Annotated in this window: 58 protein-coding genes and 1 pseudogene (2 of these 59 running past the window's edge); 37 read left to right on the forward strand and 22 right to left on the reverse strand. The window is 64.4% G+C overall.

All coding sequences use genetic code 11. The features are described 5' to 3' along the window. The 7 genes from BGI01S_RS18845 to BGI01S_RS18875 all read left to right on the forward strand — a co-directional run. Positions 1-360, forward strand: partial view of an RDD family protein gene (locus BGI01S_RS18845; RefSeq protein ID WP_042327511.1) — the 3' portion only. The gene continues 162 nt to the left of window position 1, outside the view; the window shows 360 of its 522 coding nt (coding positions 163-522); its start codon lies off the left edge, out of view; its stop codon occupies positions 358-360. A 152-nt stretch (positions 361-512) separates the two neighbouring features. Beyond that, positions 513-1,454, forward strand: a complete 942-nt coding sequence (locus BGI01S_RS18850) for a UDP-2,3-diacylglucosamine diphosphatase (RefSeq protein WP_042327512.1) — start codon at positions 513-515, stop codon at positions 1,452-1,454. Positions 1,455-1,495: 41 nt separating this feature from the next. After that, positions 1,496-2,527: a glycosyltransferase family 4 protein gene (locus tag BGI01S_RS18855; RefSeq protein ID WP_042327513.1), complete on the forward strand. Its 1,032-nt coding sequence runs from the start codon at positions 1,496-1,498 to the stop codon at positions 2,525-2,527. Positions 2,528-2,547: 20 nt separating this feature from the next. After that, positions 2,548-3,204 (forward strand): diacylglycerol kinase, encoded by a 657-nt coding sequence (locus BGI01S_RS18860; protein WP_084585429.1) that lies wholly within the window; start codon positions 2,548-2,550, stop codon positions 3,202-3,204. A 247-nt stretch (positions 3,205-3,451) separates the two neighbouring features. Further along, the gene (locus BGI01S_RS18865; RefSeq protein ID WP_042327514.1) at positions 3,452-4,177 is read left to right on the forward strand and encodes a TetR/AcrR family transcriptional regulator; all 726 of its coding nucleotides are present in this window, start codon (positions 3,452-3,454) and stop codon (positions 4,175-4,177) included. 2 nt (positions 4,178-4,179) lie between these two features. Then, positions 4,180-4,764 (forward strand): LOG family protein, encoded by a 585-nt coding sequence (locus BGI01S_RS18870; protein WP_042327515.1) that lies wholly within the window; start codon positions 4,180-4,182, stop codon positions 4,762-4,764. Between the two features lie 120 nt (positions 4,765-4,884). Continuing rightward, a complete protein-coding gene (locus tag BGI01S_RS18875) occupies positions 4,885-5,631 on the forward strand; it encodes an SDR family oxidoreductase (RefSeq protein WP_042327516.1) in 747 nt (248 codons plus the stop codon). 181 nt (positions 5,632-5,812) lie between these two features. On the opposite strand, the gene BGI01S_RS18880 is transcribed toward BGI01S_RS18875, so the two are convergent. The 15 genes from BGI01S_RS18880 to BGI01S_RS18950 all read right to left on the reverse strand — a co-directional run bounded on the left by BGI01S_RS18880 (position 5,813) and on the right by BGI01S_RS18950 (position 21,933). Next, positions 5,813-6,493 (reverse strand): DUF924 family protein, encoded by a 681-nt coding sequence (locus BGI01S_RS18880; RefSeq protein WP_042327517.1) that lies wholly within the window; start codon positions 6,491-6,493, stop codon positions 5,813-5,815. Further along, entirely contained in the window at positions 6,486-6,899 is a 414-nt protein-coding gene (locus tag BGI01S_RS18885) for a group II truncated hemoglobin (RefSeq protein WP_042327518.1), read from the reverse strand. Before BGI01S_RS18885 ends, BGI01S_RS18880 begins: the two co-directional genes overlap by 8 nt. 25 nt (positions 6,900-6,924) lie before the next feature. Next, entirely contained in the window at positions 6,925-9,519 is a 2,595-nt protein-coding gene (locus tag BGI01S_RS18890; protein WP_042327519.1) for an ABC transporter permease, read from the reverse strand. After that, positions 9,516-10,127, reverse strand: a complete 612-nt coding sequence (locus BGI01S_RS18895; protein ID WP_042327520.1) for a DUF4126 domain-containing protein — start codon at positions 10,125-10,127, stop codon at positions 9,516-9,518. The genes BGI01S_RS18890 and BGI01S_RS18895 overlap by 4 nt, the downstream gene beginning before the upstream one ends. A gap of 304 nt (positions 10,128-10,431) precedes the next feature. After that, a complete protein-coding gene (gene sugE / locus BGI01S_RS18900) occupies positions 10,432-10,752 on the reverse strand; it encodes a quaternary ammonium compound efflux SMR transporter SugE (protein ID WP_042327521.1) in 321 nt (106 codons plus the stop codon). Between the two features lie 113 nt (positions 10,753-10,865). Continuing rightward, the gene (kdpE, locus tag BGI01S_RS18905) at positions 10,866-11,564 is read right to left on the reverse strand and encodes a two-component system response regulator KdpE (RefSeq protein ID WP_042327522.1); all 699 of its coding nucleotides are present in this window, start codon (positions 11,562-11,564) and stop codon (positions 10,866-10,868) included. After that, positions 11,557-14,451, reverse strand: a complete 2,895-nt coding sequence (locus tag BGI01S_RS18910; RefSeq protein ID WP_042327523.1) for a DUF4118 domain-containing protein — start codon at positions 14,449-14,451, stop codon at positions 11,557-11,559. The genes kdpE and BGI01S_RS18910 overlap by 8 nt, the downstream gene beginning before the upstream one ends. A 180-nt stretch (positions 14,452-14,631) precedes the next feature. Next, positions 14,632-15,210 carry a potassium-transporting ATPase subunit KdpC gene (kdpC, locus tag BGI01S_RS18915; RefSeq protein ID WP_042327524.1) on the reverse strand — a complete coding sequence of 193 codons (579 nt, stop codon included), beginning with the start codon at positions 15,208-15,210 and terminating at the stop codon, positions 14,632-14,634. Between the two features lie 36 nt (positions 15,211-15,246). Next, positions 15,247-17,331 (reverse strand): potassium-transporting ATPase subunit KdpB, encoded by a 2,085-nt coding sequence (gene kdpB / locus BGI01S_RS18920; protein WP_042327525.1) that lies wholly within the window; start codon positions 17,329-17,331, stop codon positions 15,247-15,249. Between the two features lie 52 nt (positions 17,332-17,383). After that, positions 17,384-19,189, reverse strand: coding sequence for a potassium-transporting ATPase subunit KdpA (gene kdpA / locus BGI01S_RS18925; protein WP_042327526.1), 1,806 nt, complete (start codon positions 19,187-19,189; stop codon positions 17,384-17,386). Then, positions 19,186-19,278, reverse strand: a complete 93-nt coding sequence (gene kdpF, locus BGI01S_RS18930; protein WP_042327527.1) for a K(+)-transporting ATPase subunit F — start codon at positions 19,276-19,278, stop codon at positions 19,186-19,188. Before kdpF ends, kdpA begins: the two co-directional genes overlap by 4 nt. Then, entirely contained in the window at positions 19,275-19,388 is a 114-nt protein-coding gene (locus BGI01S_RS18935) for a hypothetical protein (RefSeq protein ID WP_042327528.1), read from the reverse strand. Before BGI01S_RS18935 ends, kdpF begins: the two co-directional genes overlap by 4 nt. Positions 19,389-19,557: 169 nt before the next feature. Further along, positions 19,558-20,532 carry a quinone oxidoreductase family protein gene (locus tag BGI01S_RS18940; protein WP_042327529.1) on the reverse strand — a complete coding sequence of 325 codons (975 nt, stop codon included), beginning with the start codon at positions 20,530-20,532 and terminating at the stop codon, positions 19,558-19,560. A gap of 100 nt (positions 20,533-20,632) precedes the next feature. Beyond that, positions 20,633-21,022 carry a methylglyoxal synthase gene (locus BGI01S_RS18945; protein ID WP_042327530.1) on the reverse strand — a complete coding sequence of 130 codons (390 nt, stop codon included), beginning with the start codon at positions 21,020-21,022 and terminating at the stop codon, positions 20,633-20,635. Between the two features lie 131 nt (positions 21,023-21,153). Next, positions 21,154-21,933, reverse strand: a complete 780-nt coding sequence (locus tag BGI01S_RS18950) for an SDR family oxidoreductase (protein ID WP_042327531.1) — start codon at positions 21,931-21,933, stop codon at positions 21,154-21,156. Between the two features lie 263 nt (positions 21,934-22,196). Between BGI01S_RS18950 and upp the strand changes: the two genes are divergently transcribed. From upp to BGI01S_RS19055, 22 genes are all read left to right on the forward strand, one after another. Then, positions 22,197-22,847, forward strand: coding sequence for a uracil phosphoribosyltransferase (gene upp, locus BGI01S_RS18955; RefSeq protein ID WP_042327532.1), 651 nt, complete (start codon positions 22,197-22,199; stop codon positions 22,845-22,847). Between the two features lie 514 nt (positions 22,848-23,361). Next, positions 23,362-24,090 carry a YebC/PmpR family DNA-binding transcriptional regulator gene (locus BGI01S_RS18960; RefSeq protein WP_042327533.1) on the forward strand — a complete coding sequence of 243 codons (729 nt, stop codon included), beginning with the start codon at positions 23,362-23,364 and terminating at the stop codon, positions 24,088-24,090. A gap of 270 nt (positions 24,091-24,360) precedes the next feature. Next, on the forward strand, positions 24,361-25,659 hold the full coding sequence (gene purD / locus BGI01S_RS18965; protein ID WP_042327534.1) for a phosphoribosylamine--glycine ligase: 1,299 nt from the start codon (positions 24,361-24,363) through the stop codon (positions 25,657-25,659). Positions 25,660-25,888: 229 nt separating this feature from the next. Next, entirely contained in the window at positions 25,889-26,812 is a 924-nt protein-coding gene (hemF, locus tag BGI01S_RS18970; RefSeq protein WP_042327535.1) for an oxygen-dependent coproporphyrinogen oxidase, read from the forward strand. Further along, complete coding sequence (locus BGI01S_RS18975) at positions 26,809-27,576, forward strand: nicotinate-nucleotide adenylyltransferase (RefSeq protein WP_042327536.1); 768 nt, start codon at positions 26,809-26,811, stop codon at positions 27,574-27,576. The genes hemF and BGI01S_RS18975 overlap by 4 nt, the downstream gene beginning before the upstream one ends. A 4-nt stretch (positions 27,577-27,580) precedes the next feature. Then, complete coding sequence (gene rsfS / locus BGI01S_RS18980; protein WP_042327537.1) at positions 27,581-28,039, forward strand: ribosome silencing factor; 459 nt, start codon at positions 27,581-27,583, stop codon at positions 28,037-28,039. A 49-nt stretch (positions 28,040-28,088) separates the two neighbouring features. Further along, on the forward strand, positions 28,089-28,559 hold the full coding sequence (gene rlmH / locus BGI01S_RS18985; RefSeq protein ID WP_042327538.1) for a 23S rRNA (pseudouridine(1915)-N(3))-methyltransferase RlmH: 471 nt from the start codon (positions 28,089-28,091) through the stop codon (positions 28,557-28,559). Positions 28,560-28,815: 256 nt separating this feature from the next. Further along, a complete protein-coding gene (locus BGI01S_RS18990; RefSeq protein WP_042327539.1) occupies positions 28,816-29,445 on the forward strand; it encodes a Maf family protein in 630 nt (209 codons plus the stop codon). 9 nt (positions 29,446-29,454) lie between these two features. Continuing rightward, the gene (gene rng, locus BGI01S_RS18995) at positions 29,455-30,924 is read left to right on the forward strand and encodes a ribonuclease G (protein ID WP_042327540.1); all 1,470 of its coding nucleotides are present in this window, start codon (positions 29,455-29,457) and stop codon (positions 30,922-30,924) included. A gap of 423 nt (positions 30,925-31,347) precedes the next feature. Next, on the forward strand, positions 31,348-32,148 hold the full coding sequence (locus BGI01S_RS29700; protein ID WP_084585422.1) for a hypothetical protein: 801 nt from the start codon (positions 31,348-31,350) through the stop codon (positions 32,146-32,148). Next, the gene (locus BGI01S_RS19005) at positions 32,138-32,569 is read left to right on the forward strand and encodes a DUF4279 domain-containing protein (RefSeq protein ID WP_042327541.1); all 432 of its coding nucleotides are present in this window, start codon (positions 32,138-32,140) and stop codon (positions 32,567-32,569) included. The genes BGI01S_RS29700 and BGI01S_RS19005 overlap by 11 nt, the downstream gene beginning before the upstream one ends. Positions 32,570-32,588: 19 nt before the next feature. Further along, positions 32,589-32,813: a PH domain-containing protein gene (locus BGI01S_RS19010; RefSeq protein ID WP_157004228.1), complete on the forward strand. Its 225-nt coding sequence runs from the start codon at positions 32,589-32,591 to the stop codon at positions 32,811-32,813. A gap of 57 nt (positions 32,814-32,870) precedes the next feature. Beyond that, positions 32,871-33,557: a hypothetical protein gene (locus BGI01S_RS29705; protein WP_232624363.1), complete on the forward strand. Its 687-nt coding sequence runs from the start codon at positions 32,871-32,873 to the stop codon at positions 33,555-33,557. 123 nt (positions 33,558-33,680) lie between these two features. Beyond that, positions 33,681-34,097: a DUF4279 domain-containing protein gene (locus BGI01S_RS19020; protein WP_042327542.1), complete on the forward strand. Its 417-nt coding sequence runs from the start codon at positions 33,681-33,683 to the stop codon at positions 34,095-34,097. A 175-nt stretch (positions 34,098-34,272) separates the two neighbouring features. Next, complete coding sequence (locus BGI01S_RS19025) at positions 34,273-34,494, forward strand: hypothetical protein (protein ID WP_042327543.1); 222 nt, start codon at positions 34,273-34,275, stop codon at positions 34,492-34,494. A gap of 245 nt (positions 34,495-34,739) precedes the next feature. Beyond that, positions 34,740-35,276 (forward strand): hypothetical protein, encoded by a 537-nt coding sequence (locus tag BGI01S_RS30295; RefSeq protein ID WP_157004229.1) that lies wholly within the window; start codon positions 34,740-34,742, stop codon positions 35,274-35,276. A gap of 384 nt (positions 35,277-35,660) precedes the next feature. Next, positions 35,661-36,023: a hypothetical protein gene (locus BGI01S_RS19030; protein WP_157004230.1), complete on the forward strand. Its 363-nt coding sequence runs from the start codon at positions 35,661-35,663 to the stop codon at positions 36,021-36,023. A 475-nt stretch (positions 36,024-36,498) separates the two neighbouring features. Further along, entirely contained in the window at positions 36,499-37,308 is an 810-nt protein-coding gene (locus tag BGI01S_RS30770; protein ID WP_052400497.1) for a hypothetical protein, read from the forward strand. 17 nt (positions 37,309-37,325) lie between these two features. Beyond that, positions 37,326-37,757, forward strand: a complete 432-nt coding sequence (locus tag BGI01S_RS19040; RefSeq protein ID WP_042327545.1) for a hypothetical protein — start codon at positions 37,326-37,328, stop codon at positions 37,755-37,757. An 801-nt stretch (positions 37,758-38,558) separates the two neighbouring features. Further along, positions 38,559-38,978 (forward strand): DUF4279 domain-containing protein, encoded by a 420-nt coding sequence (locus BGI01S_RS31415; protein ID WP_042327745.1) that lies wholly within the window; start codon positions 38,559-38,561, stop codon positions 38,976-38,978. Positions 38,979-39,196: 218 nt separating this feature from the next. Next, positions 39,197-39,622, forward strand: a complete 426-nt coding sequence (locus BGI01S_RS19050) for a CopG family transcriptional regulator (RefSeq protein ID WP_042327546.1) — start codon at positions 39,197-39,199, stop codon at positions 39,620-39,622. A gap of 96 nt (positions 39,623-39,718) precedes the next feature. After that, entirely contained in the window at positions 39,719-40,873 is a 1,155-nt protein-coding gene (locus BGI01S_RS19055) for an extracellular catalytic domain type 1 short-chain-length polyhydroxyalkanoate depolymerase (protein ID WP_042327547.1), read from the forward strand. Between the two features lie 227 nt (positions 40,874-41,100). Here BGI01S_RS19055 and BGI01S_RS19060 read toward each other — a convergent pair whose 3' ends face one another. Continuing rightward, entirely contained in the window at positions 41,101-41,910 is an 810-nt protein-coding gene (locus tag BGI01S_RS19060; protein ID WP_042327548.1) for a mechanosensitive ion channel family protein, read from the reverse strand. 143 nt (positions 41,911-42,053) lie between these two features. Here BGI01S_RS19060 and BGI01S_RS19065 point away from each other — a divergent pair, with 143 nt between their 5' ends. Continuing rightward, the gene (locus tag BGI01S_RS19065; protein ID WP_042327549.1) at positions 42,054-42,278 is read left to right on the forward strand and encodes a hypervirulence associated TUDOR domain-containing protein; all 225 of its coding nucleotides are present in this window, start codon (positions 42,054-42,056) and stop codon (positions 42,276-42,278) included. Positions 42,279-42,380: 102 nt separating this feature from the next. Here the strand turns inward: BGI01S_RS19065 and BGI01S_RS19070 are convergent, their stop codons facing one another. From BGI01S_RS19070 to BGI01S_RS19080, 3 genes are all read right to left on the reverse strand, one after another. After that, complete coding sequence (locus tag BGI01S_RS19070) at positions 42,381-44,093, reverse strand: putative bifunctional diguanylate cyclase/phosphodiesterase (RefSeq protein ID WP_042327550.1); 1,713 nt, start codon at positions 44,091-44,093, stop codon at positions 42,381-42,383. A gap of 168 nt (positions 44,094-44,261) precedes the next feature. Beyond that, positions 44,262-44,771 carry a GAF domain-containing protein gene (locus BGI01S_RS19075; RefSeq protein ID WP_042327551.1) on the reverse strand — a complete coding sequence of 170 codons (510 nt, stop codon included), beginning with the start codon at positions 44,769-44,771 and terminating at the stop codon, positions 44,262-44,264. Positions 44,772-44,969: 198 nt separating this feature from the next. Further along, on the reverse strand, positions 44,970-45,392 hold the full coding sequence (locus BGI01S_RS19080; protein WP_042327552.1) for a TOBE domain-containing protein: 423 nt from the start codon (positions 45,390-45,392) through the stop codon (positions 44,970-44,972). A 205-nt stretch (positions 45,393-45,597) separates the two neighbouring features. On the opposite strand from BGI01S_RS19080, the gene BGI01S_RS19085 reads away from it, so the two are divergent. From BGI01S_RS19085 to BGI01S_RS19100, 4 genes are all read left to right on the forward strand, one after another. Next, on the forward strand, positions 45,598-47,232 hold the full coding sequence (locus BGI01S_RS19085) for an SH3 domain-containing C40 family peptidase (RefSeq protein WP_042327553.1): 1,635 nt from the start codon (positions 45,598-45,600) through the stop codon (positions 47,230-47,232). Between the two features lie 170 nt (positions 47,233-47,402). Next, the gene (locus BGI01S_RS19090) at positions 47,403-47,876 is read left to right on the forward strand and encodes a VOC family protein (protein WP_042327554.1); all 474 of its coding nucleotides are present in this window, start codon (positions 47,403-47,405) and stop codon (positions 47,874-47,876) included. A 59-nt stretch (positions 47,877-47,935) separates the two neighbouring features. Continuing rightward, positions 47,936-48,409, forward strand: a complete 474-nt coding sequence (locus BGI01S_RS19095; RefSeq protein ID WP_042327555.1) for a VOC family protein — start codon at positions 47,936-47,938, stop codon at positions 48,407-48,409. 128 nt (positions 48,410-48,537) lie between these two features. Continuing rightward, positions 48,538-49,746: an MFS transporter gene (locus tag BGI01S_RS19100; RefSeq protein ID WP_042327556.1), complete on the forward strand. Its 1,209-nt coding sequence runs from the start codon at positions 48,538-48,540 to the stop codon at positions 49,744-49,746. A gap of 281 nt (positions 49,747-50,027) precedes the next feature. Here BGI01S_RS19100 and BGI01S_RS19105 read toward each other — a convergent pair whose 3' ends face one another. Both BGI01S_RS19105 and BGI01S_RS19110 read right to left on the reverse strand, forming a co-directional pair. After that, positions 50,028-51,482 (reverse strand): HdeD family acid-resistance protein, encoded by a 1,455-nt coding sequence (locus BGI01S_RS19105; protein ID WP_042327557.1) that lies wholly within the window; start codon positions 51,480-51,482, stop codon positions 50,028-50,030. Positions 51,483-51,864: 382 nt separating this feature from the next. Continuing rightward, positions 51,865-52,788: a recombination-associated protein RdgC gene (locus BGI01S_RS19110; protein ID WP_042327558.1), complete on the reverse strand. Its 924-nt coding sequence runs from the start codon at positions 52,786-52,788 to the stop codon at positions 51,865-51,867. A gap of 193 nt (positions 52,789-52,981) precedes the next feature. Between BGI01S_RS19110 and BGI01S_RS19115 the strand changes: the two are divergent. Both BGI01S_RS19115 and BGI01S_RS19120 read left to right on the forward strand, forming a co-directional pair. Then, positions 52,982-53,529: pseudogene (locus BGI01S_RS19115) on the forward strand (ester cyclase). 84 nt (positions 53,530-53,613) lie between these two features. Then, positions 53,614-53,934: a hypothetical protein gene (locus BGI01S_RS19120; protein ID WP_042327559.1), complete on the forward strand. Its 321-nt coding sequence runs from the start codon at positions 53,614-53,616 to the stop codon at positions 53,932-53,934. A gap of 84 nt (positions 53,935-54,018) precedes the next feature. Here the strand turns inward: BGI01S_RS19120 and BGI01S_RS19125 are convergent, their stop codons facing one another. Next, positions 54,019-54,864: a glycosyltransferase family 2 protein gene (locus BGI01S_RS19125; protein WP_042327560.1), complete on the reverse strand. Its 846-nt coding sequence runs from the start codon at positions 54,862-54,864 to the stop codon at positions 54,019-54,021. A gap of 312 nt (positions 54,865-55,176) precedes the next feature. Here BGI01S_RS19125 and BGI01S_RS19130 point away from each other — a divergent pair, with 312 nt between their 5' ends. Then, positions 55,177-56,174, forward strand: partial view of an O-antigen ligase family protein gene (locus BGI01S_RS19130; protein ID WP_042327561.1) — the 5' portion only. Its footprint extends 292 nt past the window's final position; 998 of the gene's 1,290 nt are visible here — the first part of the coding sequence; the start codon lies at positions 55,177-55,179; the stop codon falls past the right edge of the window.

Genomic DNA, 56,174 nt, shown 5'->3' on the forward strand with positions numbered 1-56,174 from the left:
GGATTGACGCATCACAACCTGCTGGCTGCGTGGATCGGTCTCGTGGTCGGGCTGTACTTCGTCTGGTTCTGGACCCACAGCGGCCAGACCCTGCCGATGAAAACCTGGCGCCTGCGCGTCGTCGCCGCCGATGGCTCGCCGCTTTCGACCGGTCGCGCGATCGGTCGCTACGTGCTCGCGTGGCTGTGGTTCCTGCCGCCGCTCGCGCTGCATCCGCTGCTGGGGCTTCGGCTGCCGCAGACGCTGGCGATCGCCGGCGTCTGGTTCCTGCTGTGGGCCGCGATCGGCCGCTTCGATCCGCAGCGTCAATTCCTGCACGATCGGCTCGCGGGTACGCGGGTGATCGGGGTCGTTCGCTGAACCGACCCGCACCCGCCGCACCCGCCGCACCCGCAACAGCTTCCCTCCGCACGGCAATCCCCCCGCCGCAGTAATAAGAACTTCTCATGACTGTCATGGCACAGTCACGCGCGCCCGGCTCAATACGGGCACCGCAACTCGACGCGTGAGCCATGGACCCCAAAACGTCCGCGACTTCCCTGTTCCGCCAGACCGGCCCGAGCGTCGACACCGTCGCGTTCCGGCCGGACCCGAGCCCGGCTCACCACGGCCTGCCGTTGCCGGCGTCACCGCCCCTCGACGCCCACGACCCCCATCCCGAAGACGAACACGCCGACCCGCACCGCTACCGCACCATCTGGCTGTCCGACATCCATCTGGGTTCGAGCGGCTGTCAGGCGCCGTATCTGCTCGACTTTCTGCGTCACAACGAGTCGGAGTATCTGTACCTGGTCGGCGACATCATCGACGGCTGGCAGTTGAAGAAAGGCTGGTACTGGCCGCAGGCTCACAACGACGTCGTGCAGAAAGTGCTGCGCAAAGCGCGCAAAGGCACCCAGGTGATCTACGTGCCCGGCAATCACGACGAAGCCGCGCGCCAGTTCTGCGACCTCGCGTTCGGCGACATCCACGTGCGCGGCGAAGCGTTTCACACGACGCTCGCCGGCAAGCGCCTGTGGATCGTGCACGGCGATCTGTTCGATGGCGTGATCCAGCACGCGAAGTGGCTCGCGTATCTCGGCGACACGCTCTACACGATGATCCTCGTCCTGAACCGCTGGTTCAACCGCATTCGCGGCAAGCTCGGCTTTCCGTACTGGTCCCTGTCGCAGTACCTGAAGCATCAGGTGAAGAACGCGGTGAACTTCATCTCGTCGTTCGAAACGGTGATGACCGACGAAGCGCGCCGCCGCGGCTGCGACGGTGTGGTCTGCGGACACATCCACAAAGCCGAGCTGCGCGACATCGACGGTGTGCTGTATTGCAACGACGGCGACTGGGTCGAGAGTCTGTCGGCGCTCGTCGAGACCTATGAAGGCGAACTCAAGGTGATCTACTGGACCACGCTGCGCGCGCCGCAAACCGGCGCGCAGAAGGCCCATGCGACCGCGTAGTCCCCGCAACTTCGATTGAACCCGAACCGAGGAACAAGCCGATGAAGATCATGATCGTCACCGACGCATGGGAACCGCAGGTCAATGGCGTCGTGCGCACGCTGAAGAACACCACGCGCGAGCTCACCGCGCTCGGCCATCGCGTCGATCTGTTGACGCCGCTCGAATTCAGGACGATCCCCTGCCCGACGTATCCGGAGATTCGTTTGTCGCTGCTGCCGCGCCGCAAGCTGCGCGAACGCATCGACACGTTCGCGCCCGACGCGTTGCACATCGCCACCGAAGGTCCGCTCGGCATGGCCGCGCGCGCGTACGCGCTGCGTCACAAACTGCCGTTCACGACCGCGTATCACACGCGCTTTCCTGAGTACGTGCAGGCGCGTTTCGGCATGCCGCTCGCTGCGACCTACAAATTCCTGCACTGGTTTCACAAGCCGTCGCTGGCGGTGATGGCGCCCACGCCGGTGGTCAGGCACGACCTCGAACAGTTCGGCTTCACGAACGTCGTGCTATGGACTCGCGGCGTCGACCTGGAAATCTTCCATCCGATGGACTCGAAAGTGCTCAATTCCGCGCGGCCGATCTTCCTGTACGTGGGACGCGTCGCAGTCGAGAAGAACGTCGAAGCGTTTTTGCAGCTCGATCTGCCGGGTTCGAAGTGGGTCGCCGGCGAAGGCCCCGCGCTCGCCGAACTGAAGTCGCGCTATCCGCAAGCGAATTATCTCGGCGTGCTCACGCAGGCCGAACTCGCGAAGGTGTACGCGGCGGCGGACGTGTTCGTGTTCCCGAGCCGCACCGATACGTTCGGGCTCGTGCTGCTCGAAGCGCTCGCATGCGGTACGCCGGTAGCCGCGTATCCGGTCACCGGTCCGATCGACGTGCTCGGCGACGGTGGCGCGGGCGCGATGCGCGACGATCTGCGCGAGGCCTGTCTCGACGCGTTGAAGATCGATCGCAATCACGCGCGCGCGTGGGCGGAGCGCTTCTCGTGGGCGGCGGCCTCCGCGCAGTTCGCCGCGCATCTGAAGCCGCTGCCGCGCGCGTCGTATAGCGAGGAAAGCGCAGCCGCGTGACGCGGCGCGCGCAGCCGTCCATGCGAACCAGTTCCTCCAACGTGACGCGCGCGTCGAACGGCGCGTTGCACGCCGTCGATGACGCCGAACGCAACGCCACTGCCATCGAGCCGTTCGACGACGTCAGCGAATCCGGCGCGCCCGATCATGCGCACGCCGTGCAGCATTCGAACGGCATCGACCACGCGCGCCTCGCGAATCACGCGTCCCACGCCAACGACACGCACGCCGAACCGCTCAGCCCCGACGATCCGCTCGCGCCGCTGCCGTTCAACCCGTACAAGGGCAATCGCGGCCTCACGCGCGCATGGCACGCGATGAAAAATTCGCTCGCCGGATTTCGCGTCGCGATTCGCGAGGAAAGCGCGTTTCGCCAGGAACTCACGCTCGCCGCGATCCTGATTCCGTGCGGGCTACTCGTGCCGGTCGAACCGGTGTCGCGCGTGCTGCTGCTCGGCTCGGTGCTGCTGGTGCTGATCGTCGAGTTGCTGAACTCGAGCGTCGAAGCCGCGATCGACCGCATCTCGCTCGAACGTCACGAACTGTCGCGCCGCGCGAAGGACCTCGGCAGCGCGGCCGTGATGGTCGCGCTCGGCATGTGCGTGATGACATGGGCGCTGCTCGTCGGACCGCTCGTCGCGCGATGGCTCGCGCATTGGCTGCGCGCATCGCCATGACGTCGCGCGCCAGTCGTCTCCGAAGATGAAAACCCTGAGTATCCGCTTGGTATAAGAACGGTCGGTTTATAATCATTTGACAGTCTCACGAGAGGACACCGGGCCGCCCGAGGTTTTCTCGCCCCCGCGGGGGCCTGTCGCCGAGCGGCAGGCTTGCAGGCGCTCATATACCAACCGCATCCGGGTGGACCACGCAGCAGCGGCACGCCGCCGCGCGACCAGCCCGGCACAACCAGGGCCGGACGACATGGAAGCCAAACCTCCCCGCCGCACGCGCGAACGGATTCTCGAGCTGTCGTTGAAGCTGTTCAACGAAATCGGCGAACCGAACGTCACGACGACGACCATCGCCGAGGAAATGGAGATCAGTCCCGGCAATCTGTACTACCACTTCCGCAACAAAGACGACATCATCAACAGCATCTTCAGCCAGTTCGAGCAGGAGATCGAAAAGCGTCTGCGTTTCCCCGACGACCATCGCGCGACCATCGACGAAATGTGGTCGTACTTGCAGTACATGGTCGATTTCACGTGGCGTTATCGCTTCCTGTATCGCGACCTGAACGACCTGCTCGCGCGCAACCGCACGCTCGAAACGCACTTCAAGCAGATCATCAGCCACAAGGTGCGCTTCGCGAGCCAGTTCTGCGAACAGCTTGTCGCCGACGGCGAAATGGTCGCGACGCCGCAAGAGCTGCATGTGATCGCCACCAACGTCGGCGTGATTGGCACGTACTGGCTGTCGTATCAATTCGTGATGAATCCGCGCAAGTACAACGAGCAGGAAGCGATTCGCGCGGAGCTGCATCAGGTGAGCGTGCAGATCGTGTCGCTGATGGCGCCCTATCTGCGCGGCCGCTCGCGGCAGATTTTCGACGACCTCGTGTCCGGCAAGCTGCCCAAACGCGAGTTTTACGACTACCTGCCGCCGAAGGAAGGCGCCGCGCCCCGCAACGAATCGAAGGACGTTTGAGCATGAAGTCGGTGTGTGTGTATTGCGGCTCCGCGAACGGAGCCAAACCGTTGTATGCGGAGGCGGCGCGCTCGTTCGGCCGCGCGCTGGTCGAGGCCGATCTCGCGTTGATCTACGGCGGCGGCAAGGTCGGGCTGATGGGCGTGATCGCCGATACGGTGATGGCCGAAGGCGGCCGCGCTATCGGCGTGATTCCCGAACTGCTGGTCAACAAGGAAGTCGGCCATAACGGGCTGACCGAGCTGCACGTGGTGCCCGACATGCATCATCGCAAGAAGATGATGGCCGACCTGTCCGACGCGTTCGTCGCGATGCCGGGCGGCGTCGGCACGCTCGAAGAGCTGTTCGAGGTCTATACGTGGGCGCAGCTCGGCTATCACGGCAAGCCGGTGGCGGTGCTGAACATCGACGGCTTTTACGACCCGTTGATCCACATGCTGCGGCATACAGTCGAAGAAGGCTTCATGCGCCACACGTATCTCGACATCCTGCAGATCGATGCCGACCCCATCGCGCTGATCGACAAGTTGCAACGCTATCAGCCGCCCGCCGGCGACAAGTGGGCGATCAAACGCGATTCGGTTTGATCTGACGCGTCCGGCCTCGACACGGACTCGGACGCGGGCCGGTCCTCACGGGCCGCGCTCGGGCGCCTGCCCTACCGGCCGCGCGCTCCGCGCGGCCTTCACTCCAACGATGAGGTTGCAATGACGAAAGCCGTTCTGATCACCGGTGGCAGCCGCGGCATTGGCCGCGCGAGCGCGCGTCTGCTGGGCGCGCGGGGCTGGTGCGTCGGTGTGAATTACGCGCAGAACCGCGCCGCCGCCGAAGAGACCGTCGCCGAAGTCGAGCGCGCCGGCGGCCGCGCGGTGGCGATCGAAGGCGACGTCGCGAATGAAGCCGATGTGATCGCGATGTTCGACGCGCTTCAGCGGCAGTTCGGCCGGCTCGATGCGCTCGTCAACAACGCGGGAATCGTGGCGCCGTCGAGCCAGCTCGCCGATATGGACCTCGCGCGTCTGAAGCGCATGTTCGACGTCAACGTGCTCGGCGCGTATCTGTGCGCGCGTGAAGCCGCGCGGCGCATGTCGACCGATCGCGGCGGCGCGGGCGGGGTGATCGTCAACATCTCGTCGGCGGCGGCGCGGCTCGGCTCACCGAACGAATACGTCGATTACGCCGGCTCGAAAGGCGCGATCGACACGATGACGCTCGGCCTCGCCAAGGAACTCGGCCCGCGAGGCGTGCGTGTGAACGCGGTGCGCCCCGGCCTTATCGACACCGAAATTCACGCGAGCGGCGGCAAGCCGGAGCGCGCCGCGCAACTCGGCGCGACCACGCCGCTCGGCCGTCCGGGCAGCGCGGACGAAGTGGCCGAATCCATCGTGTGGCTGTTGAGCGATGCGGCGTCGTATGTGACGGGTGCGTTGCTCGATGTTGCCGGGGGACGTTGAGTCACCTCACGCGCGAGGTGCGAGGAAGGTCATGCGGTTCTGAAGGCGCGGCTCACGGCTGCGCCTTTTTTCTTTGTCGCTGTACCGCTGGGAGCTGAGAAGGAATGCGAGCAGGTGCCGCCGGCTCGCCGATTATTGCCGTTCGAAACAGCACGGCCGGCTCAACAGCCGGTCCGCGAGCCTAGAACGACGAACCCGGTTCGCGCAAAAATGCGCTTTCCTCGGCAGTCGACACGCGCCCGAGCACCGCATTGCGATGCGGAAAGCGCCCGAAGCGCTCGACGATTTCCGCGTGCCGCACGGCGAACCGGTAATACGACTTGCCACCCGGCTCCGCTTCCAGCTGTTTGAACAAACGCAGCGATTCGCGCTGGCTGGCGAGCGTCTCATCGTGTTCGAACGGCAGATAGGCGAATGCACGATGATGCGCGCTCGGCAACAGGCGATCTGCCGCGCTGGCGATCATCCGTTGCGCGATGCGCAGTGCTTTCTGATCGGCGGCAAACGCGCGCGGCGTGCTGCGGTGGCAATTGCGCGAGAACTGATCGAGCACGATGATGAGCGCCAACGCGCCGAGCGGTGTGGTCGCCCAGTGGTCGAGCGAGGTGTCGCCTGGCGAGGCGACTGCGGCATCATTCGCGGCATCATTCGCGTCATTCGCCGCATCGATCAACGCCCCAAAGCGCTCGCGCAACATCGCATCGAACGCTGCATCGCCCGAAAACCAGCTCTTGCGCTGCTCGCCGAAGCCCGGCGCATCCGGCGCACCGAACCAGCAATCGAGCACTTCGCGCGCCTGCGGCGCGAGCTCCGCGTAGTCGGCGATCGTCGAGTAAGGCGTCGCGCCCGACCCGTCAGCCATTGCGGTTGCGCATCCAGTCCGCGGTCTCGAAGAACGAGCCGAGCAGGCGTTCGCGCAGCGGCTCGGCAAGGCCGATGTCCTGCATCGCCCACGCCATGCATCTGAGCCACTGATCCCGCTCGCTCGACGCGATCGCAAACGGCAAGTGCCTCGCGCGCAACCGCGGATGGCCGAACCGGCTGATGTAGTGATCGGGGCCGCCCAGCCAGCCGCACAGAAACCAGAAGAACTTGTCGCGCGAACCGTCCAGCGATTCGGGATGCAAGGCCCGAATGCCGGCGAAATCCGCTTCCAGATCCATCAGGTCGTAAAACCGGTCCACCAGTTCACGCACACGCGCTTCGCCGCCGACCAGATCGAAGGCCGTCGGCTGCGCCGCGGACACTTCGTCGTTCAAATCGCTCATAACCTGCTCATCAACTGATAAAAAATCACGCGTCCCGCAGCGATTGCAACGCGGGCCGCGCCAACACATGCCGCAAGCTCATCCAGCCGCCGATGCCGGCGCAGGCAATACCCGCGGCGACACCCGCCGGCAGCAGCCACGGATTGAAACTCAGATAGAACTCGAACACGCGCGTGGCCAACACCCAGCCGATGATCTGCGCGCCGACCGCCGCCATCGCCCCGGCCAGCGCGCCGACCGCGACGAACTCGGCGATCTGCACCGCGCGCACCTGGCGATGCGACGCCCCCAGCGCGCGCAGCAGCGCGGATTCTCGCATACGCTCGTCGCGCGTGCCCGCGAGCGCCGCGTACAGCACCAGTACGCCCGCCGCCAGCGTGAACGCGAACAGGAACTGCACCGCGCCGATCACCTGCTGCAACACGCGCTGAATCTGCGCGAGAATCGGCCCGGTGTCGATGGCGGTGAGGTTCGGATATGCGCCGATCAAACCGTCGATGGTCGACTGCTTTTCCTGCGGCAGATGGAAGCTCGTGATGAACGTCGCCGGGAAATCCTGCAACGCGGCCGGTGGCATCAGCACGAAGAAGTTGACCTTGAACGAACCCCAGTCGAGCTTGCGCACGCTCGTCACCGGCGCGTCGATCTGCAAGCCGGTCACGTCGAAACGCAGCACGTCGCCGGGCTTCACGTTGATTAGCTTCGCCAGGCCCTGCTCGATCGAAATCTGCGGCGTCTTCGTGTCGCCGTACCACGTGCCGGCGGCGATGCGGTTGTCGTCGGGCAGCTCGGTCGTGTATGACAGATTGAATTCGCGATCCACCAGACGCTTCGCGTCGTCGCCCTTGAACGAGTCCGGATTGACCGGCTTGCCGTTGATCGAGGTGAGCCGCCCGCGCACCATCGGCGAGAGTGCCGTGCCGGGTACGCCATGCGTGTCCAGATAATGCGTGACCGCGTCGCGCTGATCGGGCTGGATGTCGATGATGAATTCGTTCGGCGCATCCGGCGGCGTCGATTTGCGCCAGCCTTCGACGAGGTCGTTGCGTGTCATCGCGATCAGCAACAGGCACATCAGGCCGATGCCGAGCGCGGTGATCTGCAACGCGCTTGCACTGCTGCGCCGCTCCAGCGACGCCAGCGCATAACGCCAGCCGATCCCCGCGTTCACGCGCTCGCTGCGCACGAGACGCGCCGCGCCCCACAGCGCGAGCCGCGCGATGCACGCGAACACCAGCAGCCCGCCCGCGAAGCCGCCCGCGACGATCCCGCCCAACTTCAACTCGCCCGCCGCGACGATCAGCAGCGCGGCGAACAGCGCGATGCCGAGTGCGTATGCGGCCCACGCGGTGCGTCCCTCTTCACCCCATTCGCGGCGCAGCACGCGCACCGGCGGCACTCGCGTAAGCGGCAGCAACGGCGGCAGCGCGAAGCCGAGCAACAGCACGAGGCCCGCCGCGATGCCCTGCAGCGCGGGCCACACGGTCGGGTACGGCAGCGCGACGTCGATCAGACTGCCGAGCCAGGTCAGCAATGCGAGATGGCCGAGATAGCCGAGCGCGACACCCAGCGCGCCGCCGATCACCCCAAGCCCGACGAACTCGAGCGTGAACAGCGCGCGCAGCGCGGCCTGGCTCACGCCGAGACAGCGCATCGCCGCGCAGCCGTCCAGATGCCGGCGCATATAGCGATGCGCGGCCATCGCGATCGCCACCGCCGCGAGCAGCGCGGTGAGCAGCGACACGAGCGTGAGGAAATGACTCGCGCGATCGAGCGTCTGGCGCACTTGCGGCTGGCCGTCCTGCAACGATTCGAGCGCGACGCCGCGCATCTTGCCGCCGTCCACCTTGCCGTGCGCGAACTGCGCAAACTTCGCCACCGACGCGTCCGGGCCCGCCACCAGCAACCGGTAGGTCACGCGGCTACCGAACGTGATGAGGCCGGTCGACTGCACTTCGTCGGCGCGCAGCATCAGACGCGGCGAGAAGTTGACGAACGAAAAGCCCCGATCCAGCTCACGAGTGATCAGCGCGCCGATCGTGAAGCTGCGAGTGCCGACCTTCACGGTGTCGCCGACACGCAGCTTCAACGCGTCGAGCAGCGCCTGATCGGCCCACACGGTGCCGGGCGCCGGAATCGATTGCGCAGGATGGTCCGGCGCGCCAGGCGCCAGCGCGATCCGCAACGCGCCGCGCAGAGGATAACCGGGCGACACCGCCTTGATCGCGGCGAGACGCGAGACCGGCTGCGCACCATTCGCGCCGGTCGAGTTGATCATGCTGGGGAAGATTGCCGTGCTAGCGGTGTTCAAACCGAGCGCTTTGGCTTGCGCGGCGAATTGCGGATCGACCGGATGATCGGCGCGCACGATGAAGTCGGCGGCGATCATCCGCCGCGCATCACGCTCCAGTCCCTGATGCAGGCGATCGGCCAGAAAGCCCACGCTCGACAGCGCCGCGACGGCCAGGATCAGCGCCAACAGCAACATCGTCAATTCGCCGGCGCGCCAGTCGCGCGCGGTCATGCGGATGGCCTGACGCAGCAGATCCCTGCCGCCGAGCCGGCGCGCCGGCGTTGAGTGGTTGGCGCGCGCTGCGGAGCCCCGTAACGTATCGCTCAATCGTGCCTGCTCCTGGCAAAACGCGACACCATGTGCGTGGCCATGCCGCGAAAGCCGCCCTGCACGCCGCGCCAGAGTCGCGGCAACGCCCAGGCGGCCAGCATCAGGAAGCCCACCATCAGCACGAGGAACACGAGCGGCACGAGCAGCGCGAGCAGCATGCCGCCGAACACGAGGCCGTCTTCAGCGGTGGAGGTGACGACATTCGACACCGGCTCCGGCGACAGGTTGATGAGCGCGCGCGTGCCCGCCTTCGCCAGATGCGCGGTGCCCGCCAGCGTGCCGCCCGCGAGCGCGGCCACCGTCAGCAGCGCCGGATCGGCATGGCCGAGCGCGCCCGCTGCCAGCACCGCGCCGGCCGGAATGCGGATGAACGTGTGGACCGCGTCCCACAACGAATCGAACGCGGGGATCTTGTCGGCGAGGAATTCGGTGAGCGTCAGCACGGCCGCCGCGCCGATCACCCACGGCGACGACAGTGCGGACAGCGTATCGGGAAGATGAATGAAGCCGAGGCGTTCGAACACGCCGGCCAGCAGGACCGTCAGATAGAGGCGCAGACCGCTGCCCCACGAAAGGCCTGCAGCAAGCGAAAGGGATTCAAGCATGGCCGCCTCCAGGCGCGCTGTGCGTGCCGGGCGTTTCGGCGGGCGGAAACGGGAAGCCCCACACCGAAGTCGTCAGACCCGCGCCAAGCCGGCCGCGCCATAGGGGCCGCGGGCAATGTCAGGTTGGATTCGGTTTCATTATAGCCACCTTAATTCGCAGGACGTCGAGCGGCGATCAATCGGCGGGGTCGGTGTGGCGTCGGGCAGACGCGGTGCGCTCACCAGGGTGAGCGCGGTTTCGCCGCGCGGGCCCGAACAACGAGATTCACGGCGGGCCCCAATGCGCGGCCTTGCAGCCCGTCGATCAATGCCCCGACGACAGCTTCAGCCCGATCAGCCCAATCACGATCAGCGACGCACTGGCGACGCGCGCGACGCTCAGCGCCTCGCCCATCATCACGACGCCGAAGATGAATGCGCCGACGGCGCCGATCCCCGTCCACACCGCGTAGGCCGTGCCGAGCGGCAACTGGCGCATCGCGACGGCGAGCAGCGCGAAACTGCCGAGCGCGGTCACGATCGTGAACACGGACGGCCACAGGCGGGTGAAACCTTCGGAGGTCTTGAGGCCGGCCGCCCACGCGACTTCGAGCAAACCGGCAATCAATAGGAGAAACCAGGACATGAAAACAGCTCCATGAAAAAAATGGGGCCGTCCCCGTTCGTAGCAAAAGCGTAAGGCCGTCCTTACGAAGCGTAATTATATCGAAGCACCGCGCGCGCCGCTTCGGGGCCGGCTTACACCGCGCCCACCAGCCGGTAGCCGACGCCGGTCTCCGTGATGATGTGCTCGGGCTGCGCCGGGTCGCGCTCCAGCTTGCCGCGCAGATGCGCCATGTAGATGCGCAGATAGTGATGGCTCTCGACATGCGACGGCCCCCACACGTCGCGCAGCAGCTGCCGGTGCGTCAGCACGCGGCCCGCGTGGCGCACGAGCGTCGCGAGCAGGCGGTACTCGATCGGCGTCAGATGGACCGCGGCGCCGTCGCGCGAGACCTGGCGCAACGCGAGGTCGACGATGACCGCGCCGAAGCGCACCTGCGGCGACTCGTTCGCGCCGCCGTGATTGCGCCGCCGCATCTGCGCGCGGATGCGCGCCAGCAGTTCGGACACGCCGAACGGCTTGGTCAGATAGTCGTCCGCGCCGGCGTCGAGCGCGGCGACCTTCTCGCTCTCCTGGGTGCGCGCCGACAGCACGATCACCGGCAGCTCGCTCCAACCGCGCAATTCGCGGATCACGTCGAGGCCGTCGGTATCGGGCAGGCCGAGATCGACGATCACGAGATCGGGCTTGCGGGTCGCGGCTTCGACGAGCCCCTGCTTGCCGGTTTCGGCATCGTGCACGACGATGCCCTCGCCTTCGAGCGCGGTGCGTACAAAGCGGCGGATCTGCTTTTCATCTTCGATCAGCACGACGGTGATGCTCGGGTCACTCATGGGACGGCCTGGCTTGCGGGTGGAGGGTGGCGGCGCGCTCGGCTTGCGCATCGCTGGGACGATCGACGTCGAGGTGGAGGTCGGCATGCAGCGGCGCGTCCGCGCCTTCGTCTTCCAGTGCATCCGGCGCATCGGGCGGCGTGTCGGCCGGCAGCGTGAACCAGAAGCGCGCGCCTTCGACGCGGCCGTCCGCGGCGAGCCGGTTGAGCGCGCCGATTGTACCGCCGTGCGCCTCGACGATCGCGCGGCAGATCGCGAGCCCGAGACCAATGCCCGGCTTGGCCGACTCCTTCTCGCCGCGCGTGAATTTTTCGAACACGCGCGCTTCCATGCCGGCGGGCAGACCGGGGCCGGTGTCGTCGACGGTGACGCGCACGAACGGCTTGTCGTCCGCGTCGATGCGTTGCGCGCCGATCGTCAACGGCGTAGTGGGCGCGGTGTACTTGGCCGCGTTTTCGAACAGGTTCGAGAAGAGCCGCTCCATCAGCACCGCGTCCAGATGCAGCAGCGGCAGATCGGCGGGCAATCTTACTTGCACCGGATGCCCTGCCAGCACGCGCCTGCATGCGCGCAGCGCGGCGCCCACCGTTTCTTCGAGCAGCGTCCACTGCCGGTTCAGTTGCAGGCTGCCCGCCTGCAGACGCGCCATGTCGAGCAGATTCGTGACGATGCCGGTCATGCGCAACGCTTCCTCGTGAATCGCGTCGACGAGCTCGTCGGTGGGTTGCGCTGGCGCACCCGCTTCGATGGGCGCCTTGCGCGTTTGCGCGAGCATCGACGAGAAGCCGACGATGGTCGTTAATGGCGTGCGCAGATCGTGCGAGATCGCGGACAACAACGAGTTGCGCAAGCGCTCCGACTCCATGTTGACGAGCGCGTCGCGCGCGATGTCGACGTAATGCACCCGCTCCAACGCCAGCGCGATCTGCGCGGCGAACGCGTCGAGCATCCGTTGCTGCTCGGGCACGTCCAGCTCGCCCTCATCGCGCAGCACGACCGCGAGCACGCCGCGCGTGCGCATCGGCGCCTTCAGCGGCAGATAGAACGCGGCGGCGGCCGGCAGCGTGTCGGTGCCGTGACCGGCCGGCTTCTGTTGATCGTAGACCCACTGTCCGACATCAAGGTCGAGCAGTTCGCCTTCGAGCGTGATCGCCGCGTCCGGGTCCTCGATCTTCTGTTTGACCTGATCGGCGCTGTCCGGCAGCAGGATCGCGACGCGCGCGCCGAACACTTCACTCACATGGCGACTGCCGATCCCGACGATCTGCTCGGTGGTCAGCGCGGCCGCGAGTTCGCGCGCCATCGCGTACATCGCGCCGGTGCGTTGCTCGCGACGTCGCGCGACACTCGCCTCGCGGCGCAGGCTCGACGTCAGATGGCTGATCACGAGCGACGTCAGCAGCATGCCGAAGAAGGTCAACAGGTATTGCGTATCGGACACCGACAGCGACATGCGCGGCGGCACGAAGAAGAAATCGAACGCGGCCACGCTGAGAAACGACAGTACGACGCCCGGCCCGCGCCCAAGTTTCACGGCAGTGAAGATCACGCCGAGCAGATACAGCATCACGAGGTTGGTCAGATCGATGCGGTCGATCAGTTGGCTCGACAGCAGCGTGATGCCCGCGCAGATCACCAGCGCGAGGCCGTATGCACGCGGCGGCGAACGACGTTCACGCGCCGCGCTCAGCGCCTCGCGCCATGCGTTCGCGGTGGTGTTCAACAGACGGCGCTGCTCGCCGCCGTCGCGCTCCGACGACGCGCGAATCAGCGTGACGTCGAGTTCGCCCGACTGCTCCGCGATCCGCTCGCCGAGCGGCCGACGCAGCCTGCGTTGAATGCCCACCCGCGACGACGCGCCGGCCACCAGCTTCGACACGTTGCGCGCCTGCGCATAGCCGATCAACGCGGTGACCGCATCGGCGCCCGCGAGCGTCGCGGTTTCGGCGCCGAGTTCGGCGGCGAGCTTCAACGCGTTCAGCGTGCGTTCGCGCCGCGCGTCGGGCAGACGTTGCAGCGCGGGCGTTTCGACATAAACGGCGAGCCAGTCGGCTTTGAGACTCGCGGCGAGACGCGCCGCCGCACGCACGAGCGCGGGCGCTTCCGGACCCGGACCCACACACACCAGCAAACGCTCGCGCGCCTGCCAGATGCGCTGGATCGAACGGTCGGCGCGATATTCCCGCATCTGCGCATCGACGCGATCCGCGGTGCGACGCAATGCCAGCTCGCGCAGCGCGATCAGATTGCCCTTGCGAAAAAAGTTGCGCACCGCGCGCTCGGCCTGCTGCGGCAAATACACCTTGCCGTCGCGCATCCGGTCGAGCAGTTCCTCGGCGGGCAGGTCGACCAGCGTGACTTCGTCGGCGCGATCGAACACGCGGTCCGGCACCGTCTCCCACACGCGGATGCCGGTGATCTGGCCGACCACGTCGTTCAGGCTTTCGAGGTGCTGCACGTTGACCGTCGTATAGACGTCGATGCCGGCGTCGAGCAGTTCGTAGACGTCCTGCCAACGCTTCAGATGGCGCGCGCCCTGCACGTTCGAATGCGCGAGTTCATCGACGAGGATCAGTTGCGGCTTGCGTTCGAGCGCGGCGTCAAGATCGAACTCGCCGAGCTTGCGGCCGCGATACTCGATATGCGCGAGCGGCAGCACGTCGAGGCCGTCGAGCAGCGCGGCGGTCTCGCTGCGCCCATGCGTTTCGGCGATGCCGACCAGCACGTCCGCGCCTTCGTCGCGGCGGCGGCGCGCGGCCTGCAGCATCGCGTAGGTCTTGCCCACGCCGGCCGACGCGCCGAAGAAAACCTTCAGCCTGCCGCGCTGACGTTTTTCTTCGTCGCGTTGCAGCTTGTCGAGTAGTTCGTCAGGATCGGGGCGGTTCATGCTCAGTATTTTTCATCGTCGTGCGAGCGGCGGTGTACGCATGGTGGCACGGCCGGTGCCGGCCCGCAAATGGCCGCGCGGTGTGGCAAAAACAAAGGCCAGGGCGGCGTCGGGTGGACGCCGCCCTGGCGAGTGGCGAGCCGCGGCACCTGGCCACGGCTGCGCGCGTTGAATGAACGATCAACCGCGCTTCATTTCGTCGAGCGCCAGATTCAGTTGCAGCACGTTCACGCGCGACTCGCCGAGCACGCCGAACTGGCGGCCGCTCGTATAGCGGTCGACCAGCGCCTGCACATCGTTCGGCTCAAGCTGGCGCGCTTTCGCGACGCGCTCGATCTGATACGCGGCGGCCGCCGGGCTGATCTCCGGATCGAGACCGCTGCCCGAGGACGTCACCAGATCGACCGGCACCGGCTGCGACATATCGGTGCCGGCGGCCTTCAACGCGTCCAGACGCCCCTTCACTTCGTCGAGCAGCGCCGGGTTGTTCGGCCCGAGGTTCGACCCGCTCGAACCCTGCGCGTTGTACGGCATCGGACTCGTCGCCGACAAACGGCCCCAGAAGTACTGCGGCGCGTCGAACTGCTGGCCGATCAGTTGCGAGCCGACCAGCTTGCCGTTCTGTTCGATCAGGCTGCCGTTCGCCTGATCGTGGAACGCGGCCTGACCGAACGCGGTCATCACCGCGGGGTAAGCGAGACCCGTGAGCGCGGTGAGCACCGCGAAGATCACGAGCAACGGACGGAACAGATTTTTCATGATGATTGATTCCTTTGCTTTTGAAGCAACCGGGCTTCAAACCCAGCCGAATGCGGCCAGCACCATATCGATCAGCTTGATGCCGATGAACGGCACGATGATCCCGCCGAGGCCATAGACCAGCAGATTGCGGCGCAGCAGAATCGCCGCGCCCAGCGCGCGATAACGCACGCCCTTGAGCGCGAGCGGAATCAGCAGCACGATGATGATCGCGTTGAAAATCACCGCCGACATGATCGCGGACGCGGGCGTAGCGAGATGCATCACGTTCAGCGCGTTCAACGCCGGATAGGTGGTGGCGAACGCGGCCGGAATGATCGCGAAGTATTTGGCGACGTCGTTGGCGATCGAGAACGTGGTGAGCGACCCGCGCGTCATCAGCATCTGCTTGCCGATCTCGACGATCTCGATCAGCTTGGTCGGATTCGAATCGAGGTCGACCATGTTGCCCGCTTCCTTCGCAGCCTGCGTGCCGGTGTTCATCGCGACCGCGACGTCGGCCTGCGCGAGCGCCGGGGCGTCGTTGGTGCCGTCGCCGGTCATCGCGACGAGGCGCCCTTCGGCCTGGTGCGCGCGGATCGTCGCGAGCTTCGCTTCGGGCGTCGCCTCGGCGAGGAAGTCGTCGACGCCCGCTTCGGCGGCGATCGCCGCCGCGGTCAGCCGGTTGTCGCCCGTGACCATCACCGTCTTGATGCCCATCTTGCGCAACTCGGCGAAGCGCTCCTTGATGCCGCCCTTCACGACGTCCTTCAACTCGATCACGCCGAGCACGCGCGCGCCCTGCTCGCCTTTCTCGGCGACCACCAGCGGCGTGCTGCCGCGCCGCGCGACTTCCGCCACCGCGTTGTTCACCTCGTTCGGGAAACGGCCGCCGTTGACTTCGACATAATGCTTCACCGCATCGGCCGCGCCTTTACGGATTTCGCGGCCGGGCAGGTCGACACCGCTCATCCGCGTTTGCGCGGTGAACGCGAGGAACACCGCGTGCAGCGAGGCCATATCGCGTTGACGGATGTTGAAGCGCTGCTTGGCCAGCACGACGATGCTGCGGCCTTCCGGCGTTTCATCGGCGAGCGACGACAACTGCGCGGCGTCCGCGAGCGCTTCTTCGGTCAGGCCCGGCGCCGGCACGAACTGCGACGCCTGGCGATTGCCGAGCGTGATCGTGCCGGTCTTGTCGAGCAGCAGCACGTCGACGTCGCCGGCGGCTTCCACCGCGCGGCCCGACGTGGCGATCACATTCGCCTGCATCATGCGGCTCATGCCGGCCACACCGATCGCAGACAGCAACCCGCCGATGGTGGTCGGAATCAGGCACACCAGCAAAGCGACCAACGCGGTAATCGTCACCACGTGCCCTGCTTTCGCGGCTTCGACCGAGAACATCGAGAACGGCAGCAGCGTCGCGGTGGCGAGCAGCATCACGATGGTCAGCGCGACGAGCAGGATCGTCAGCGCGATTTCATTCGGCGTCTTCTGACGCTTCGCGCCTTCGACCATTGCGATCATCCGGTCGAGAAACGCCTCGCCCGGATTCGCGGTGACGCGCACGACGATCCAGTCCGACAGCACGCGCGTGCCGCCCGTCACCGATGAAAAGTCGCCGCCCGACTCGCGGATCACCGGCGCGGATTCGCCGGTGATTGCCGATTCGTCGACCGACGCGACACCGTCGATCACTTCGCCGTCGGCCGGAATCACGTCGCCGGTTTCGACCAGCACGACGTCGCCCTTGCGCAGATCGGAGGCCGTCAGAATGCGGATCGGCGACTTCGGGTGCGGCTCGTTGAGCTTCTTGGCCATCACGTCCTTCTTCGCGCTGCGCAGCGACGCCGCCTGGGCCTTCGAACGGCCTTCGGCGAGCGCTTCCGCGAAGTTCGCGAACAGCACCGTGAACCACAGCCACAACGTGACCGCGAGAATGAAGCCCGCGGGCGCCTCGGCCTGGCCGGCGAGCGCGGCGAACCACAGGATGGTGGTCAGAATGCTGCCGACGTACACGCAGAACATCACCGGATTGCGGAACTGCGTGCGCGGCGTGAGTTTCTTGAAGGAGTCCACGATCGCCGGGCGCAGCAGCGCCGGATCGAACATGGACCTCGTTGCATTATGTTGAGTCATTGAATCCTCGAATACCGTTATCGCTTAACGTGTCGTTGCTTCGCGTGGCGCGTCAATGAGCGCCCAGCATCATCAGATGCTCGACACCTGGGCCGAGCGCGAGCGCGGGCACGTAAGTCAGCGCGCCGACCAGCAGCACCGTGCCGAGCAGCAGCACGACGAACAGCGGGCCGTGCGTCGGCAGCGTGCCGCCGGTCACGCCTATGCGCTTCTTCGCGGCGAGCGAGCCGGCGATCGCGAGTACCGGGACGATCGTGCCGAAGCGGCCGAACCACATCGCGATCGCGGTGAGCCAGTTGTAGAACGGCGTGTTCACGGAGAGGCCGGCGAACGCGCTGCCGTTGTTGTTGGCCGCCGAGCTGAACGCGTAGAGGATTTCGGAGAAACCGTGCGCGCCGGGGTTGAAGATGCCCGCCTTGCCCGCGTCGCTCAACACGGCGATCGACGTGCCGACCAGCACCAGCAGCGGCGTGAGCAGCACGACGATCGACACCATCTTCATTTCGTACGCTTCGATCTTCTTGCCGACGTATTCGGGCGTGCGGCCGATCATCAGGCCCGCGACGAACACGGCCAGCATGGCGAACACGAGCATCCCGTACATGCCGGAGCCGACCCCGCCGAAGATCACTTCGCCGAGCTGCATCAGCAGCATCGGATAGAGGCCGCCGATCGGCGTCAGCGAGTCGTGCGTATTGGTGACCGCGCCGCACGAAGCCGCGGTGGTCGCGACCGTGAAGATGCCCGACTGCGCGATGCCGAAGCGCGTCTCCTTGCCTTCCGCATTGCCGCCCGACTGCAACGCATTCGCCGACTGATCGACGTGCAACGCGGTGAGCGCCGGATTGCCGCTTTGCTCCGCGCCCATCTCGCCGAATACGCAAACGCCGAAGCCGATCGTCATGGCGGCCAGCACGGCCACGCCCTGTCTGCGGTCGCCGATCATGCGTCCGAACACCAGCGCGAGCGCCGCCGGGATGATCAGGATCGAGAAGATCTGCACGAAGTTCGAGAACGGCGTCGGGTTCTCATACGGATGCGCCGAGTTGCCGTTGAAGAAGCCGCCACCGTTGGTGCCGAGCATCTTGATCGCTTCCTGCGACGCCACCGGACCCATCGCGATGGTTTGCGTCTTCACCGGCGTATCGACCGTGACCGCATTGCCCTTCGCGTCCTTCACCGGATTGCCCTGCGCGTCGAGTTTCGGCGCGGCGTAGCTGGTGGTTTGCAGCGTCGGCACGTCCTGATAGGCCTTGAAGTTCTGGATCACGCCCTGGCTCATCAGCAACGCGGCGACAAGCATCGACATCGGCAGCAACACGTACAGCGTGACCCGCGTGATGTCGACCCAGAAGTTGCCGATGGTTTGCGCGGTGTGGCGCGCGAAGCCGCGCATCAACGCGACCACCACGACGATGCCGGTCGCGGCCGACAGGAAGTTCTGCACGGTCAGGCCGAGCATCTGCGTCAGATAGCCGACGGTTTGCTCGGGCGAGTAGTCCTGCCAGTTCGTGTTGGTCACGAAGCTGACCGCCGTATTGAACGCGCCGTCGACCGTCATTGGACCGAACTGCTGCGGGTTGCCCGGCAGCCAGCCTTGCACGCGCAACAGCACGTAAAGGAACGCCACGCCGAGCACGTTGAGCGCGACCGTGGCGATCGCGTAGTGCTTCCAGCTCATTTCCGTCGACGGATCGACGCCCGCAATGCGATACAGCAAACGTTCGAGCGGGCCGCCCCAGCGGACCACGCGCGAGCTGCCGTCCATCACCGCGCCCAGATAGCGGGACACCGGCACGGCGGCGGCCAGTAGCACGACGATAAACAGGCCCGCCTGCAGGACATTGTTCGAGTTCATTCAATGTCCTCCGCGCGCAACAGCGCATAGACCAGATAGATAAACAGCAGCGCGGTCGCCGCGCCGGACAACCAGAGGATCCAGTTCATGACCGCGCTCCCTGGCCGCGACGGAACTGCATCAACTTCTCGCAGCCGCCGATCAACGCAAAGGTCAGCGCGGCAAATAGCACCAGCCCCCCGACATACAGCACATCCATTTTTGTTCTCCACTCACGGACTTTGGATAGGTGCAACGGTATGCCGAAGCGCGTAAAGGCCTGGTCAAAGCTGGGCGCGTGCGTATAAAGATCGTGTAAACGGACAAGGCCGCGCCATCTTTCGTTGGCGCGGCCTTGCGTGTTTTCTCCGCGTGACGCTACCGGTCTGTTACGGCAGCAGCACCGTCGAACCCGTGGTGCGTCGCCCTTCGAGATCCGCGTGCGCCTGACCGACGTCCGCCAGCGCGTAACGCTGATTGATGCTCGTCTTGACCTTGCCGGACGCGAGCACGTCGAACAGTTCCGCCGACATCGCCTCGTAATCGGCGCGCTTCGCGATATAGGTAAAGAGCGTCGGGCGCGTGAAGAACAGCGAGCCGCGTCCGGCGAATTCCGACGAATCGAGCGGCGGCAGCGGCCCCGATGCATTGCCGAAGCTCACGAACATGCCGAGCGGCGCGAGGCAATCGAGCGAGCCGGTAAACGTGTCCTTGCCGATCGAGTCGTACACCACCGGCACGCCGGCTCCGTTGGTGATCTCGCGCACGCGCTTCGTGAAGTTCTCGCGCGTGTAGACGATTGCATGATCGCAGCCGTGCGTTTTCGCGATCTCCGCTTTTTCGTCTGAGCCGACCGTGCCGATCACCGTCGCGCCGAGCGCCTTCGCCCACTGGCACGCGAGCAGACCGACGCCGCCCGCCGCGGCCTGGATCAGGATCGTGTCGCCGGCCTTCACCGGATACGTGCGGCGCAGCAGATATTGCGCGGTCAGACCTTGCAGCATCGCGGAGGCGGCCTGCTCGTCGCTCAACGCGTCGGGCACCTTGACGACCTGCGAGGCCGGCAGCACGCGCTCCTGCGTATAAGCGCCGGGCGGACGCGCGACGTAGGCGACGCGGTCGCCCGTTTTGAGCCCCGTGACGCCGGGGCCGACCGCACTCACCTCGCCGGCCGCCTCCATGCCGAGGCCACCGGGCAACGGCAGCGGATACAGACCCGTGCGGAAATACACGTCGATATAGTTCAGCCCGACCGCCGTCTGCCGGATGCGAATCTCGCCCTGCCCGGGTTCGCCTACTTCGACGTCGACCCATTTCATCACTTCCGGGCCGCCGGTTTTATCGAATCGGATTGCTTTGACCATCACGTCTCCTTGATGCGGGGTTGTTCGGGATTTATTCGGTTGCCGTTTAGCGTGTTGCGCGCATTACCGCGAGCGAGCGAGCGAGTGCAACTCCGCGCCGTCAGACCTGCTGCGTGAGGCGCAACGTCAGCACGTCGAGCACCATGCGCGCGGTCGAGATGTTGGTCGCGCACGGAATGTTGTGCACGTCGCACGCGCGCACCAGCGCGTTGATGTCGGGTTCGTGCGGCTGCGGCGTCATCGGGTCGCGCAGGAAGATCACCATGTCGACCCGCCCTTCCGCGAGTTGCGCGCCGATCTGCAAGTCGCCGCCATGCGGTCCGGACAGCATCCGCTCGACCGTCAGGCCATGCGCGTCGGCGATGCGCCCGCCGGTCGTGCCAGTCGCGACGATGTCGCAGCGCTTGAGCGTGTCGACGTATTCGCCGGCCAGTTTGACGATGTCGTCCTTCTTGTGATCGTGCGCGATCAGCGCAATGCGGGTGGTCATGACGTAAGACTCCTGAAGCCGTTGTTGTGATTGTCGTTGTTGTGGTGATGCGTGGTGATACCGCGCCCGAGCTTGCGCGTGGCAAGCCGGAACCGGCGCTCCGGCCTGCGCGCGCTGCACGCGCTTCGGCTTCAGAACGTGCCGGGGTACGCGCCGCCGTCGATCAGCCAGTTCTGCCCGGTGATGTATCCCGCGTGCACGCTGCACAGGAACGCGCACGCGCGGCCGAACTCGTCGCGGTTGCCGAAGCGGCCGGCGGGAATCGTCTTCATGCGCTGCTGGCGCGCGTTGTCGATGGAAATGTTTTGCGCCTTCGCCTGCGCCTCGAACGTGACCGCGATGCGGTCGGTATCGAACAGGCCCGGCAGCAGGTTGTTGATCGTCACGCCGGTCGGCGCGACCTTGCGCGCGAGTCCCGCGACGAAACCCGTGAGCCCCGAGCGCGCGCCGTTCGACAGACCCAGCACGTCGATCGGCGCCTTCACCGCCGAACTCGTGATATTGACGATGCGCCCATAGCCGCGTGCGCTCATCGAGTCGATGGTCGCGCGCATCAGCTCGATCGGCGTGAGCATGTTGCTCTCCAGCGCGCGAATCCAGTCCTCGTGCGTGAAGTTGCGGAAGTCGCCCGGCGGCGGCCCGCCCGCGTTGTTCACCAGGATATCCGGCTGCGGGCAGGCGGCGAGCGCGGCGGCGCGGCCTTCGGGCGTGGTGATGTCGCACGCCACCGTTTTCACTTCGACGCCGCTCTGCTTGCGGATCTCGGCCGCGGTCGCCTCCAGCGTCTCGGCGGTCCGCGCGACGATCGTCAGATTGACGCCCTCGGCGGCCAGCGCTTCCGCGCAACCGCGCCCCAAACCCTTGCTGGCCGCGCAAACCAGCGCGGTGCGTCCTGCGATTCCCATGTCCATGTGTGCATCCTCGTGAAGTGGTGCTGACGTTGACCGAGGCGCGTCGGCGCGCCCGGCGTGGCGAAGTTTCCCCCGATTCTAGAAGAATCGGTGCCGGACTGTGCCGCGCGCTGCAGCCGCCGATATCAATCTCCGGTATCTTCGGGCGGCACTCTTTCGGTAAACTTGCGCCGTGGCGCGTTCGCCTGCCAGCCGCTTTGCGGCGCTGGGGGCGCGTCGAACCGATCCCGATTGATCCCTCTTGCGCCGCTCGCGCCCCCGCCATGACCCAGGACAGCCGTTTTCCGAATCTTTTCATCCTCGATCACCCGCTGATCCAGCACAAGCTGTCCCATATGCGCGACCGGGACACCTCGACGCGCACCTTTCGCGAGTTGCTGCGCGAAATCACGCTGCTGATGGGCTACGAGATCACCCGCAACCTGCCGATGACCACGCGCCGCATCACCACGCCGCTCGTCGACATCGACGCGCCGGTGATCGCCGGCAAGAAGCTCGCGATCGTGCCGGTGCTACGCGCCGGCATCGGCATGTCGGACGGCCTGCTGGAGCTGGTGCCGTCGGCCCGGGTGGGTCACATCGGCGTGTACCGGGCGGACGATCATCGCCCGGTCGAATACCTGGTGCGCCTGCCCGATCTGGAGGACCGCGTGTTCATCCTGTGCGATCCGATGGTCGCGACCGGCTACTCGGCGGTGCACGCGGTCGACGTGCTCAAGCGCCGCAACGTCGCCGCCGAGAACATCATGTTCCTCGCGCTGGTCGCCGCGCCCGAGGGCGTGCAGGTGTTCCAGGACGCGCATCCGGACGTCAAGCTGTACGTGGCGTCGCTCGATTCGCACCTGAACGAGCACGCGTACATCGTGCCGGGTCTCGGCGACGCCGGCGACCGGTTGTTCGGCACGAAGAACTGAGGGCGGGTCGCCCGCAGGTCGAAAAAGGCGCGAGCGGCGGGCGGAGAATGCCGCCGGCGGCCCGCGCCCCTTCAGTTTCCGCGTGGTTTCCGCCTACGTCACCCTCTGCCGCCCCCCTCCGCCGTGATAAAATTCGAATCCGCTCGAAAAACGGCTCGACCTGCGTCACCGCCTGCACCTTCGCCTCCGGCGCCTCGCGTCTCGAGCCGGGGCTTGCAAGGACGGCGCCGGGTTTGCCGCACGCCAGCCGCCCCCGCCGCAACCGCGCCGCCGACCTTCGGTCCCGCTAGCCGGGTCCGGCGAGACGCGAGCAGGCTGAAGACGGTCCGACATGGGCGGCCAGGCTGAGAGCGGTTCACTGCGGGCGGCCAGTCCGGAAGGCTGTTTCCCGGGCAGTCTCACCCCCGCCGGTTTGACATCGACAGTTTGACATCGAGGCGCACGCCAGCGCCCGACATCGCAACGACAATTGCACTATGCGTGCGCCCCGCTGGCGCGCGCGACGGAGAAAGGTATGGCGGGTCATTCGAAATGGGCCAACATCAAGCATAAGAAAGCAGCGGCCGATGCCAAGCGCGGCAAGGTCTGGACGCGGCTCATCAAGGAAATTCAGGTCGCGGCGCGCATGGGCGGCGGCGACATCGACTCGAACCCGCGTCTGCGGCTCGCCGTCGAAAAGGCGTACGACGCCAACATGCCGAAAGACAACGTCAACCGCGCGATCCAGCGCGGCGTGGGCGGCGTGGACGGCGCGAGCTACGAAGAAATCCGCTACGAAGGCTACGGCATCGGCGGCGCGGCGGTGATCGTCGACACGATGACCGACAACCGCACGCGCACGGTCGCGGAAGTGCGTCACGCGTTCTCGAAGAACGGCGGCAACATGGGCACGGACGGCTCGGTGTCGTTCATGTTCGATCACGTCGGCCAGTTCCTGTTCGCGCCCGGCACGCCGGAAGACAAGCTGATGGAAGCCGCGCTCGAAGCCGGCGCCGACGACGTCGTCACGAACGAAGACGGCAGTATCGAAGTGCTGTGCCCGCCGAACGATTTTCCGAAGGTGAAGACCGCGCTCGAAGCCGCAGGTTTCAAGGCCGAAGTGGCCGAGGTGACGATGAAGCCGCAAACGGAAGTCGAATTCACGGGCGACGACGCGGTGAAAATGCAGAAGTTGCTCGACGCGCTGGAAAATCTGGACGACGTGCAGGAAGTCTATACAAACGCCGCGATCGCCGACGAATGAGCGTGCTCCGGCAGCATGCGGCGCGCGGGTTCCCAGTGAACCGCGCCGCGCTGCCGGCTGGCCCTCGCGTTGTCGCTGAGCGGGCGTTTGAACAGGTTGGCGCGGTTGCGCCGCTGCCACGCCATCGCTACTCGGGTTCGCCCTCGCCCCGCCCCGCCAGCTTCGCTGGCGCCCGCGGACCAGGCGCGAATCTCGCTGTTATTCGCTGTTTATTGCACGGCTGAGCTTATCGCTTCAGCCGTTTATGGTTTTTAAGTCTCGGGGATTCACATGAAGTTACTCGTCGTCGGTTCCGGCGGTCGCGAACATGCACTCGCATGGAAGCTCGCGCAATCGCCGCGGGTTCAGCTCGTCTACGTGGCGCCGGGCAACGGCGGCACCGCGCAGGACGAGCGTCTGCGCAACATCGACATCACCGAGCCGGCCGCGCTCGCCGATTTCGTCGAACAGGAACAGATCGCCTTCACGCTGGTCGGGCCGGAAGCGCCGCTCGCGGCAGGCATCGTCAACCTGTTCCGCTCGCGCGGTCTGAAGATTTTCGGGCCGACCAAAGAGGCCGCCCAGCTCGAAAGCTCGAAGGACTTCGCGAAGGCGTTCATGAAGCGTCACGCGATCCCGACCGCCGAATACGAAACCTTCGCCGACGTTGCCGCCGCGCACGCATATCTGGACGCGAAGGGTGCGCCGATCGTTATCAAGGCCGACGGCCTCGCCGCCGGCAAGGGCGTGGTGGTTGCGCAGACGCTGGAAGAAGCGCACGCCGCAGTCGACATGATGCTGTCGGACAACAAGCTCGGCGATGCTGGCGCGCGCGTCGTGATCGAGGAATTCCTCGCGGGCGAGGAAGCCAGCTTCATCGTGATGGTCGACGGCAAGCACGTGCTGCCGCTCGCGTCGAGCCAGGACCACAAGCGTCTGCTCGACGGCGACCAGGGCCCGAACACCGGCGGCATGGGCGCGTACTCGCCCGCGCCGATCGTCACGCCGCAACTGCATGCCCGCGTGATGCGCGAAATCATCCTGCCGACGGTGCGCGGCATGGAGAAGGAAGGCATCCGCTACACCGGCTTCCTGTACGCCGGTCTGATGATCGACGCGCAAGGCAACCCGAAGACGCTCGAATTCAACTGCCGCATGGGCGACCCCGAAACGCAGCCGATCATGGCGCGTCTGAAGGGCGACTATTCGAAGGTGGTCGAGCAGGCAATCGCCGGCACGCTGGATACGGTCGAACTGGAATGGGATCGCCGCACCGCGCTCGGCGTGGTGATCGCCGCGCACAACTATCCGGACACGCCGAGGAAGGGCGACCGCATCAACGACATCCCCGCTGAAACCGCGGATTCGGTCACTTTCCACGCGGGCACCACGCTCGCCGACGGCAAGCTGACCACGTCGGGCGGCCGCGTACTGTGTGTGGTCGGTCTGGCGGATTCGGTGCGCAGCGCGCAATCGGTCGCATACGAAACGATCAACCAGATCTCGTTCGACGGCATGCAATATCGCCGCGACATCGGCTACCGTGCGCTGAACCGCAAGCACGACGCCCGCACCGAGGGCAAGCAGTAACCACCACCCCGCTCGCCCGCGCGCAGCGCCGACGGCGCTACACTGCGGGCGCGACACTGCAAGTTGCCGCGCCCCCGGCAGTCGGTGGGCCGGTCCGGGCAGGAGCCCGTCGCCCCAACGCGAAACACCGTACGGCCGCGCCTTCGCAGGTATCCCTTGACGCAGGCCCGGCCGTCGTTTCACGAAGAACCCGCGGTACGACGAGCGTGCCGCCCCAGCATCTGCATTCATGACTGATTCGAGCTACGACACACAGGCCGTGCGCAGTTGGCTGCAAGGCCTGCAAACGCACATCGCGGACACGCTCGGCGCGTTCGACGGCACGCCGTTCGCAACCGACGCGTGGCAGCGCGCGCCGGGCGAGAAGCTGCGCGGCGGCGGGTACACGCGGATTCTCGAAGGCGGCAAGTTCTTCGAGCGGGCCGGCATCGGTTTCTCGGACGTCGCGGGCGACGCATTGCCCAGTTCAGCGAGCGCGGCGCGTCCGCAACTGGCCGGACGGGGCTTCGAAGCGATGGGCGTATCGCTCGTGCTGCACCCGCACAATCCGCACTGCCCGACCGTGCATATGAATGTGCGTCTCCTGATCGCGACCAAGGCCGGCGAGGAGCCGGTATTCTGGTTCGGCGGCGGCATGGACCTGACGCCGTATTACGGCTACGAGGAAGACGCGCGGCATTTTCATCGCACCTGTCGCGATGCGCTGCAGCCTTATGGCGCGGACCTCTACCCGAGCTTCAAGCGCTGGTGCGACGAGTATTTCTTCCTGAAGCACCGCAACGAAGCGCGCGGCATCGGCGGGATTTTCTTCGACGATTTCTCGGCGCCGGGCTTCGATCAGTCGTTCGCGATGATGAGGAGCGTCGGCGACGCGTTTCTCAAAGCGTACCTGCCGATCATCGAAAAGCGCCGCAACATTCCGTACGGCGAAGCGGAGCGCGAATTCCAGGCGTACCGGCGCGGCCGCTACGTCGAGTTCAATCTGGTCTTCGACCGTGGCACACTGTTTGGACTGCAGAGCGGCGGACGCACAGAATCGATCCTGATGTCGATGCCGCCTGTGGTGAACTGGCGCTACAACTGGCATCCCGAACCGGGTACGCCGGAAGCGCGTCTTTACAGCGATTTTCTCGTGCCGCGCGAGTGGGTGTGACGCGTGCTGCGCGCGGCCATCACGCAGCTACGATCGAGGACCTTCACCTGAAGCCGAACGCTCATCCTGTCGCGCTGCCTCGCCGGATCGGTCTGCTGGGCGGCACCTTCGATCCGATCCACGACGGTCACCTGGCGCTCGCGCGGCGTTTCGCCGACGTGCTGCAACTGACCGAACTGGTGCTGCTGCCGGCCGGCCAGCCGTGGCAGAAAGCGGGCGTATCGCCGGCCGTGCACCGGCTCGCGATGACACGCGCAGCGGCCGGCACGCTCGCGCTGCCGGGCGTGACGGTGCGCGTCGCGACCGACGAGATCGATCACGACGGCCCGACTTATACGATCGACACGCTGCAGCGCTGGCGTGAACGCGAAGGTAAGGACGCATCGATTGCGCTTCTGATCGGCGCGGATCAACTCGTGCATCTCGACACATGGCGCGACTGGCGGCGCCTGTTCGACTTCGCACACATTTGCGCGGCCACCCGGCCCGGTTTCGACCTCGCGTCGATTCCGCCGGCGGTCGCTCTGGAAATCGACGCGCGCCGTGCCCGCGCCGACGTTCTGCAAGCCACGCCCTGCGGCCACTTGCTGATCGATACGACGCTTGCGTTCAACGTTTCGGCCACCGACATTCGCGCGCATTTGCGCGAACAGGTGAGCCAGCGGCTTGCCCTGACGGGCGGCGAACAGCAGGACGAGGCCGCGAGCCATGTCCCCACCGCGGTGTGGGACTATATTCTTCAACATCATCTGTACCACCGGTAACCCCATGGATATTCGCAAACTGCAACGCGTGATCGTCGACGCTCTCGAAGACGTCAAGGCGCAAGACATCAAGGTGTTCAACACCAGCCACCTGACCGCGCTGTTCGATCGCGTGATCGTCGCGAGCGGCACCTCGAACCGGCAAACCAAGGCGCTCGCCTCGAGCGTGCGCGAAAGCGTGAAGGAAGCCGGCGGCGAGATCATCAGCACCGAAGGCGAGGACATCGGCGAATGGGTGCTGGTCGATTGCGGCGACGCGATCGTCCACATCCTGCAACCGGCGCTGCGCCAGTACTACAACCTCGAGGAAATCTGGGGTGAGAAGCCGGTGCGCCTGAAGCTGTCGACGCCCGATCCGTTCGGCGGCGCGCGTTCGAGCGAGCCCGACGAGGAAGAAGACGAAGACGGCGAAGCGGCCGCGGCGAAGAAGCCCGCGCGCAAGACCGCTGCGCGTCGCAAGTAAGCCGGCTTTGCTGGCTGGCAAGTTGTAGACCTCGTTCATTGCCTCGTTGATGAAACTGCACATCCTCGCCGTCGGCCACAAGATGCCGGACTGGATCGCCACCGGCTTCGACGAATACGCGAAGCGCATGCCGCCCGAGCTGCGCATCGAACTGCGCGAGATCAAGCCCGAGCAGCGGTCGTCGGGACGGTCGGCGGAAAGCGTGATGGCCGCCGAGCGGCAGAAGATCGAAGCCGCGTTGCCGAAGAACGCGCGCATCGTTGCGCTCGACGAACGCGGCAAGGACTGGACCACCATGCAACTGGCCAACGCGCTGCCCACCTGGCAGCAGGACGGCCGCGACGTGGCCTTTCTGATCGGAGGCGCTGACGGGCTCGATCCCGATCTGAAGGCGCGCGCCGATATGCTGTTGCGCGTGTCGAGCCTGACCTTGCCGCACGCGATGGTGCGCGTGCTGCTCGCCGAACAGCTTTACCGCGCGTGGACCATCACGCAGAATCACCCCTATCACCGCGTGTGAGCGCGCGAGCCGGCTGAGCGGCCGCGAGGCTTTGGCCTTGCGATTGCGGGCTTGTGGTCCGCTTTGTTACCCGCCTCGGTCGACGCGTCGGCGGTCCTGGCATCGCCTCGTGTCGCGAGTGGCCTGTTGCCGTGATGCGCGATCGACGAATCGATCGACGCAACTGATCGACGCAATCACGTGACCCGACCGCTCGACGCGCGCTTGCCTCGCGCTCATCGCACATTCCCTGCAATCCGCTTCATCGAGACCGTTCATGCCCACGCCCGCCGCCTCGCCGCATCCGTTCGTCTACCTCGCTTCGCAAAGCCCACGCCGCCAGGAATTGCTGCAACAGCTCGGCGTGCGTTTCGAACTGCTGCTGCCGCGTCCCGACGAAGATGCCGAAGCGCTCGAAGCCGAGTTGCCTGGCGAATCCGCGCACGACTACGTGCAGCGCGTGTGCATCGCGAAAGCGCACGCCGCGCGCGAGCGCCTCGTGGCCGGCGGCCACACGGCGCGGCCGATCCTGGTGGCCGATACGACCGTCACGATCGACGACGCGATTCTCGGCAAGCCCGTCGACGCCGACGACGCCGTCGCGATGCTCACGCGTCTCGCGGGCCGCGCGCACGAAGTGCTGACGGCCGTCGCCGTGATCGATGCCGAGGGCGCGTTGCTGCCCGCCGCGCTATCGGTGTCGAAGGTGCGCTTTGCTGCGCTGCACGCCGACGCGATCCGTCGTTATGCGGCGAGCGGCGAGCCGCTCGGCAAGGCGGGCGCGTATGGCGTGCAGGGACGCGCCGCGGAGTTTATCGAGCATATCGACGGGTCCTATTCAGGTATCATGGGTTTGCCGCTTTTTGAAACCGCTGCCCTCCTGCGTGCAGCGCGCATCGACTTCTAAAATAACACCATGAATGAAGAAATCCTGATCAATGTCACGCCGCAGGAAACGCGCGTCGCGCTCGTCCAGCAAGGCGCAGTCCAGGAACTTCACGTCGAACGAACGCTGTCGCGCGGACGCGTCGGCAATGTCTATCTCGGCAAGGTCGTCCGCGTGTTGCCGGGCATGCAATCCGCCTTCATCGACATCGGTCTCGAACGCGCCGCGTTCCTTCATGTAGCCGATATCTGGCATCCGCGCATTGCCGGCGAGCCGCAACATCAGACGCCGCATCAGCCGATTGAGAAGATCGTCTTCGAAGGACAAACGCTGATGGTGCAGGTCGTGAAGGATCCGATCGGCACCAAGGGCGCGCGGCTTTCGACGCAAGTGAGCATTGCCGGGCGCACGCTCGTGTATCTGCCGCAGGAGCCGCACATCGGCATCTCGCAGAAGATCGAGAGCGAAGCCGAACGCGAAGCGGTGCGCGCGCGTCTGACCGCCGTGCTGCCCGCCGATGAAAAAGGCGGCTACATCGTGCGCACGATCGCCGAGGATGCGACGAGCGAAGAACTGGCCGGCGACGTCGCATATCTGCGCAAGACGTGGGCGACGATCATTTCGCAAGGTCAGCGCATGCCGCCGACGAGCCTGCTCTACCAGGACCTGAATCTCGCGCAACGCGTGCTGCGCGATTTCGTCAATGACGAGACCTCGCGCATTCAGGTCGACTCGCGCGAGACGCATCAGATGCTCGCCGACTTCGCGGCGGAGTTCACGCCGGCGGTATCGTCGAAGCTGCATCACTACACCGGCGAGCGGCCGCTCTTCGATCTGTACAACATCGAAGCCGAGATTCAGCGCGCGCTGTCGCGCCGCGTCGATCTGAAGTCGGGCGGCTATCTCGTGATCGACCAGACCGAAGCGATGACCACTATCGACGTGAACACGGGTGGTTATGTCGGCGCACGCAATTTCGACGATACGATCTTCAAGACCAACCTCGAAGCCGCGCACACGATCGCGCGGCAATTGCGGCTGCGTAATCTGGGCGGCGTGATCATCATCGATTTCATCGATATGGAAAACGCCGAGCATCGCGACCAGGTGCTGGGTGAGTTGAAGAAGGCGTTGTCGCGCGATCGCACGCGCGTGACGGTAAATGGCTTCTCGCAACTCGGGCTGGTGGAGATGACACGCAAGCGCACGCGCGAGTCGTTGGCGCATGTTTTGTGCGAGCCGTGTCCGGTTTGCCAGGGCAAGGGGCAAGTCAAGACGCCGCGCACGGTGTGCTATGACGTGCTGCGCGAGATTCTGCGCGAGTCGCGGCAGTTCAATCCGCGCGAGTTTCGCGTGGTGGCGTCGCAGCAGGTGATCGATCTGTTTCTCGAAGAGGAGTCGCAGCATCTGGCGATGCTGATCGATTTCATTGGGAAGCCGGTGTCGTTGCAGGTGGAGTCGAATTTGAGTCAGGAGCAGTACGATATCGTGCTGATGTAGCTTAATTGACGTTTATTTACGTTTATGTGAAATCGCCGAAAGCCTTTACTGGCGGGCGAATCATGGAAAATCAAGTTAATTGCCGTTGATCGCCGTACGATGGAAGCGCGCCTCTGATGGGTGGCTAGAAGTGACACTGGGCATACTCGACGTATCTCGTAAACAACTACCGTCGCCAAGACTGTATATTTGTGTCCGCAGCCGTTCTAGGGCCGCTCTCTCCGTCAAGAGAAGTCCGCCGCACGGGGCCGGAAATACCGTGCACACGCCATCAGCCAGGAAAGACCGATAAGACAAAGCCGACCCGCAATGGTCGGCTTTTTTCTTTTATTTCGAGCTACTGAGCATAGCCGATCTATCTCGTAAACAACTACCCTTCTCGATCTGCTAGGTTTACGCCGTCACAAGATACAGGACGGGGTAATGGGCGGCACTGAACTGAAAACAGACGCTTCGCAGCGGTGGATGATGTACAGCAAGGATGCCTACGGGAGTGGGCGAATCTTTCTTACTACCGAGCAGAAACAGGCGGTCGAAGAAGGCAAAAAGTTCTCCCAACGTGCATACGCGGATGTATGGGCAAAGGATGCCGCGCTCGTGCAGCGCGTCCGCTCATTTCTCGGGGCGCACTTCCACTGGCACCAGCGGCTGGCGAAGGTCGGCCCGGACCTGGAAGTCATCCAGACCTTGCAGTCCATGATTCGCGGCGAGAGCGTCGTGTTAGTCGCCGAGCAATCCCACTCAGGAGGCTCCATTGCGGCCGCTACCCCGGCACAGCCGAAAATGCCCAGCTTTCGCGAATCGTTGATGACCGAATACGGCATGACTTACGACGCTGCGACGGCCTACATCGACCGCTATAACGACATGGTGGACCGCGTCAATGCGGTTACTACCCGCTATGCAAACGGCGCCGCTTCGTCGTTGGCTGATACCGTGGACGATTTGACGCAAAGCGCTACACCGCTCGGCGATGCGCAGCCGTTCGAGTACATACCGGACGCGGTAAGCGGAGATGTTGAGGAACTGGCAGCCTCGACGAACAGCCCGAAGTTCGCCGCGAAGATGCTTGGTTACGACCAGAACACGTTCAGCAAAATGCTGCACATTTTCAAGCCGGAGAACGGTCTGCGCCCATCGGATAACGTGATTTTTCACGATGACGGAGGCGTCGAATTCAACGGGCAACTGCTTGATGACAACATCCACAACTATGCACCCTAATTCCTCAAATACTTCACCGCTTGCTCACGCGACGTTCATCATCAATGGAGACGCCGTATCGCCGGATTTTTGGACCGACTATTTCGGCGTGACGCCGAGCCGGAGTAGAACGATGGGAAAGCCGTTCCTTTACCCATCTGGCAAGCTCAGTGACCATCCTGCGAACCGTGGCTCATGGGCGTTTGAAAGCGAGCGCGCAGTGCGAAGCGACCATCTTGAGCCACACCTTCGATACCTGATAAAGACGCTCGCATTGCCGCGCGGGGGCATTCGCGACCTCGTTTGCCGGGATGGAGTGGCGATGTCGATCTGGTGCTACTGGATGAACGAGACCGGCGACCGCGTGCCCGATGTGCCTGACGACATTCGGGCGATGATGGAAGCCATGGGCGGCACCATCGAGATTGACGAATACCGATAAAAAGGAGCAGGCCCACACGATGTTTGATTTTAAGAATGCCAGCAAGCAGGATCTGAAAGTAGAGTACAACCGCATCGCTCGCGAGATCGGTGACGACCAGTTCTTCACGAAACAGGAGCTGAATCACCTCCCTGAAATTCTCATGGATGGCGAGCAGGTTCTAGCTTTTGCGTCAGGGGTTATGGACAACAGCACATGGCTGATTGCCTTGACCGATCATCGCGTGATCTTCCTAGACTCGTAAACAACTACCCTTCCCGATCTGCTAGGTTTACGCCGTCACAAGATACAGGACCAGGCAATGGGCGGCACTGAACTGAAAACAGACGCTTCGCAGCGGTGGATGATGTACAGCAAGGATGCCTACGGGAGCGGGCGCATCTTTCTTACTGCCGAGCAGAAACAGGCGGTCGAAGAAGGCAAGAAGTTCTCCCAACGCGCATACGCCGATGTATGGGCAAAGGATGCCGCGCTAGTGCAGCGCGCCCGCTCATTTCTCGGGGCGCACTTCCACTGGCACCAGCGGCTGGCGAAGGTCGGCCCGGACCTGGAAGTCATCCAGACCTTGCAGTCCATGATTCGCGGCGAGAGCGTCGTGTTAGTCGCCGAGCAATCCCACTCAGGAGGCTCCATTGCGGCCGCTACCCCGGCACAGCCGAAAATGCCCAGCTTTCGCGAATCGTTGATGACCGAATACGGCATGACTTACGACGCTGCGACGGCCTACATCGACCGCTATAACGACATGGTGGACCGCGTCAATGCGGTTACTACCCGCTATGCAAACGGCGCCGCTTCGTCGTTGGCTGATACCGTGGACGATTTGACGCAAAGCGCTACACCGCTCGGCGATGCGCAGCCGTTCGAGTACACACCGGACGCGGTAAGCGGAGATGTTGAGGAGCTGGCGGCCAGTACAAACAATCCGAAGTTCGCGGCGAAAATGCTTGGTTACGACCAGAAAAAATTCTGGCGATATCATGCATAACTTCAAGCCGGACAACGGCTTGGGGCCAGCGGATAACGTTATCTGGCACGACAACGGCGCCGTCTATTTCAAAGGAAACTTCATCGCCAACTTTCACGATTGGGCCAACTGACAGGACCGCCAATGACAGACCATCAACTTGCATACGCTACCTTTCACGTGATGGGAGACTCTGTAGTCCCTGCCTTCTGGACCGAGTACTTCGGGGCCACGCCTGACACAGCGATTGCGAAAGGCGAAGCGTTCACCACGCCGTCGGGCAGAGTCAACCGCGTGCCTGGCCGTGTGGGTCTGTGGGGCTTTGCGAGCAAAAGCTTCGTTCACAGTGATTTGCTCGAGCCGCATCTACGCTTTCTGGCCGAACGACTTAACCTCACGCGGCCCGGCCTTCGTGAAACACTGGAGCGCGAGGGCGTAAAGGCCCGGTTCTGGTGTTACTGGATGAATGAGACCGGCGACCGCGTGCCTGATGTGCCTGATGACATCCGCGCAATGATGGAAGCCATGGGCGGCACCATCGAGATTGACGAATACCGCTAGGGCACTTGCGCTACCCAGGCCCAGATACGCCCTAACCTGCCTGCGGCGTCTGACGGGTCACCTCGACACCATTAGGCCGACGGGCTCGCGATTGATAGCAATTGATAGCGTGCAAGCACGCTTCGCCTTGCGACCTATGATGTAAGCGACACCCTTACCTCAAAGGCAGGCCATCATGAGCCGGGATGTGTTGGGAGCGGGACGACGCGAGGCCGTCCGGCGTGCGGCATACAGCCTTGCCGACAGCGGCAAGTATGCCGACTGGCGGGCTGTCGAAAAAGCGATTCGTGCCCGCTATGGCGTGCTGGACGCTCACCAGTTGCTAGGCAACCCGCTCGTGCGTACCAGCATCGACCAGCGGTGCGCCGCCGCGCGGCCGAAACCGCACGCGGCATGACTGCCCATGAGCGAGAACCCGATCGGCCACGGGTGGCCCGTTGGGCTTTCTGCATTCTCGCGGCCGCCCTTTTCTCGCTGATTGCTATCGGTGCGACTTTTGCTGAGATTTGGGCATCGCGAGGCGATTGTCCGTAGCACTGTCATCGATACCGGACAGGTCTGCCGAAGCGATCCGCATGCGCCGTCTTCTTTCCCGCTCGGTTCGATCCCGGCCGTCGCGGGGACAATCCGCGCTCATCCCCATTGATCGCAATCGCGCCTATTTTGGGTAACCACGATGTCCTCCTGGACTGGGAAAGCGGTATTCACCAATATCCGGCGTCGGCCTTCGATAGAGCAATAATCGACGTCGGCGAAACTTTAACGAACTATTCGATTCGGGGTTGGCACTGCACCCGCCTGACTGACACAGAAGTTGCATCGATCCTCGCCGACGGCATGCACCTGCCCAATCTCGAAATACTCCGTCAAAGGATCAATACCCTGGTGGCCGCCGGATTACTCTCGCCAGACGTCGCCGAGCGCCTGAAAACACGCAACCAGGCGGACCAATCGAGTAGAGCAGGTAAATTGTGGTTTTGCTTCTTCGCTCCTAAGCTCGCTGGAGAACATGGAATTGGCCGCTTCTTCCGTCATTGGGGTGGCGAGGCTCTGTATAACTCTCATGAGGCTGACAGCGTCACGTCGCCGGTAATACGCACAATTGGCGCTCCGCGCGTTGTCGCCGCAGACATCCCATTGCTTCTCTGTCCAGCACGTTTGGATTGGCCACCCATGTGACACGCCGCTTCCTGACTGAGCGCGGCCATGATATGGAACGGACGGAAAGACAAGAGGGTCATGTTGTCCACCCTCTGCCGTCGAGCACGATTCGCGAGGTCGATGTAGGGACACTGATCCTTCAATGGCAACGATTTCCGCGTTTTTCTCACCTACGAAAACTCGCTAGCTACCCATCCGGGTCTTGACATAAAGAAGAGCCCGCGCGAATCGAATCCGCGGGCTCCGTTTAAATACAGTGCTGTCCGCAAGACCGGCGATCCAGCATTAAGTTTGCGGGTCGTAGTGACTCTATCGAGCGCACTACTAAGTTGTCGCTGTCGTCCATGCCCCGCGTATGTATTGGGTTTCCGCGTAGTAGCATGTGGTTTTTCGGAGGCTCATGTGACAACGATGGACGAAGCGCGCCGCGCGAAACTGATAGAACGAGTGACGGCTGAAGCAACGGCTTTCTTCCAAACCCATCCCGACCGAAAAATGTACGCCGCCTACCTCGGTGACGCCAAGCCGGGCGCGTGGGCGTACCTCGTGATGGAGCGAACTGGACCCTATGGCGGGTTCGAGTTTGAGCCGCCTGGCGAGGAGTTCACACGCGATCAATTCACTACGCTACTGAACGCGATGCCGCGCGGCGAGCAGGTAATGAAAGATGCGGTCGACCGTGTTGGCGGAACGGTGCGCGCTGGCGTGGATGCGATCCTCCAACGCGCCTTGGCTCGTGCTACGCCGAGCCCGACGCCGCATTGATCTTCCTGATCGGGCGCAGTTTGGGGCGGAGGCGCTCAGCCTCCGGCAGCGCCATGCTAGCCAACTGATGACGCCAAACGCGCACCGTCCCGTCAGGGCGCCGATCTGCCGGAATCCCTGCGGCAAGTAATGTCGCGAGTTGCTGATCCGCATTTCATCTTCCAAGCATAGCCGCCCTAGTCACTCATCCGTTTTGTGATCCGCTTGTCCGCACGATCGTCGATCTAACCCTGAAGCAGGCGCTGAAGCTCAGCAATCGCTTGGGGCGAGTAGCCGTCTGATCCGAGGGATACACTTCTCTATCGCTGACTGACGCGAATCGGGTACAGGCCCCGCACGAACGGACAGCCAGGACAGACTGACATGAGGCAGCCGACCCGCGATGGTCGGCTCTTTCGTCTCTGCGACTATCCCAAAAACATAGCCTTCCAACGATCTGCTAGGTTTACGCCGTCATAAGCGACAGGACCCGGCGATGGGCAGTACTGAACTAAAAACAGACGCTTCGCAGCGGTGGATGATGTCCAGCAAAGACGCGTACGAAGGTGGGCGCATCTTTCTCACAACAGAGCAGAAGCAGGCAGTTGAGGAAGGCAAGAAGTCCTCCCAGCGCGCCTACGCCGATGTATGGGCAAAGGATGCCGCGCTCGTGCAGCGCGTCCGCTCGTTTCTCGCGACGCACTTCCACTGGCACCAGCGTCTGTTAAAAAGCGGCACGGATCTGGAAGTCATCCAGACCTTGCAGTCCATGATTCGCGGTGAGAGCGTCGTACTAGTCACCGAGCCATTTCGCTCAGCTGGCTCCGCTGCGGCCGCTACGCCGGCGCAGCCGACAATGCGCAGCTTTCGCGAATCGTTGATGACCGAATACGGCATGACTTACGACGCTGCGACGGCCTACATCGAAAGCTATAACGACATGGTGGACCGCGTTAATGCGGTGACGGACCGCTATCCGAACGGCACCGCTTCGTCACTGGCCGACGCCGTGGACGACGATCTGACGGAAAACGCTACACCGCTCGGCGATGCGCAGGCGTTTGATTATCAGCCAGCCGATGTGCCAGAAGGTACTGTATTCGACCTTGCCAAGACTCCCAATGAAGGCGATCCGGGCACGTGGTACACGAACCGCGGAAGCGGCCAGATGCGCCTGTATGGAGACGATCGCAAGGCGGCTGTCGATTTTGATTTTGACCACGACCACGGACAGGGGGCTCCGCACGCGCACAACTGGAATAATGGCGCGCGCGGCCCCGGACTCCCCTTTTCTCTATTGCCGTAAGCTTTACAGGAGCTTATATGGATACGGGTACATACACCGATATTCGAAACGTTGCAGACTTCCCGAGCTTTCACGATGCGGAGCTATCCGGCATCGAGCACAATCCCGAGACGCGCTCCCTTGAGCTTCGCTTTCGCCGGGTTGGCGGCGAAATGGAGGTGCTAAGGTTTTCTGGCGTGGTAAGCCAACGCGTGATTGATTTCGCCGGACAGAATGTTGCGTCGAGGCTTCTAATCTCGCCGAGATATGCCTTTACATCGGCTGAGGCTCGGACGTGGGTTCAGTGGATCGACAGTCGAGATGATTCGAAGGGCGCAGCCATAGGCGAAGACAAAGGCGAAGAGTACGTCAGGGATTTCCGAGCCGGGCGACGGGTACTGTTTGTTCTTGAACCATCGTGCGGAGCAGAGTTAGCGGTCTTGTGCGAGTCCGTTTCACTCAAGCAATGATTTGCTCACCCACGAAAAAACCTACCTGCGCGGGTGGGCTTTTTCGTCCCCGCCCGTCGCTGCGAACCGAGCGGGCCTTTGCATTAGCTGTGCATTAGCAGACAAGACCCCATACAGCGCCAGTGACATACGCAAAAACGTCGCCCTCTGCATTCGCTACCGCGCTCGTGCAGCGCGTCCGCTCGTTTCGCGGGACGCACTTCCACTGGCACCAGCGTCTGTCAAAGAGCGGCACGGATCTGGAAGTCATCTAGGCCTTGCAGTCCATGATTCGCGGTGAAAGCGTCGTATTAGTCACCGAGCCATTTCGCTCAGGTGGCCGCTGCGGCCGCTACGCCGGCGCAGCCGACAATGCGCAGCTTTCGCGAATCGTTGATGACCGAATACGGCATGACTTACGACGCTGCGACGGCCTACATCGAAAGCTATAACGACATGGTGGACCGTGTTAATGCGGTGACGGACTGCTATGCGAACGGCGCCGCTTCGTCACTGGCCGACACCGTGGACGACGATCTGACGGAAAACGCCACACCGCTCGGCGATGCGCAGGCGTTTGAGTACACGCCGGACGCGGTGAGCGGTGACGCCGAGGAACTGGCCGCCAGCACGAACAATGAGAACTACGCGGCCAAGATGCTCGGCTATGACCGCAAGACCTTCGGCGACATGATTCACGCGATGAAGGATTACAACAAGCTGCGGGGCGATGACAACGTCATTTGGCACGACAACGGCGACGTATCCTTTAACGGCGGCATTATCGACAACATGCACAGTTGGGGCACCCTGAGAAAGCACATGACATACGAACATCAAATGGCCCATGTCTCATTTTCCATCTATCAAGACGCGAAGCCACCTGAATTCTGGACGAACTATTTCCACATCCCGCCCGATACGGCCGTTTCTAAAGGCGATCCTATTCCCGACCCTACCGGGCAAAACCGCGCGTTGGCGCGCCGCACCGGCGTATGGGGCATACACAGCAAACCGCATATCCGAAGCGATCTCCTGGAGCCTCATCTCAGGTATCTGGTCGAGCGTCTGGCCCTTCCTCGCTCAGACTTGCCCGAGCTACTCAGGCGCACCAACGCGCATATGCGCTTCTTTTGCTACTGGTACAACGAGAGCGGAGACCGCGTGCCCGACGTGCCTGGCGACATCAGGACGCTGATGGAAGCAATGGGCGGCACCATCGAGATTGACGAATATCGATAAAAAGGAATGAGACGTTCCCGGCCAAAAAAGGCGACGCGATGTCCTTCGATACGCCGCGCATCGGCCGGTGGCGCTAGCGCCTAGCGGAACACTCGTCCTTACCCCACTTCTCCGCCCTCCGACCCCCAATTTTCCCTTTGACTCCCCGCGCTCAACCGGCGTATAACCATCCCAATGGATGTTAATTGGATGGCATCCGGATGCTCAAAGGAGTGCAAATGGCCAAACTCAACCTCGTCGACAGCTCCCGCCCCAAAGGCGGCGAGACCGAGAAAATCACCATCAACCTGGGTCCGATCGACCTCGGCCAGATCGACCTGCTGGTCGAAGAAGGCTTTTACTCGAACCGCACCGACCTGATTCGCACTGCGATCCGCAATCAGCTCGCGGTGCACGCGCAGGTCGTCACCGAAACGGTGACGCGACGCGCGATGGTGCTCGGCTTGCAGCACTTCTCGCGACAAGACCTCGAAGCCGCCCAGGCCGCGCACGAACAGCTCGACATTCACGTGCTCGGCCTCGCCAGCATCGCCGCTGACGTGTCACCGGAACTGGCGGCGGCCACGATTGCATCGGTCGTCGTGCTGGGTGCATTCCACGCATCGCCGGCCGTCAAGGCGGCGCTCGCCGGCCGCATCAGTTAGGCGCTTCACCCGACTCATCATGTGGCTGAACCGGTGGTTCGTTACCGGCTCATTCACGCCACCCCGCAAGTCAACGCAAGGCCAACGCGAACCATCATGAACATGAACGAAGATTTTCTGAAGTCGATGACAGACGCCTTCGAACTGCTACGCTCGAAGGGCCCCAACGAAGCGACCGCCGCAGTCCAACGCGCGCTCGCAGGCGCCAACGTTCAGGCAGGCCCGGCGCACGCCACCCACACACGGACGACCGCAAACGACTGGGCGCAAGCCTGGGCCAAGGTTCAAACGCAAACGCAACCGCAACCGCAAGCCCAGCCATCGGCTCAGGCGCAGCGCTACACGTATACGGGCCCCAAGCCGCACGCCCCTGCGCAATACACCGTCGACGCCGACACACCCGGCACCTTCAGCACACACACCTTCAGCAACAGCGCGGGTCAGCGTCAGTACAAGCTGTACGTGCCGGCCGTCTATAACAACGAGCCGGTGCCGCTGATCGTGATGCTGCACGGCTGCACGCAGAACGCTGACGACTTCGCGGCCGGCACGCGCATGAATGAAATGGCCGAGCGTCACGGCTTTATCGTCGTGTATCCGAATCAGTCGCAGACGGCCAACCATTCGAAGTGCTGGAACTGGTTCAAGCCTGCCGATCAGCAGCGCGATCAAGGCGAACCGTCGTTGATCGCGGGCATCACGCGCGAGGTAATGACGCGCTATCGCGTCGATGCCGCGCGAGTGTGCGTCGCGGGTTTATCGGCGGGTGGCGCGATGGCGGACATCATGCTGAAGACCTCACCCGATCTGTACGCCGCCGCCTGCGTGCATTCGGGTCTCGCCTCCGGCTGCGCGAAGGACCTGCCGTCGGCGCTTGCCGCGATGAAGGGCGGCAAGCCGCCTCGCAGCCGCGCGCGCAGCATGCCGCAGCGTCCACTGATCGTGTTTCATGGTGACGCGGACACGACGGTGCATATGTCGAATGCGCTTGAACTCGTCGCGTCCTTCGATGCAAGCGCCACGACTGCGAGCGCGCCGTCGGCTTCGATCGACGGAGCGGGCAAGCATCGCGGCGCGACGTTGCAACGGCTCGTCGCGGCCAACGGCATCGAAGCGGAGTACTGGTCGATTCACGGCGCGGGACACGCGTGGGCCGGCGGTAGTCAGCGCGGGTCGTATACGGATCCCGCGGGACCCGACGCCACGGCGGAGATGCTGCGATTTTTCCTCGCTCATCCACGCGCGCAATAAGCAGCATACGGGCGACGAGAAAACGTCGCCCGTATGCTCGAACGGATTCCATGTTCTTCAATGCGGCGACCGTAAGCACGAACACCGCAGCGGTTCATGAGAGGGCGAACGTCGAGATGGAATCGCGCGCATCATTGGCAGATAAAGCAAGGCGCGCCGCGCGTCCCTGCCTCAAGTCTCATGCCATGCAACCACGTGGCGCATCAACTTGCCCGCAACGCGTCGTCCTAAGCCGCGACCGGACACCCCGCCTGCTCAAGCACCGCTTGCGCATGCTGCTGCAGATCGCCACTCGCGAGCGGGGCATCGGGCGTGCGTACCCATGCGGCGATGCGCAGCGTTGCGCCGCCGTCGTCCGGATAGTTCGCGACGGTAACGACCGGCGCAAGCGTCGCTCCGCCGAGCACACGCGGTTCGTCGGCCACCAGTTTCTTCAATTCGCCGATCGCGGCATCGACGTCCTTGCGCTGCGCCAACTCCACTTCGACCTCGATGCGTTGCGTGCCGCCGCTACTGTAGTTGATGACCGGATTGCTCCAGATCTGACTGTTCGGCACGAACACCGCGTTGCCGTCGCCACGCTCGATCCGCGTGGTAAACAGCCCCACCTCGCGTACGATGCCGGCCGCCGCGCCACTGCCTTCGATCACGTCGCCGACGCGAAACGGCCGCAGCAACAGCAGCATCATGCCGGCCGCGATGTTCTGCAACGTGCCTTGCAACGCGAGGCCGATTGCGAGACCTGCCGCGCCGAGCACGGCAAGCACGCTGGCGGTCGCGATACCGACTTCGCCGAGCGCCGCGATGAAGGCCAGCACGCGCACTGCCCACGTGCCCATCGCGGCGAGCATCGGTGCGAGCGTCGGGTCCGCATGCGTGCGGGCCAGCGCTTTGGCGAACATCGCGCCGATCCGGTTCGACAGCCACCAGCCGACCACGACGATCAGTACGGCCAACGCGACATGAAGAACGTCATGCGTCATCGTGACGAGCAGCGACGGTTGGAAATGCAATAGACGGGCAAGGAGATCGTTCATCGTGAATGTGCGTTCCGTGGCGGGAAATGTGCTCCCGATGCGAGGCAGCAGAATGCGTTCCCGGCCCGAGGCGTAAAACGCTACGAGGCATACGGCTTGCTGCGTTGCTTATCCGCATCCCTCAAGCAAAAAGGAGTAGCCCGATGTCCACGCGTTTCAAACTGCACGACCGCGTCAGTTGGAACACGCCGCAAGGTATGACGCAAGGCAAGATCGTGCGTGTCATTTCTACTCACGCGACGGTGGACGGCCGAACCGTCGACGCGTCGAAATCCGACCTGCATTACGAAGTGGAAAGCGAGAAAAGCGGCAAGCATGCCGTCCATCGCGGGGACGCGCTGCAGCGTCTGCAAGATCGGAAAGAATGAGAGGGACGCGACCCGAGCGATGAACGCGGCGTCAACCCGGACAAAGGTGGACAAAGGGGCCACGACATTTGATACGGATCGCTAATCAAATCCACTCACGTATCACGTCGTACCGAGCGGCTTCAACACATTGCGTAGCGCGGCAATCGTGATCGGCCGTGAAAACCAGAAGCCTTGCGCCTCGTCGCAACCGAGCGCTTCCAGTTGCGCGGCCTGCTCGGCCGTCTCCACGCCTTCGGCCGTCACGCGCAGTTTGAGCGCGTGCGCCATCGCGATGATCGCACCCACCAGCGCCGCGCATTGCGGGTCGGTGCTCATGCCCATCACAAACGAGCGATCGATTTTCAGCCGGTTCAACGGAAAGCGCGTCAGATAGGCGAGGCTCGAATAGCCGGTGCCGAAGTCGTCCACCGCGACCTCGACGCCCAGTTCGCGCAACGCATGCAGCGTCTGCAACGCGAGCTCGGTGTCGCCGAGCAGTACGCCTTCGGTGATCTCGACTTCGAGATACGACGGATCGAGCGCGGCATCCTCCAGCGCTTCGCGGATCGTCTCGAACAGGTTCTGCCGCTGGAACTGTTGCGGCGACACGTTCACCGCGACGCGCGGCAACGTGCCGGTCTGCCGGAGCAGTTTGCCCGCATCGCGGCACGCGGTACGGATCACCCATTCGCCGATCTGCTCGATCAGACCCGCCTCTTCCGCGACCGGCACGAATTCGACCGGACTGATCAAACCGCGTTGCGGATGATTCCAGCGCAGCAGCGTCTCCACTTGCGCGATGCGTCCGGTCGCGAGCGTCACCTGCGGTTGATACACGAGATGTAGTTGCTGGCGTTCGAGCGCTTCACGCAACATCCGTTCGAGTTCGAAGCGGCGCGCCGCCTGGCCTTCGAGCGCAGTGGAAAAGCGCCGCACCGCATTGCCGCTGACCGCCGAGGCCGCCGACAACGCGACGCCCGCACGACGCATCAACGTCGGCGCATCGCTGCCATCGGCCGGATACGCGACGATGCCGATGCTCGCGGTGACGTTCAGCGTGGTCCCGGCGTAGTCGATCGATTCGGCGATTCGGCCGAGCGCTTCGGCGGCGAAGGCATCGGCCGCCGCGCCGCTTTCGTTGATCAGCAACGCGAACTGCGTGCCGCCGATCGACGCGATCGTGCCGTCGTTCGGAAAGAGACCACGCAGCCGTTCGCCGACGATCTGCAACACGAGCTCAGCCGCGTGCAGACCGAGCGCGTCGCGCAGTTTGCGCAGGTGATCGAGCTCGGCGACCAATACGGTGAACCCGGTGCCGCTGCGCTGGCAGCGCGCGATGGTCAGTTCGAGGCGCTCGGTGAACAGCGTCTGGTTCGGCAAGCGGGTCACGCCGTCGTGGTGCGCGACGTACCAGAGCCGCGCCTCGGATTGCGCGTAGCGCGTCATGTCGATCGCGATGCCGACGTAACGCGTGGCTGTGCACGCCTGTGCGCCGAGTTGCAGCGGCCCGGCGCCGAACGGCGCAAGCGCGAGCACCACGCGAACCGGCGAGCCGTTGCGCCGCACGTAATTCCACTCGCCTTCGTAGCGCGAAGTGATCGACGCCAGCGACGGCAGCTCCGCGTGACGTTTTGCGAGTTCCGCGGGATCGTGCAGCGAGTCGAAGCTACGCCGGCCGATCAGTTCATCGGCGGCAAAGCCGGTCAGTTTTTCGAAGGCGGCGTTGACGGTGTCGAAGGTGCCGTCCGCGGTACAGATGAACATGCCGTAGGGCGCCGCTGCGAGCGCGGCGTTCGCTATGGCGTTCGCTTCGGCGTTGATAGGGTCTTGCATCGCGCCGGCCTTTTTTGTTTGTCCTGACTAGTGGAAGCGATTTGAGCGTGTCTTTCGATGCTTCGCGGCGCATTGGCGGCGGCATTCAGGCGCGGGAAGAAAACCTCAGGCCGCGTATCTCCAGAACGGCTCCACTCCTCGCGCGCATACCCGAGCGTTGCGCGTCGCTCAGGACACCGACGTCGCGCGCGGCAACGCCGCTTCGATGAACACCGCGCACAGCGCTTCCATGCCCTTCGCGTCTTCCGCGTCGAAGCGGGCGACGACCGGGCTATCCACATCCCATACGCCGATCAGCGTACCGTCGGGCGCGACGAGCGGCACGACGATTTCCGATTGCGACGCCGAATCGCACGCGATATGGCCGGGAAACTCGTGCACGTCGCGCACGACCTGGGTCTGGCTGGTTTGCGCGGCCGTGCCGCATACGCCCTTGCCGAGCGCGATGCGCACGCACGCGGGCTTGCCCTGGAACGGTCCGACGACCAGTTCGCGGCCATCGTGGAAGTAGAAGCCGGCCCAATTCAGATCGCTCAGCGAATGGAACACGAACGCGGAAAAATTCGCGGCGTTGGCGATCCAGTCGGTTTCGTCGGCGAGCAGCGCGCGCGCCTGGGCGACCAGTTCTTCGTAGTGCGCGGCTTTGGGCAGATGCGAGGCGGAGGAGACTTCGAACATGACGGCGTCCGTGATGAAAGCGGGAAGAAAACAGCGAGGCGTGCAGTGTAAAGCAAGCGGACGTTTACTTCACGGCGCGCCAGGGGTGCGGGGCGACGCTATCGTGCTGGGCCTCAGCCTGGGTTGCCCAGATGCAGCGATGCGACCCGCGCAGGAACGCGGCCCGGTGCCCCGACCTGAACCTCAAACGCCCGCTGCTTACTCCACGCCGATAATCACGCTCGACGCCTTGAAGATCGCCGTCGCCGCTTTGCCGCTCGCGAGGCCGAGACGCTCGACGCTCTCGTTGGTGATGATCGCCGCGATCTGCGCGCCGCCGGCGCCGATCGTCACTTCCGAATTGACCGCGCCCTTCGTCACCGCCGACACCGTGCCGGCGATGCAGTTACGTGCCGACACCTGGTTCTTCGCGACGTCGACCATCACGATCACCGACGACGCCTTGACCAGCGCAAAAGCCTTCTTGCCGGCGGCGAGACCGAGCGACGTCGCGCTGCCGTGTGTGATGATCGCGACGATCTCGAGACCGTCCTGCGTGCGCAGCGTGACTTCGTCGTTCACGGCGCCGTGTTTGACTTCAGCCACTTCGCCGGCGAATTGATTGCGTGCGCTGGTTTGCATAGCGTGCTCCTGGTTTCGTTCTGGTCTGAAACGGATGCCGGGGCGATGCCTGTCACCCATCGAGATGATGATCCGAATCCGCATGAGAACACAGAAGCGTTGTGCATGGGCGTGCTTAACGTGACGTCCGCGCAACATCGCGCAACGCGGCACGGGCCGCCGACGCCGTATCATCGTGTCCTTCGATTCCACCGTGCCGAGCCCTATGTCCGTTGCCGTCCTGTCCCGCTTCGCCGCTTCATGGCCGAATGCCTGCCGCGCCGCAGTGCTGTGCGCCGCTATCGCGACGCTTGGCGCCTGCAGCAACCTGTCGCCGCCGCGCGACGCGCACGCGTCCGCCGACACCGTCTCGCTGTTCCCAATCGCCCGTTACGACCAGGACGTCGACCACTGGATCGAACCCGACAGCCCCGGCTACGACCAGCCGTTCCTGAGCCCGGCCGATCAGCAGGCGCACTTCAGCGCGCTCTACGCGCGCTACTTCGGCGCCGGCCTGAACGCACCGTCGCCGTGGAATGCCGCTTACGTGACGATGCGCGTGTACCGGCAGCAAGGCGCCGACATTGCCGCGTTGCAGCAGCGGCGTATCGCGAAGTTCGACAACACCGGCAAAAGCGGCGCGGCGCTCGGCTACGGCGAGAACTTCCGGCCGCGCGACAAGGCGTGGATCGACGCGATCGCGCAGAACATGGACGTCGCGCAGTTCACGCAAACGCCGGTCTATCAGCCCGGGCGCCGCGCGATCGCCACCACGAACCTGATGGTGCGCGAGCTGCCGACCATCGACCCGTCGTTCTACGATCATCGCCTGGCCGGCGAAGGCTATCCGTTCGACAACCTGCAGATTTCGGCGGTGCGGCCGGGCACGCCGCTGTATGTGCTGGGCAGCAGCGTCGACGGCGCATGGCATTACGTGCAGACGCCCGATGTCCAGGGCTGGGTGCGCAGCGACGGCGTCGCGCTGGCCGACGACCGCTTCGTCGACGCATGGCGCGCCGCGACCGGCAAAGCGCTCGGCGCGGTGACGGTGGCGTCGGCGCCGGTACGCGACAGCCGCGGCGTGTTTCGCTTCGACGCACCGGCGGGGACGGTGCTGCCGCTGTCGCCGGCGTGGTCCGAAACGCGCGCACAAGCCGCACACGCCACGCACGAGGCGGCACCCGACGCCTCGGCCCGCGACACGGGCAGCGCCGCTCAAGCCGCGGCGACGCGCGAAGTGCTGGTGCCGATTCGCGATGCCGACGGCCGCGCGCTGATCCGCAGCGCCACGCTGAGCGACGCGCAAATCGCGCCGATGCCGCTCGCCGCCACACCGCGCCATCTGGCGATGCTGATGAAGACGCTCATCGGGCGGCCGTATGGCTGGGGCAATAGCGGGCTCTACAACGACTGTTCGTCGGAACTGCAGAGCATTTTCGCCGCGTTCGGCGTGTGGCTGCCGCGCCATTCGTCGACGCAGATGAGCGCTGGGCGCATGACCGACCTGTCCGCGTCGACGCCCGCGCAGCGGCTCGACTATCTCGCCCGGCACGGCGAGCCGTTTCGCACGCTGATCTACATAGGCGGCCACGTGATGCTGTACATCGGCAAGACCACGCGCGACGGCGTCACAGTGCCGGTCGTGTATCAGGACGTGTGGGGCTTGCGGCCAGCGGATAACAGCCGGCGCGCGGTGATCGGCGGCTCGGTGATCCTGCCGCTGTTCGAGCACATTCCCGAGGACGCCACGCTGCAATCGCTGGCGGCCACGCGGACATTCCAGATCAGCATTCTCGGCGCGCCGGGCGGCGCCGCCGCGCCGTCGTCTGCGCCGATGGACGAAGATAATCCGGCGGGTTGAAGCGCGGTTGGCGTACGCAGAGACGACGGCGCTCTCCGCCCCCCACTCCAAAAATATTTTTTCCGGAGTGTCGATCCGGCGTCCCCGAACTCGTCGTAACGTTGAAGACCTGGCTCACGCAGCCGGTCTTTCAACTCGCGAACCTGTTACTTCAACAAGGAGTCACCGTTATGACCAGCGCCGCTGTCAAACCGATCCCCGACGGGATGCACTCGCTCACCCCGTATCTGATCTGCGCCAACGCCGCGGACGCCATCGCGTTTTACACGAAGGCCTTCAACGCCGTCGAACAGGTCCGGCTGCCCGGACCTGGCGGCAAAGTGATGCATGCGAGTCTGAAGATCGGCGATTCGATGCTGATGCTGACCGACGAGTGGCCCGAGCACCAGGCGTTCGGTCCGGCCACGCTCAAGGGCACGCCGGTCACGATTCACCTCTACGTGCAGGACGTCGACGCCAGTTTCAAACAGGCCGCCGATGCGGGCGCCACCGTCCTGATGCCCGTCACCGACATGTTCTGGGGCGACCGTTACGGCCAGTTGCAGGACCCGTTCGGCCATCGCTGGTCGCTCGCCACGCACACGCGCGACCTGAGCCCGGAAGAAATCCAGCAAGCGATGGCCTCGATGAAGTGCGACGGATGACCTGGCGGGCAGCGCGACGGTAACGCGCGGCCCATCCGCCCGACAGCAGGAGAGACGTCATGCAAAAGATTGCGCCGTGCCTGTGGTTCGACGGCAATGCGGAAGAAGCGGCCCGCTTCTATACGTCCGTGTTTTCCGAGTCGCGCATCGCCACCACGCTGCATTACACGGATGCCGGACCCGGGCGGAAAGGCGACGTGCTGGCCGTCACGTTCGAGATCGAAGGCCAGGAGTTCATGGCCCTGAACGGCGGCCCGCAATATCAGTTCACGCCGGCGATTTCGCTGTTCGTGCATTGCGCCTCGCAGGAAGAGATCGACCGCTACTGGGCGAGGCTCCTCGACGGCGGCAAGCCGTGGCAATGCGGTTGGCTGCAGGACCGCTTCGGCGTGTCGTGGCAGATCGCGCCCGACGCGCTCCTCCAGATGCTGCGCGATCCGGACACCGCGAAGGCGAATCGCGCGATGCAAGCGATGATGAACATGGTCAAGCTGGATATCGCGCAACTGGAGCAGGCGTTTCGCGGCGAATAGCACGCGGCATTCGCCGCTTCGAGCCGGCGCGAAGTCTCGCGGCGGCTCGAACTTCTCTCACCGCGAGGCCACGCGCGCGCCATCTTTGATAGGATCGGTCTCGACCCATAAACGGCGGGACATTCACGGTGCGCGTCAACCATCAGGCTTTCTTCTGCTCGCTGTTTGTCGCGCGTCTCGCCGATCAGGTCCTGCTGTTCCTCGTCCCGCTCGTCGTGTTCCAGACGACCCGCCAGGTCTCGTGGTCGGGCCTCGCGTTCTTCATCGAAACGCTGCCGCGTTATCTCGTGTTCCCCTTCTTCGGCGCGCTGTGCGACCGCGTCTCGCCGCTCCGGCTGATGAGGGTCAGCCAGGCCGTGCGCGCGCTCACGTGTTTCGGCGGCGTGGCCGCGTACCTGCTGTTCGGCGGGATTGGCTGGTTGATCGCGCTCTCGGCGGTATGCGGGGTGTTGACGAGCCAGGGGCTGGTTGCGCGCGAAGTGATGCTGCCGCAAATCTTCAGCACGCAGCAGTTTCAGCGCGTGCTCGCCTATTCGCAACTCGCCGACCAGTTGGGTGTCGTCCTCGGTCCGATGCTGGCCGCGCTGCTGCTGGGCCTGTGGCGATGGGAATGGGTGGTCGGCGCGACCGGCGCACTATTTCTCGCCGCCGACGGCGCGCTGCTGCTGTGGCAACGCGCGAGCGGCTTCGCAGCCGGCACTCCACCGCCCGCTCTCACTGGCCATTGGACAATGCCGCTGCGCATCGCGCTACGTCACGTGCTGAAGTTGCCGGGTCTGAAAAAGATCGTGCTGCTCGCGGCCGCCGAGAACCTCGTGATCGGCGTGACGCTTGCCACATCGGCTGCGATGGTGACCGGCTATCACGCGCAATCGAGCCACGCGTACGCCGCGCTGCAAACGGCCGGTGCCGTCGCCACTGTGGTGATCCTGTTGACGATCGCCCGCACCGCATGGCCGGCGAGGATGCTCGGGCGGGTCGCGTTCGTGGCGATCTGCGCGGGCGGCGTGATCGCCGGCGCGAGTGCCGCGCCCTGGGGTTACGCGCTCGGCTTCCTACTGATCGTCGGCTTCGACAAGATGTTCAATGTGTACATTCGCAGCGCGCGTCAGCGGATCATTCCGCCGCAGGACTATGGCAAGACGACCGGCGTGGTGATCCTGTTGAACAACCTGACGCAGCCCCTCGCCGGTCTGCTGGTCGGCCTGTTCTCGGCGCGCACGCAAACCGGCCCGCTGATCGTGACGCTATCGGTGGCGATGGGCGGCATCGGCGCGGCGACGTCGCTCGGCGCCGCTGTGCTGCGGCGCAAACGCGCGCTGGTGCTCGGCGAATGACGGCGCGTTCGTCGCAAGGATATCGGCGGCAGACCGGTCAGCGGGCGGGCGCCGGATCGATTGAATCCGTTCACCGGGCGGTGCCTGGTCGCGCGAAAGTTATCAACAGAATCTGTTCGCAAATCTGTGCATAAGTGCGAGGCAAAATCCGCAACCCGTTGACGCGATTGCCCTTTTCACTGCGATGCCGAAGTTGGGCAGACAGCGGTTATGCGTCGATCGTGCTTCCCCTCCGCGCCACACGTGCGGCACGCAAACAGCACTCGTGCTCCACCTGTGCGTCAGTCCCGCACCGGTCCCGATGCAACGCCGCGCTCCGCCGTCTGCCCCGCCTGAACCGCCGTCGCATTCAGCGCCTCTTCGCGCCATTGCTGCCGCGAATGCATCATCCTGCGGACGGCGAGCCGCGCCATCTTGACCCAGCCCGACGGACGCGGGTCGGCCAGCATGCTGAGCGCACGCGCATAGTCGAGCGTGAGGCCCGGCGTCCACGCCATCGTCGCGGCGCGTTTGCGCAGTTGCGCGGCCACCCACAATTCCGGCGTCGTGATCACGCGCAGAAACGGCCGCCAACCGCCGACGCTGCTCCACACGCGCGCCGATGCGCCTTCGAGCGCCGCCTCCAGCGCGCGCGACACGCTGCTCGAACAGTTGCGATGCGTGAGGTTGTAGGTCGTGTCCTGCCGATACGCGTCCCAGAAGCGGCGCAAGCGCACCGGATCGTAATTGCGGATGCGCACCTGCACTGTCGAAGGACACCATGCCTTCGATTCGGTTTTGTAGTCGGGCTGGAACACACCGGGCACATCGTTCTCGCGCGTAGCGCGCAAGAGCCGCGCGAAATCGTCCGGTGAACGGTCGATCTCGACGCCGGGATACAGGCTGATGTAGATGCCCTCGGGCGATTCGAGCGCGGCATGCCCGGTCGATATCACGCCGTTGCGATCCACCGCCGCGATATAGCGGTCGACGATCGGCTGCCGCCGCGCCTCGCCTTTGGCCGAGCCGACCGGCGTCCACACGTGCACGGTCAACGCCGCTTCGTCGGCGGCGGGCGGGCCGTCCCATTCGAGCGTGACCGGGCGGCCAGATGGCGCCGCGCTCGCCGCGGCCTGCGCGCGCGCGGCGTGGGCGTCCGCCGCCTCGTCCTCGGCCGCGCCGTTCGCCGCCACCGCCGGGTTCGACGCGAGACGCCGCACGCGCGTGCTCAGCAGAATCAGGTTCCAGCCGCCGAACATCAAGCCGAGGCCGAGGCAATACGGCACCGTGCCCACATAGTGCGTCGGGAACGGCTGAAAGAAGAAAATCGCCAACGCGATTTCGACGCCGCCGCCGATCATCGCGAGGCGCCACGTGCGATAGCGGACCACCCTCGCGGAGACGATCTGCAACAAGCCGTCGGCGAGAAAGAGCGTGCCGAAGATCATCGACAGAACGAAATGGCCGTGGTGATGGCCGGCGAGAATCAGCGACGCCGCGAAGCAGAACGCGAAGCCCTTCACATAGCGCAGCGTGCGTTGTCCCCCCATGCCGGTCCACGCAACGGCCAGCGTGCAAAGTCCTTCGAGCAGCAGCAATAGTGCGAATGGCGTGATCGGAAAGTAGAGCGCGTTATCGAGCGCGTCGATGAATATCGCTGCACCGACCAGCACGCTCAGCCAGCCGACGATCCGCAACGACCGCCAACGGGTCCGCAGATAATCGACCCCCAGCAGAATCATGACCAGACGAACCATCGCAAGCCCTCCCAGGCCGATGCAGGTATTCGATCCCCATCTTATACACATTCGGTGGGCGGGATGATGGGAGGGGTGCGAGCGTGCGAGGGACTGCGCGGGGCGAAGCGCGATGTGTGTGAGCCCAGGCCTGAATGGCTGTGTGCCGTTGCGGCGACCCGCATTCGATAACGATGCGCGCGCGTGGCACCTGCTGATTGTCGTGCGGTGTGCGAAAGAAGGACGGCGGATTTTCAACCGCTTATGCCATCAGCACGCGCAGTGCGACGGCCGGGATATTAAAGGTGATTCTGATCGAGCCAGATTCGGCCATCGCTCATCCGACTCGATCGACGCGGCGCGGCGCAGCACAACGCGCCGGCCTCGAACTACCCGAGGCGAATCAGGCCGCCGCAGCTTGTGGCAGCGCATTGCCCTGCTCGCCGCCCAACGCGTCGAGCAGATCGCTCAGCATGCGGTCGAGTTCGGCGGTCATCAGCGTGACGTCGGAATCGAAACGCTCGTCGTCGTTCTGCGCGGTCGGGTCGCTCGCTTCCTTCAGCACGTCGAGCGGCGTGATGCGCTTGATCGTGAGCGAAGGCGTCAGCACGAACGACACACGATCGTTCCACGTCATCGCGAGGCGCATGCACTGCTTGCCCGCTTCGATGTGGCGGCGCATATCTTCGGTGTCCAAAGTATGTCCGACATAGCGCACGGTCGCGTTGCCTTCGGTCGGCGAGCGCAACTCGGTGTCCTGATCGAGCGTGAAACCCGCGGGACCTTCGCCGGACAGCAACCAGTCGGTCATTGCCGCGACCGGCGATTGCGTGACGCGCACCGTACCGAGCGGCAACTGATCGATCGATTTCACCAGCAGCCCGCGCACTTCGTCTGCGACGGTTTGCGACGCCGCGTCAATCACTAGCCAGCCGTTCTTGCAGTCGATCCACACGCGCGTGTCGCGGCGGATGCTGAATGCGCGCGGCAGCAGTTCGTCGGTGACCTGCTCCTTCAATTCGCGCATCTGCTTGCGGCCGGGTTTGAAGCCCTGCTGTTCCTCGAGCTCGAGCGCGCGCGCCTTGGTCACCTGCGTGACGACCGACGCGGGCAGCAGCTTCTTTTCGGCGCGGAACACCAGCAGCATCTGGCCGTTGAGCGCGTACACCAGCGAATCGTTATCGCGCGGCGACGCCCAGCCGTGGCTTTGCATCTCGACGCTATTGCCAGGGGCAAACGCGTGCGGCGCGAGCCACTTCTGCATCTGTTCGGGGGTGACGGACCACGGAGCGGGAAGACGGTGCAGCTGAAGGTTTTTGAACCACATGGGCGAGGTCGTTTCCGGGCAAAGCGCGCCATTCTATATGACGAAGGCGTCGGCGAGTTCGCACGGACCACGTCGAAGGAACGGCCATTTTCAAATCAAGGAGGAAAATCCTTTAATCACGAGCCCGATTATCAAACGCGGCCGTTAACTGGAGAATCTGTTTCATCCACTTACACTTCTTCCGGGCATCTTCATGACCCCTTCCCCGATTTCGCGCCTCGCCCGCCACGCGCTGCTGGCCCTCGGTCTCGCCGGCTCGCTGGCCGCCCACGCCGCGAGCGATGCCAACCTGCCCGCGCCGCACCATCTTGCCGTCGATGCCGCCTCCGCCCAAAGCGACGACGTCGTGCAAACCGCTCGCCGCTATGCCGCGTTCTGGGACACGGGCGACGTGGTCTACGCGAAGCTCGCGCTGTCGCCCGAATTCGTCGATCGTACGTTGCCGGCTGGACGGCCCCAAGGCCCAGACGGTCCGTTGCAGGCGTCGAAGGGATTCCGCGCGGCCGTGCCCGACCTGCATGCGGAAATCGACGACCTCGTGGTGGCCGGCGACCGCGCATCGGTGCATCTGCATTTCCGTGGACATTTCACCGGGCAGTTTCAGAACCTGAAAGGCAATGGCCAGACGGTCGACTTCCAGGCGTTCGATCTGTACCGCGTGAGGGACGGGCGCATCTCGAAAACTGGCACCTCGAAGACAATCTGACGCTGCTCAGGCCGCTCGGCGCGATCGAGCCGTAATGGTTTTGCCGTACCGTCTTCGAGCGCGTTTTGCGTGCGAATCACCTAGACTTTCTGATAAGCGCGACCCAGACGGAGGCGGCCATGGCCGAAGAAAGCGCACCTTGGCAAGTGGTGGAATACGAGGGCTTCGAGATTCACGTGGCGCCTTTCCAGAAGAATCCGCCCGACGAAACGAAGCTGTCCACCGCGTCCGATAACCGCTACACGTACGTCGGCTATGTCTGTCATCCGGGCGCCGATCCCGCGATCCCCGGCCATGCGGTGCCGTTTCATCCGGACGGTGAGGAGAGCTTCGCCGGCAAGGACGAAGCGCTCTACGAAGGGGTGCATGTGGGACGCAGCATCGTCGACGGCACGCATCCGGATCTGACGGTGCTGCCGCTGGTGACGGGCGGCGTGTGATGCACGTGCAATCACGGCATGGCCCGTGGCGGCGAAACACGTCGCGCCAGTCACCGCGCGCCCACCCGCGTACCGCCGCGCCGGCTAGCTGAACGCCCGCTTGATCCGCGACTTCAACAACGCGCGGCGCAGACGTCCGGTCCGCTCCGGCTCCACGACCGCCAGTCCGCCCTCGACGGCGGTGCCGCGGCGCAGATAGTAGCGATCGAACGTGGCTTGCGTCATGCCCCACTTGTTGAGGAACTGCCGACGCCCGTCGTTCTTGACGACCTTGCCAGTGCTCTTCTGCTGGAAGTGGTACACCAGACTGTCGCCGACGCCGAGGAACAGCCGGCAGCCGGCGTCCCACAGCTTCATCGAAAAGTCGTTGTCGCTGCTCATGCCCGGACTCAATTCGCTACTGTAGCCGCCCACCTTGTGCCACCAGTCGCGATGCACGAGCGTCGGCGGCCACGTCGCGCCGCGCCAGTCGGCGCGCACGAGCTGCGGCGTCGCGGCGACCAGTTCGTCGGCGCGGAAAGTCTCCACGTCGCGGCCAAAATTGCGCACCACCACGCACGGATTGCCGGAATCGACCGGCTCAACCATCGTGCCCGACAGCATGAACAGGTTGTCGGCGGGCATCTGCGCGAGACGCTTGACGAGCGCGTCGTCCCAGCCGGGGCAGCAGTACATGTCGTCGTTCATGTAGACGATGTAGTCCCGCGTCGCGCGCGCCGCCGCGAGGTTGACCGCGTGGCAGATGCCGATGTTGCCCGGCGACGCGGTATGTTCGATGCCCTCGTCGCGCACCCACGCGAGCGTGCCGTCCGAGCCGTCGTTGACGTGCACGATGATCTGATGCGCGTGGGTCGAATGACGCCGCAGGCTCTCGATCACGAGGCGCAGGTAAGGCAGGTTGTTCCAGGTCGGGATGATGATTGAGAACATCGATTCGGTCCGTTGAGCTGGGTGCGGGCGCGACATGCGCCGCGCGCCGGCCATGAGTTTGGCGGCGATTGTACCGCCGCTGGTCGGATGGACGGCAAATACCGGCGGGTGCCGGGGAGCCGGGTGCCGCATGGGTGGTTCCGCCTCCTCCCGCCCCCACCAACTTCCAAGGTGTGACAGCAAGCATTCTGCAAGGAGGGGCACGGTTATAATCGCGATCGCTCTACCGTCTTGAAAAAACGACTCTCAATGGTCCGGCTCCCTCAGCAACTCCACCACCGGAACGGTAGTGTTCATATAAATCGTTGCCCTATGATTTTTGCTTCCAGTCTGGTCTGGCTCTGCACAGCCCTGCTGTTTCTTGCGCCCGCGGTCAATCTGATGTGGCGCGGCGGCACCGGCTACTGCTTTTTCGCAATTCTCGCGCTGGCGCTCGGCGCCGCCGTCGTCAACCGACGCCTGCCGGGCTATTTCTCGGCGCTGCGCACTTACCGCTGGTTCACCGTCGGCATGCTGGCAATGGTCGCTGCGATCGGCGTCCAGCAAATGCTGTTCGGCTACTGGCTACCCCGACAGTTCGACGCGTTGTCGCGCTTCGTATTCGCATTGCCCATCTTCCTGCTGCTGCGGCAATTGCCGTCGCGCAATCTGCGCATGATCGGCTGGGGCTGCGCGGTCGGCGCGCTGGCGGTCGGCATCTGGGCGATCGTCGATCAGCCCGCCGGCGGCTGGACCGATGCGAATCGTCTGAATAACTCCTATACGAACGCGATCCCGTTCGGCGATACCGCGCTGCTGCTCGGGTTCCTGTCGGTCTTCACGCTCGGCTGGGACCAGCCGCGCGACTGGCGCGTGCTGGTGCCGCGTTTGCTCGCGCTGGCGGGCGGCGGCTATGCGTCGTATCTGTCGGGCACGCGCGGCGGCTGGCTGGCCGTGCCGGTGTTCGTCGTGCTGCTCGGCATGCAGTACCAGTGGTTCGCGCACAAGAAGCGTCTGTTGATCGCGACGCTGGCAATCGTGATCGGGGCCGGCGCGCTGCTGTCGACCGAGCGCATCCAGAAGCGCCTCAGCGAAGTGTCGACCGACGTGTCGATGCTCCACAAGGGCGAGGACTACACGTCGGTGGGACTGCGCCTGCAATTGTGGAACGCGTCGCGGCTGATTTTCGTGCATCACCCGGTGTACGGGGTCGGCAAGGGGCATCTGGCGGAAGAACTGGGCGTGCTGGCCAAACGCGGCGAAGTGAAGGCCGAGATCGTCAACGAACGCGCCCATAGCGACTTTTTCTCGACACTCGCCGAGATGGGCGC

The organism is Paraburkholderia ginsengisoli NBRC 100965 (assembly GCF_000739735.1).
GTDB lineage: Bacteria > Pseudomonadota > Gammaproteobacteria > Burkholderiales > Burkholderiaceae > Paraburkholderia > Paraburkholderia ginsengisoli.

Coding starts and splice junctions, on each gene's coding strand:
- BGI01S_RS18850 (WP_042327512.1), top strand. CDS start 513: ATGGACCCCAAAACGTCCGCGACTTCCCTGTTCCGCCAGACCGGCCCG.
- BGI01S_RS18855 (WP_042327513.1), top strand. CDS start 1,496: ATGAAGATCATGATCGTCACCGACGCATGGGAACCGCAGGTCAATGGC.
- BGI01S_RS18860 (WP_084585429.1), top strand. CDS start 2,548: ATGCGAACCAGTTCCTCCAACGTGACGCGCGCGTCGAACGGCGCGTTG.
- BGI01S_RS18865 (WP_042327514.1), top strand. CDS start 3,452: ATGGAAGCCAAACCTCCCCGCCGCACGCGCGAACGGATTCTCGAGCTG.
- BGI01S_RS18870 (WP_042327515.1), top strand. CDS start 4,180: ATGAAGTCGGTGTGTGTGTATTGCGGCTCCGCGAACGGAGCCAAACCG.
- BGI01S_RS18875 (WP_042327516.1), top strand. CDS start 4,885: ATGACGAAAGCCGTTCTGATCACCGGTGGCAGCCGCGGCATTGGCCGC.
- BGI01S_RS18880 (WP_042327517.1), bottom strand. CDS start 6,493: ATGGCTGACGGGTCGGGCGCGACGCCTTACTCGACGATCGCCGACTAC.
- BGI01S_RS18885 (WP_042327518.1), bottom strand. CDS start 6,899: ATGAGCGATTTGAACGACGAAGTGTCCGCGGCGCAGCCGACGGCCTTC.
- BGI01S_RS18895 (WP_042327520.1), bottom strand. CDS start 10,127: ATGCTTGAATCCCTTTCGCTTGCTGCAGGCCTTTCGTGGGGCAGCGGT.
- sugE (WP_042327521.1), bottom strand. CDS start 10,752: ATGTCCTGGTTTCTCCTATTGATTGCCGGTTTGCTCGAAGTCGCGTGG.
- kdpE (WP_042327522.1), bottom strand. CDS start 11,564: ATGAGTGACCCGAGCATCACCGTCGTGCTGATCGAAGATGAAAAGCAG.
- BGI01S_RS18910 (WP_042327523.1), bottom strand. CDS start 14,451: ATGAACCGCCCCGATCCTGACGAACTACTCGACAAGCTGCAACGCGAC.
- kdpC (WP_042327524.1), bottom strand. CDS start 15,210: ATGAAAAATCTGTTCCGTCCGTTGCTCGTGATCTTCGCGGTGCTCACC.
- kdpB (WP_042327525.1), bottom strand. CDS start 17,331: ATGACTCAACATAATGCAACGAGGTCCATGTTCGATCCGGCGCTGCTG.
- kdpA (WP_042327526.1), bottom strand. CDS start 19,189: ATGAACTCGAACAATGTCCTGCAGGCGGGCCTGTTTATCGTCGTGCTA.
- kdpF (WP_042327527.1), bottom strand. CDS start 19,278: ATGAACTGGATCCTCTGGTTGTCCGGCGCGGCGACCGCGCTGCTGTTT.
- BGI01S_RS18935 (WP_042327528.1), bottom strand. CDS start 19,388: ATGGATGTGCTGTATGTCGGGGGGCTGGTGCTATTTGCCGCGCTGACC.
- BGI01S_RS18940 (WP_042327529.1), bottom strand. CDS start 20,532: ATGGTCAAAGCAATCCGATTCGATAAAACCGGCGGCCCGGAAGTGATG.
- BGI01S_RS18945 (WP_042327530.1), bottom strand. CDS start 21,022: ATGACCACCCGCATTGCGCTGATCGCGCACGATCACAAGAAGGACGAC.
- BGI01S_RS18950 (WP_042327531.1), bottom strand. CDS start 21,933: ATGGACATGGGAATCGCAGGACGCACCGCGCTGGTTTGCGCGGCCAGC.
- upp (WP_042327532.1), top strand. CDS start 22,197: ATGACCCAGGACAGCCGTTTTCCGAATCTTTTCATCCTCGATCACCCG.
- BGI01S_RS18960 (WP_042327533.1), top strand. CDS start 23,362: ATGGCGGGTCATTCGAAATGGGCCAACATCAAGCATAAGAAAGCAGCG.
- purD (WP_042327534.1), top strand. CDS start 24,361: ATGAAGTTACTCGTCGTCGGTTCCGGCGGTCGCGAACATGCACTCGCA.
- hemF (WP_042327535.1), top strand. CDS start 25,889: ATGACTGATTCGAGCTACGACACACAGGCCGTGCGCAGTTGGCTGCAA.
- rsfS (WP_042327537.1), top strand. CDS start 27,581: ATGGATATTCGCAAACTGCAACGCGTGATCGTCGACGCTCTCGAAGAC.
- rlmH (WP_042327538.1), top strand. CDS start 28,089: ATGAAACTGCACATCCTCGCCGTCGGCCACAAGATGCCGGACTGGATC.
- BGI01S_RS18990 (WP_042327539.1), top strand. CDS start 28,816: ATGCCCACGCCCGCCGCCTCGCCGCATCCGTTCGTCTACCTCGCTTCG.
- rng (WP_042327540.1), top strand. CDS start 29,455: ATGAATGAAGAAATCCTGATCAATGTCACGCCGCAGGAAACGCGCGTC.
- BGI01S_RS29700 (WP_084585422.1), top strand. CDS start 31,348: ATGGGCGGCACTGAACTGAAAACAGACGCTTCGCAGCGGTGGATGATG.
- BGI01S_RS19005 (WP_042327541.1), top strand. CDS start 32,138: ATGCACCCTAATTCCTCAAATACTTCACCGCTTGCTCACGCGACGTTC.
- BGI01S_RS19010 (WP_157004228.1), top strand. CDS start 32,589: ATGTTTGATTTTAAGAATGCCAGCAAGCAGGATCTGAAAGTAGAGTAC.
- BGI01S_RS29705 (WP_232624363.1), top strand. CDS start 32,871: ATGGGCGGCACTGAACTGAAAACAGACGCTTCGCAGCGGTGGATGATG.
- BGI01S_RS19020 (WP_042327542.1), top strand. CDS start 33,681: ATGACAGACCATCAACTTGCATACGCTACCTTTCACGTGATGGGAGAC.
- BGI01S_RS19025 (WP_042327543.1), top strand. CDS start 34,273: ATGAGCCGGGATGTGTTGGGAGCGGGACGACGCGAGGCCGTCCGGCGT.
- BGI01S_RS30770 (WP_052400497.1), top strand. CDS start 36,499: ATGGGCAGTACTGAACTAAAAACAGACGCTTCGCAGCGGTGGATGATG.
- BGI01S_RS19040 (WP_042327545.1), top strand. CDS start 37,326: ATGGATACGGGTACATACACCGATATTCGAAACGTTGCAGACTTCCCG.
- BGI01S_RS31415 (WP_042327745.1), top strand. CDS start 38,559: ATGACATACGAACATCAAATGGCCCATGTCTCATTTTCCATCTATCAA.
- BGI01S_RS19050 (WP_042327546.1), top strand. CDS start 39,197: ATGGCCAAACTCAACCTCGTCGACAGCTCCCGCCCCAAAGGCGGCGAG.
- BGI01S_RS19055 (WP_042327547.1), top strand. CDS start 39,719: ATGAACATGAACGAAGATTTTCTGAAGTCGATGACAGACGCCTTCGAA.
- BGI01S_RS19060 (WP_042327548.1), bottom strand. CDS start 41,910: ATGAACGATCTCCTTGCCCGTCTATTGCATTTCCAACCGTCGCTGCTC.
- BGI01S_RS19065 (WP_042327549.1), top strand. CDS start 42,054: ATGTCCACGCGTTTCAAACTGCACGACCGCGTCAGTTGGAACACGCCG.
- BGI01S_RS19070 (WP_042327550.1), bottom strand. CDS start 44,093: ATGCAAGACCCTATCAACGCCGAAGCGAACGCCATAGCGAACGCCGCG.
- BGI01S_RS19075 (WP_042327551.1), bottom strand. CDS start 44,771: ATGTTCGAAGTCTCCTCCGCCTCGCATCTGCCCAAAGCCGCGCACTAC.
- BGI01S_RS19080 (WP_042327552.1), bottom strand. CDS start 45,392: ATGCAAACCAGCGCACGCAATCAATTCGCCGGCGAAGTGGCTGAAGTC.
- BGI01S_RS19085 (WP_042327553.1), top strand. CDS start 45,598: ATGTCCGTTGCCGTCCTGTCCCGCTTCGCCGCTTCATGGCCGAATGCC.
- BGI01S_RS19090 (WP_042327554.1), top strand. CDS start 47,403: ATGACCAGCGCCGCTGTCAAACCGATCCCCGACGGGATGCACTCGCTC.
- BGI01S_RS19095 (WP_042327555.1), top strand. CDS start 47,936: ATGCAAAAGATTGCGCCGTGCCTGTGGTTCGACGGCAATGCGGAAGAA.
- BGI01S_RS19105 (WP_042327557.1), bottom strand. CDS start 51,482: ATGGTTCGTCTGGTCATGATTCTGCTGGGGGTCGATTATCTGCGGACC.
- BGI01S_RS19110 (WP_042327558.1), bottom strand. CDS start 52,788: ATGTGGTTCAAAAACCTTCAGCTGCACCGTCTTCCCGCTCCGTGGTCC.
- BGI01S_RS19120 (WP_042327559.1), top strand. CDS start 53,614: ATGGCCGAAGAAAGCGCACCTTGGCAAGTGGTGGAATACGAGGGCTTC.
- BGI01S_RS19125 (WP_042327560.1), bottom strand. CDS start 54,864: ATGTTCTCAATCATCATCCCGACCTGGAACAACCTGCCTTACCTGCGC.